A 55926-nucleotide genomic window follows, 5' to 3' on the forward strand; every position below is an offset into this window, starting at 1 on the left:
GCTGCTGCGCCGACGCCCCGTCACCGCCTGGCGGCAACTGCGTGCCCACCAGGCCCTGAACGACTGGCCGTTGCTGCCCAGCCTGGCCGGACTGCTGCGCGGGGGAGACCTCGCCGGCTGGTGGCGGCAGTGCGCCGACGACCTCGCCCGCAGCACACCGCCGCCCCGGACGCCCTCCCTCGGCTGGGGCGAACGGATTCCGGCCACGCCCTGGGCCACCGGCGACGCGGTGCGGACCACCCAGGCGCTCTTCCACGACGTGGCCGGGCAGGCCGCGCCCTTCGCACCGGACCGGGGGCAGCACGAGGCCCTCTCCGCCCTGCGCAGCGCCGGGCCGGTGCTCCGGCTCGTCTGCCGCGACTACGCCGCCGAGGGCCTGCCCCTCGAACTGCCCTATCTGGACGACCGGGTGATCGAGGCCGTGCTGGCCGTCGTTCCCCACGAGCGCTACAGCCCCTGGCGCTACAAACCGGCGCTGGCCGCGGCGATGTGGGGCCTCGTGCCCGACGTGATCCTCGACCGCACCACCAAGGGCGACTGCGAGGAGCCCGTCGACCGCTCCCTCCAGCAGCACGTGCCGGACCTGCTGGACCTGTTCGCGGACTCGGAGCTCGCGCGGCGCGGCCTGATCGACGTGCGTGGGCTGCGCACCACGCTGATCACCCCGCCGCGCAGCGGGGACGTCTGGTCCGCCCAGCTGGAGGCGACGATCGGCGCCGAACTGTGGCTGCGCGAGATCACTGCCCAGTCCGCCTCCCGCCTTTCCGCCGCCCGCGTTCCTGCCACCCACCTCGCCGCTCAGCCGGTCCTCACCGGCCCGGCGGACCGCGACCTGGCCGGTGACCTGGCCCGAGACCTCGAGGAGAGGCCATGACCAGTCCGCCCTGCGCGCTCCAGCCGCGCACCCGGCTGCCCCTGCACCGGCGCCTGCTCCCGCTGGCCGCCGTGGCGCTCGCCCGTCCGCTGGCCAGGCTCTCGCCCGGGCGCCTGCAGTCCGTCCTCGCGGCCCTGAGCACCGGTGCCCGGCCGGGCACCGCCGCGCAGGCGTCCGCCGCCCGTACGGCGGTGGTCGCGGTCAGCCTGCGCTGCGCCGTCCACAACTGCCTCCAGCGCTCGATCGCCACGGCCGTCCTGTGCCGGTTCAAGGGCGTCTGGCCCACCTGGCAGGCGGGTGTGCGGACGACGCCGTTCGGTGCCCACGCCTGGGTCGAGGCGGAGGGACGGGTCATCGACGAGCCGTACCCGGACGGCTACTTCCGGCCGATGGTCACCGTCCCGCCCAAGCGCCCCGCCCGACCTGCCTGATCAGCCTGACCTGCCTGACCCGCCCGTCCTGCCTCACCCCCCGCCCGGAGGACCGCATGACGCTCCGCCTGACCGCCCACACCGTGTCCACCGACACGGACGACGGCGCCGTGCTGCTGAGCCGGCGCACCGGCGCCTACTGGCAGCTCAACCGGACCGGCGCCTACGCCCTGCGGCGCCTCCTCGACGGCCACACCGTCGGCCAGGTCGCCGAGGAGTTCTCGGCCCACTTCGGCATCGCCGAGGCCGAGGCGCGGCAGGACCTCACGGCGATGGCCGACCGGCTCCGCTCCTCCGGCCTGGTGGAAGCCTGCTGAACCCGCCCTGGGAGCCGAGGACACGATGCTTCGCCAGCTGTGGACCCTGACCCGCGGGCAGCGCCGCGCCCTGGCCGCCGCCCTGCTCCTCACCCTGGCGGCCGCCGCCGTGGGCATCGCCCAGCCCCTGGCGGCCAAGGGGGTGGTGGACGCCGTCACCGCCCACCGGCCGCTCCTGCTCCCCGCCGGTCTCCTCGTCCTGCTGCTCCTGGTCCAGGCCCTCATCGGCGCCGGCGCCGTCTACCTGCTGGAGCGCACCGGCGAACGGTTCGTCCTGGCAACACGGACCAGGCTGATCGGGCACCTGCTACGGGTGCGCATACCCGCCTTCGACCGCTTGCGCGTAGGGGACCTGATGGCCCGCGCCTCGACGGACGTGGTCGTCCTGCGCGAGGCGCTGACGCACGTCTCCGTCCAGATCGCCACCAACCTGTGCGTCGCGCTCGGCAGCGTCGCCGCCATGTTCGTGCTGGACCCGGTCCTGATGCTGATCATCCTGGGTGTGCTCCTCACCTGCGGCCTCGTGATCAGCAGGCTCTCGGCGGCGATCGGCCGCTCCTCCTCCGACCTGCAGGCCGCCGTGGGCGCGGTGTCGGCCGGGCTGGAACGGGCCCTGTCGGCCCTGCGGACCGTACGGGCCAACCGCGCCGAACGGCGCGAGGCCGACCACCTCGGCACCCTCGCCCAGGACGCCTACGACGCCGCGATGCGCGGCGCCCGCCTCACGGCCCTGGTCGCCCCGACGGCCCAACTGGCCATCAACGCCGCCTTCGTGCTGGTCCTGCTGCTCGGCGCGGCCCGGGTCGACCAGGGTGCCCTCTCGCTCGGCGCCCTGGTGGCGATGCTGCTGTACGCCACCCAACTCGCGGGACCGGTCACCGAGTTGATGGAGGGCCTCGCCTCGGTGAACCGGGCCAAGGGCTCCGCCGACCGCATCCGGGAGGTGTACGCGCTCCCCGTCGAGGCCGACCCCTGCGCCCGGGAATCCCGCGAGCTTCGGGCGCCCCGGGAGTGGTCGACCGCTGCCCCCGCACTGGAGATCCGCGACCTCCACTTCGGCTACAGCCCCGACGCGCCGATCCTTCAGGGCCTCTCCCTCACCGTCCCCCGCCACGCCCTGGTGGCCCTGGTCGGCCCGTCCGGTGCCGGCAAGTCGACCACCTTCGCGCTGATCAACCGCTTCTACGAACCCTGGAGCGGCAGCATCCGCCTCGGCGGACACCCGGCCGAGGAGCTCGGCCTGGAGGAGTGGCGCTCCGGGATCGGCTGGGTCGAACAGGACTGCCCGATGCTGCACGGCACCCTGCGGGAGAACCTCTGCTACGCAGCCCCGGACGCCACCGACGACCGCCTCCGGGAGGTCCTCGACCTGGTCAACCTCACCGAGAAGGTGCACCGCCTGCCGGCCGGGCTCGACACCGAGGTCGGTGAGCGGGGCCTGCGCCTGTCCAGCGGCGAGCGCCAGCGCGTCGCCATCGCCCGCGCCGTCCTCGCCCGCCCCCGGCTGCTGCTCCTGGACGAGCCCACTGCGCACCTGGACCCGGCCAACGAGGCCGCACTGACCGTCAACCTGCACGACCTGCGGAAGGAGTGCGCCCTGCTGGTCATCGCCCACCGCATGTCCACCGTCGAGGCCGCGGACAGCGTGGTGATGCTCTCCGACGGTACGGCCTCCGCCACCGCCCCCTATGCGGACCTCCTGCGCGACCACGCCCCGTTCCAGCGCCTTTCCGGGCGCTGATCAGCGCTGAACGGGCCCTGATCGGATGCTGAGCGGGCCCTGATTCGGATGCTCACCGGATGCCGGCCGGGCGCAGGGCCCGCGAGCCTCAGGCGCCCTTGGCGTCCACGGCCAGGCCGCGGTCCTTCAACTGGGCCAGCGAGTCGACGTACTTGAGCATCAGGCGCGCGAACTCCAGGCGGTCGCGCTCGTCCCAGTCGGCGGTGATGTAGTCGAACGCGTCGCGCTGGTGGCGCCGGAACCGGGCCATGAGCTCGGTGCCCTCGGGGCTGAGCAGGAGCACGGTGCGGCGCCCGTCCTGCTGGGAGGCGGCGCGGATCAGGTAGCCGGCCTTGATGTTGTCGCTCACCATCCGGCTGGCGACCGAGGGGTCGACGCCGAGGAGTTCGGCGACCGCGCCGACGGTGATCTCCCTGTCGGAGCCCCGGGTGTGCTCCAGGATGATGTTCAGGACCAGGGTGCGGCTCAGGTCCTTGGCCGAGATGGGGTTCTCGACCTCCAGCAGCGAGGTGCGGCGCAACTTCGAGAACGCGGGGCCCACGGCGTTCAGCAGTTCCTCCGCCGTCTGCGGCGCGTTCCCGTTCGTCGTCATGGGTCCATCGTAGGGCCCATGAGCGGCGGCAGGCATGTGTTGACGTGAAATTACATGCATGCAAGCATGTATATGTCGAAGCGCACAGCTTCGGCCGTGCTGTGAAACCAGGGGGTCCCCTTTCCATGTCCATCCTCATCACCGGCGCCCGCGGCAAGGTCGGCCAGGCCGTCATCCACCGCCTCCACGCCGCCGGACGGCCCGTCCGCGCCGCCAGTGCCAAGCCCACCGACCTGACCGTCCCGGCCGGCGTGGAGGTCGCCGAAGTCGACCTCGGCCGGCCCGAGACCTTCCCGGCCGCGCTCGACGGTGTGCGCCAGGTCTTCCTCTACCCGGAGCCCTCGGGCATCGACGCCTTCGTCGCGGCGGCCAGGGCCGCCGGGGTCGAGCACGTCGTCCTGCTGTCCTCCGCCTCGGTCCTGGCCCCCGACGCCGAGACCGACCCGCTCGCCTCGCACAGCTTCCTCGTCGAGCGCGCCCTGGCCGCCTCCGGCCTGCCGCACACCTTCCTGCGGCCGGACGCCTTCGCCAGCAACGCCCTCGGCTGGTCCTACGGCATCAGCCAGGGCCTGCCGATCCAACTCGCCTACCCGGAGGCGCAGACCGCGCCCATCCACCCCGAGGACATCGCCGACGTCGCCGTGGAGGCGCTCACCGGCACGGCCCTGCGCGGACGCGCCCTCACCCTCACCGGCGGCCAGTCCCTCACCTTCCGCGAGCAGATCGCCGTCCTGGCCGAGGTCCTCGGCCGCGACCTGCGTGTCGAGACCGTCACCCGCGCCGAGGCGGAGCAGCAGATGAGCCGCTTCCTGCCCGCCGGCTTCGCGAGCTCCCTGCTCACTCTGTGGGCCGCCGCCACCGCCGGCCCGGCCCCCATCGCCGACACCACCCGCTCCCTGCTGGGCACGCCCGAGCGCACGTTCCACCAGTGGGCCGTCGAGAACGCCGCCGCGTTCACCGCGCGCTGAGCGGCGCCGAGACGCACCGATGGCACCGATAGGCACCGAGACGCACCGGGAAGCACTGAAGAGCACGGAAAGGCCGCCACCATGAAGCCCATCGGCTACTGGCTCAACCGCACCGACCAGGCCATCACCCACCACATGAACGGCGTCCTCGCCGAGTACGGCCTCACCCGCACCACCTGGCAGGTCCTCAACGTCCTCCGCGACACCCCCGAGGCCACCGACACCGCCGTTCTCGCCGCCCTCGCCCCCAATGCCGACCGCCCCACCCTGACCGCCGCCATCGACACCACCCTCACCCACGCCTGGACGACCCGCCCCACCCCCGGCCACCTCACCCTCACCCCGGCCGGCCGCGACCACCTCTCCACCGTCGCCACCCGGGTCGCCGCCTTCCGCGACCTCTCCCTGACCGGCATCACCCCCGAGGACTACCGCACCACCGTCACCGTCCTCGAGCGCATGACCCTCAACCTCGAAACGAACCAGGCACGGTCCTAGCCCTCCGGGCCTTCCACCTTCCGGGCGATCGCCTCGAGCGCGGCGAGGTCCTCGGGGGTGAGCCGGTCGACGAAGTGGCGGCGTACGGAGGCGACGTGGGCCGGGGCGGCGGCGGCGAGGGTGTCGAAGCCGTGGTCGGTGAGGACGAGGAGGCAGCCCCTGCCGTCGGTCGGGTCCGGCTCGCGGCGCAGGAGGCCGCGCTCCTCCATCCGGGTGGCGTGCCGGGAGAGGCGGCTGCGGGACCAGTCCATCTTGGCAGCCTGCTCGTGCAGGGAACTGGTGCGTCCGGGGCGTTCCGAGAGCGTGCTCAGGACCTCGTAGTCGGGTTCGGAGAGGCCGACCGCGCCCAGATCCCGCACCGTTCCGGCCTGGACGGCGGCCACCATGCGGCGGAAGGCCCGCCAGGCGCGCTCCTCGTCGGCGGTCAGCCAGGGGGTGGTCTCGTCCCCCGATGATTTCGTTGACATGGAACCAATCTACTCGCTAGCTTCGTTTCCATGTCAACGAAAAGCCTGCGCGTCCTCGTCCTCGTGTCCAGCAACCGCCCCGGCGCCCTCGGCCCGGCGGTGGGGGAGTGGCTGGTCGACGCGCTCGCGCCCCGCGCCGCGGAACTGGGCGTCGAGCTGGTGCCCCTCGCCCTCGGCGACCTCGGCCTGCCGTTCCTCGACGAGGAGGCGCACCCGTCGGCGGGCGCGTACCAGCACGAGCACACCCGGCGCTGGAGCGCGATCGCGGACGCCGCGGACGGCTTCATCGTGGTGACCCCGGAGTACAACCACGGCATGCCGGCGATGCTGAAGAACGCGCTCGACTACCTCTACCGGGAGTGGGCCTGGAAGCCGGTCGGCTTCGTCAGCTACGGCAACAGCTCGGCCGGCACCCGGGCCGTCCAGCACGCCAAGCAGATCGTGGCCACGCTGCGCATGGTCCCGCTCGGCGCCACCGTCGCGATACGCCTCGGCGACTCCGTGGAGGACGGCAGGGTCCGTCCCACCCCGGCCCTCGCCTCGGCGGCCCACGGAGTCCTCGACGAGCTGACCAGGGTGGCCCACGCCCTGCGCCCCCTGCGCGAGGCCGGGCGGCCGGGAGCGCTGCCCGGCCCGCCGACCGGCTCGTACGTCAGGCCCCTGACCCCCGACGACGCGCCCGAGGCCACCGTGCTGCAGCGGTGCTGCTGGGTGGACGAGGCCCTCGCCAACGACACCCTCGACGTCCCGGCCCTGCACGAGTCGCCGCAGCAGGTCCGCGACTGGCTCGCCACCTGGCACACCACGGGCCTTTGGCGCGACGGCCGCCTCCTCGGCATGGTCCGGGCCCGCCGCAGCGGCACCGACTGGCAGATCGGCCGCCTCTGCGTCGCCCCCGACCTCCGCGGCCAGGGCCTCGGCCGCTGGCTCCTCCGCACCGCCGAATCCGCCGCCGACCCGGCATGCTCCCGCGCCGTCCTCTTCACCGGCGCCCGCAGCACGGGCAACATCGCCCTCTACGAGAGCGAGGGCTACCGTCCCGCCCCCCAGGATGAGCCCGAGGGCACGGTCCGCCTCGCCAAGCCCCTGCGGCCCTGAGCCCGGCCTCCGTGACGGGCCGCCGGCGCCGGTTCCCCACCCCTCCCCGCCTCGGCAGCAGGGTCGCGTACTCGCGGACCGACGCGGCCGTACCGTCCTCGATCCGGGCGAAGACGAACACCTCGTCGAGCGAGCTGAAGGACCGCCGGTCTCGCCCTTCTCCCGCTCCTACCCCTGCTCCCTCTCGTGCTCCAGGAGTTCGACGATGATCTCGATGCCGAGCGCGTAGGCCGGGGTGCCCGAGGTGATGAGTGCGGTCTCGGCGACGCCGATGAGGTCGGCGATGCCGGCGCCCGCGTGGAGGGCTCCGCGGGCGTGGATGCGGGCCGGGTCCGTCCGGCCGAGGGACAGCAACTGGCCGAAGTGGACCAGCTGTTGTACGCGGCTGCCGAGCGGATTGTCGGCCAGCACGAGGTGGCGCAGGGCCGTGAACGCCTCCTCGGTGGGGAGCCGGCCGAAGTCCTGGGCGAGCCGCAGGCGGTCCTCCACCGCGGCGGGGACGGCGCCGAGCGTGGTGCGGTAGCGGTCGCGCAGCGCCTCGGAACGCTCGGCAAAGGTCTGGTCGGAGGTCCGGTCGGAGGCGGGGTCAGAGGCCCGGTCGGAGGCCGGGCCGGTCATGCCGACACCCGCGCGATCGAGGCGCGGACGGCCTCCAGGGCACCCTCGGGGAAGTCCACGGCCCCGCCGATCGCCGCGGCGGCGATCTCGGCCTCGGCACTCTCCTCGATCGCCACCACGAGGTGGGCGGCGGCGGCCGCGTCCGGGCCGAAGACCAGCAGGCCGTGGTTGGCGAGGAGGACCGAGGACGTCGTCGGGCGCCGGTCCAGGACGTCGGCGATGCCCCGGACCGACACGTCCGAACCACGCGGACCCCAGGGCACGACCGGCACCTCCTCGGGCTGGCCGAAGCGCAGCATCGGCTCGGTGCGGCACGGCAGCGGCCGGTGGGCCACCGCGAAGGCCGTCGCGGAGGGCGAGTGGGTGTGGATGATGGCGCCCACGTGCGGGCGGGCGCGGTAGACGACGCTGTGCATGGTGATGATCTCGGCGCTGACGGAGCGCAGTTCGCCCGCCAGGAGCTGCCCGTCGAGGCCGACGGTCGCCAGGTGGTGGGGCTCCAGGTCGCGGACGAAGCCGGGGGTCAGCAGGAAGCGGTCGGCGTCGAGCCTGACACTCAGGTTGGCGTGCCCGGAGTGCGACATCACCCCGGCCGTGAAGAGCTGTCGGCTGGCCTCGACGAGCTGGTGCGCGAGGCGCTCGGCCTCGGGTGCGTCTGCCATCTCTGATCTCCCAATTCTCCTTCGGCGGCCGCCGGTTCGCCGCCGCCGCTCATGTCGGCAACTCTGCGACTTGAACTAAGGTTCAAGTCAAGCGCCGACCCGGCGCGGGGAGAGCGAGACGAGGAGGGGCCGGGCATGCGTATGACGATCGGCCAGCTCGCCGAGATCACCGACGTACCCGCGTCGGCCATCCGGTTCTGGGAGCGCAACGGCCTGCTGCCCGCGCCCGAGCGCCAGAGCGGGCAGCGCCGCTACCCGCCGTCGGCCGCGGACCGGATCGTGCTGCTGCGCAAGTTCCAGCAGGCCGGGCTGAGCCTGGCCGAGGTCCGGGAGTTCCAGGAGGACCAGCCGCGGCGGCAGGCGATGATCCGCGCCAAGATCGCCGAGATCGAGCAGCGCATGGTGGACCTCGACCACGCCCACCAGTTGCTGACCCACGCCCTCCAGTGCGGCCGGACGGACATCGTCACCTGCCCGACCTTCCGGGAGCAGATCGCCTCCTGGAGCGAGTCCGGCTGACGGCGCGCGGTGTGCCCCGTGCCCCGTGCGGCGCGTCCGGGCGTGGTCCCGCCGGCCCCGCGAACGACGAAGGCCCGGACCGCTCCGAGGCGGTCCGGGCCTTCTGACGTCCCCTGCCCGGCGCCAAGGCCCAGGACGGCCGGCCCTTCGGGTGCTGAGCGGCGGGACGGCCGAGGTCAGGACGGGTCTTCGTAGGTGATGGCGTAGGGGGCTGCGATGCGGTTGAGTTCGCGGGGGTCGAGCCGGCCGGCGGTGCTGACGGACGTCCGGGCCTCGACGAAGTCTTCGACGAAGCACTCCCAGCCGCCCGGGGAGGAGACCTGGAGCACGCGCGGGGGCGGCGTGGAGCCGGGGGCCAAGGCGTGGGGGATGCCGTGAGGCAGGAGAACGAACTGGCCGGGGGAGAGGAGGTGCCTCTGGCCGGCGAACTCGACGGCGAGATCGCCGGTGAGGACGTAGACCGCCTCGTCGGCCAGGTGGTGGACATGGCGGGGGATCTGCTGAGCGACCGTCATCTCCAGCAGCGAGAGCCGGCCCCCGGTGTCGGTGCCCCGAACCTTGGCGGCGAAGGCCGGCGGCACCGGGATCCGTCCGGGCCGCACCTCGCCCCGGGCCAGGACGTGCACGGGGCGTCGGCCGTCGGCGTCGGCGTCGGGGTCGGCGTCGTGGACAGGGGCGGGGATCGAGAGGCGGAGGGCGCGCACCTGGCCCTCGGACTGGACATCGACGGTCCGGGCGGTGCCGCGCGGGAGGAAGACGCACATACCGGGGGTGAGGTGGTGGACGAGGTCCTCGGTCTCGACCTTCAGTTCGCCGTCGAGCAGGTAGAGAATCTCGTCGCCGGCCGGCTGATGGGGCGACAGCAGGGGGCCGAGGCCCCAGTGCTCGGTGAGACCGAAGCGGCCCTCGGTGTCGTCGACGCTCGCCTTGACGGCGGTGCCCGGGGGGAGCTGGGCGGTGGTGGGGCGCGACGTGCCGGCTGCGAGCAGGATGAAGCGGTCCACAACGGTATCCTTTCAAAGGAGGAATCAGATTCGGAATCCGATTCCGGTTTGAGGATACGCAGAGGAGCGTCCCAGATGTCAACGAGTGCGGGCCGAAAGCCGCGTACGGACGCCGAGCGCAACCGGGGCCGGGTGCTCCGATCGGCAGGTGAGCTGTTCGCCGCACACGGTGACGCGGTGCAGATGGCTGACATCGCGAAGGCGGCGGGTGTGGGCGTCGGAACGGTCTACCGGCACTTCCCGACCAGACAGGCGCTGGTCGCCGCGGTCGCCGAGGAGCGGTTCGCCGGGATCCTGCGCCACGCGCGCGAGGAGTGCCTGTCACTGCCCGACGGGCGGCAAGCGCTGGCAGGCTTCCTGAACGCGATCGGGCGGGCGCACGAGGAGGGGCGGGGGGTGTCCGGGGTCATCGAGGTGGCGTTCGGCAACACCGAACCGGGCGGGGAGGTGGGAGCCCAGTTGCTGGACGTCGGCGAGCAGTTGCTGGCGCGGGGCCGGGCCGACGGCACGGTACGCGAGGACGCCGGTGTCTCCGATCTCTACATGATCGCCGGCGCGGTGGCGGCGATCAGCCGTAACGCGGTGGGCGACTGGCGCCGCTTCATCGAACTCGCCCTGGACGGCCTGCGCCCGCAGCACTGACACCCGCGGACGTGGCGCCGACGCCGGCAGGGGATCCGGCCGGGGCCCTGGCAGGCAGGACCGTACTGCCACGAGAGCATCTGGACCCTGCCCCGGCCCAGCCTCGAAGGGGTGCCGATGGCAGTGCCCTTCTGCCTGGCCCTACCGACTGGCCCTACCTATCCATGACTGATTCCGGCGGAGCTCCGTCTACCTAGTGTGATCGCCAACGACGGATCTACGAGGGGGATTTGCACGATGACGAACACGCAGCGCAGGGTCCGGACCGCCTACCACCTGGACCGCCCCGAGGACGGCCTGGACGGACTGGTGGTCCGGGAGGAGGAGGTCCCGGAGCCCGGCCCGCACGAGGTGCTGGTCAGAGTGCGGGCCGCCTCGCTCAACCGGCGGGATCTGATGATCCTCGACGGGACCTATCCGGTTCCCGCCGCCCTGGGGGTCGTGCCGCTGAGCGACGGGGCCGGGGAGGTCGTAGCCGTTGGCGAGGGCGTGCGGCGGGCACAGGTCGGCGACCGGGTGGCAGTCACCTACTTCCGGCGCTGGATCGACGGGCCGATGACGCTCCCGCTGGTCGGCGAGCAGTACGGGGCCAGCCTGGGCGGGATGCTCACGGACTACCAGGTCGTCGACGAGGAGTCGGTGGTGCGGATCCCGGCGCACCTCTCCTTCGAGGAGGCCGCGACGCTCCCTTGCGCCGCGGTGCTGGCGTGGTCGGCGCTGACGACCGGGCCGCGGCCGATGGCCGCCGGCGACGACGTACTGGTGGTCGGCGCCGGCGCGGTGGCCCTGTTCGGGGTGCAGTTCGCCGCCGCCCTCGGCGGCAGGGTGATCGTCGTCGCCTCCGGCGAGGAGAAGGCCGAGCGGCTGCGGAAGCTCGGTGCGGCACACGTGATCGACCGGCAGCTGACGCCCGAGTGGCAGGGCACGGTCGGCGAGCTCACCGGCGGGCGCGGGGTCGCCCTGGTCCTGGAGGCGGTCGGCGCGCCCAGCATCGCGAAGTCGGTCCAGTCGGTCGGCTTCAACGGCCAGATCTCGGTGACCGGCGCCTTCCCCTCCGGCGGGGTGCTGATCGACCCGGACGTTCTCAACGGCCGCTTCTTCTCGCTGCAGCGACTGGCGGTCGGCAACCGCGCGGCCTTCGAGCAGATGAACGCGGCCCTGGCGGAGCACGGCATCCATCCCGTGATCGACCGGGTCTTCGCCTTCGACGAGGCGCTCACCGCCTACCGTTACCTGCGCGAGAGCGGCCCCTTCGGCAAGGTGGTGGTCACGGTCTCCTGAGCCCCGCCCGAGGCTCGGGGCCGCCCCAGGTCAAGGACGTCGCCGAGCGCGTGGTCGGGCTCATCCGGAAGGTGGCCAAGGGCGCGGTCGCCAGCGGCCCGGAGGTTCCTCACCTGCGGCGGAGCGGCTCGCCGGATGGACTCCGAACGGTGCTGGACGGGGGTGGACGCAACCAGAACTGCAGCCGAGGCGTGGCTGGGATCGCGTTGCAGCTGTCCCGGTCGGGTGTCGTTCGGAACGGTCAGTTGGCGATGCCCGGGACCACCAGGCCGGACTCGTACGCGATCACCACGGCATGGGTCCGGTTCTGCGCGCTGAGCTTGGTCAGCACGTTTCCGACGTGGGTCTTGACCGTCTCCAGGCTCACCGTGAGGGACTCCGCGATCTCCGGATTGGAGAGCCCGGTGGCCATCAAGCGCAGCACCTCCTCCTCCCGGCCGGTCAGGGCGGCCTGCGGCAGGGCCTCGGCGGAGCGCAGCGGGCGGGCGGCGACCATGCGGCCCAGCGCGGCCGGGAAGAGGACCGCTTCGCCCGCCGCCACCACCCGGACCGCCTCGGCGATCTGGCGGACCGGGAGGCGCTTGAGGACGAAGCCGCTGGCGCCCGCGCTGAGGGCAGCGGTGACGTAGCCGTCGTTCTCGAAGGTGGTGATCACCACGACCTTCGGCGGGTCGGCCGCTTCGGCCAGCAGTTGGCGGGTGGCCTCGATCCCGTTGCGACGCGGCATCCGGACGTCCATCAGGACCACGTCCGGCCGCAGGCTCTGTGCCCGTTCGACCGCCTCGACGCCGTCGGCGGCCTCGCCGACCACCGTGATCCCCGGCTGTGCGGCGAGCAGCGTGCGCAGGCCGCTGCGGGTCACCTCGTCGTCGTCCGCGATCAGGAGGGTGACGGCGGGGCTGGTGACGGCGGGGCCGGTGACGGCGGGGAGGGCCGTGCCTTCGCCCGCGTCGGATCCACTCACGCCGGGACCCGTACCGGCAGCCGGACGGCCAGCCGCCAGTGCTGCGTCCCGTCCGGCCCGGCCTGGAACTCACCGTGCAGCAGCCGGACGCGCTCGGCCAGTCCGGGCAGGCCGTGGCCGGAGGTCGGGAAGGCACCCGGGCCCGGGCCCGTCCGTGCCCCGATCCGGTTGACCACCGTGAGATCCAGTCCGTCCGGCGCGGCCGTCACCCGGACTTCGATCGGGCCGCCCGCCCCGTGGCGCAGCGCGTTCGTCAACCCCTCCTGGAGGATCCGGTACGCCGCTCGGGAGAGCGTCCCCTGCACCTGCGCCAGCTCGCCCGACAGGGTCGGTGCCACCACCGCCCCCGCGTGCCGCAGACGGTCCAGCAGCTCGGGGAGGTCGGCCAGGGTCCGGGTCGGCGCTGTTCCCGACTGTTCCTCGCGCAGCACCCCGAGCACGTAGTCCAGGTCCTCCAGCGCGGCCCGGGCCGACTCCTCGATGCTGCGCATGGCGGCCCGCGCCGCCGCCGGGTCGGCGGAGAGCACCTGGCCCGCCACCGCCGCCTGGATGGTGGCCGCCGTCAGCGTGTGCCCGATCGAGTCGTGCAACTCGTGCGCGATCCGGTTGCGTTCGGCCAGCAGCAGCTCCCGCTCGGCAGCCAGCGCGAGCCGCTCGGCCGCCGACGGGCCCAACAGCCGGGGTGCCGACCACCGCAGGGCCTTCGTCACCAGTACGCAGACGGCCACCGCCAGCAGGACGCACACGGCCGCCACCACCCAGCTCCACCCGCCCGACACCCGGACCGACGTGCCGAACAGACTCGCTCGCACCTCGCCGCCGAGCCAGTTCCCCGGCAGGGAGAGGCCCATGATGAACAGCACCCCGCTCGCCAGCGCCCCCGTCCACCCGACGGCCACGTGCAGCACCAGCCAGATCGGGGTCCGCCAGCGGTCGAGGCCGGGTGAACCAGAGGTCCGGCGACCGGCCACCGGATTCGGCAGCGGCACCCGCAGCAGTCGGCGGGCGGACACGACCAGCGCCCGCCGTACGGGGCGCGCCAGTCCGAGCACGCCGACCAGTACCGCCCAGACCAGCAGCACCAGGACGATCTGCACGCTCTCGGGAGCGGATCGCCACGACAGCGCCGGCAACAGGGCGAGAGGCAGCAGCGGAAGGCTCGCCAGCGCGCCGCAATAGGCGAACAGCACACCCGAATACGTGGAGCCGCGCAGCAGCGGCGGGATTCCCCTGATCATGGTCGCCAGTATCGCCGGGCAGCCCACCGGCAGCCTCCCCCGATCGAGGGAGCGATTTCTCCCGCCTTCCCGCGATGCGGTCAGAGGGCCCTGGAAATCAGGATCGTGCCGAGACCAAACGATTCCCCAGGAGTTGACTGATGCGTGCTCGGATCCGGCAGGGCCTTCGTTCCTCGACCCGGCAGCAGGGCGGCAGGCGGCGACGAGCCGTGTCGGCCGCCGCCGCGGTGGCCATCGGCGTCATGACGCTGGGCGCCCTCGCCCCGCCCGCCGCCTCCGCCTCCGCCTCCGCCTCTGCTGCTGCCACCGCCAGGCCGGACACCGTCCAGCGGAGCCTGAACGCGCTGGTGCGCGACGACGGGATGCCCGCCGCCCTGGCGAGCGTCCAGGACCGGAACGGCCGCACCCGGACCTACACCGCAGGAGTCGGCGACCTGGCCACCGGCTCGAAGGTGCCCAGGGACGGCCAGGTACGGATCGGCAGCAACACCAAGGCGTTCACGGCGGTCGTGGTCCTGCAACTGGTCGGCGAAGGGAGGATCGGCCTCTCCGCCACCGTCGACACCTACCTGCCCGGCCTCGTCCGCGGAGAGGGGATCGACGGGCGCCGCATCACCGTCCGCCAGCTCCTCCAGCACACCAGCGGACTCCCCGACTACGGCATCCACCTCGACGACGACGAGATCAGGAACCGGTACTTCGAGCCCCGCGAGCTGCTCGACATCGCCCTCCGTTACAAGGCCGACGCGGCTCCGGGCGCGAAGTGGGGGTACAGCAACACCAACTACGTCCTGGCCGGCCTGATCGTCCAGAAGGTCACCGGCCGCCCCCTCGCCGAGGAGATGGACCGGCGCATCATCAAGCGGATCGGGCTGAGCCACACCTACTTCCCGGCCCCCGGCGAGACGGCCGTCCGAGAGCCGCACCCCCAGGGTTACCACCGCAACCCGGCGAACGGACCGCTGCGCGACTTCACGGAGCTGGACCCCTCCGCAGGCTGGGCCGCAGGCCAGTTGATCTCCACCAACTCCGACCTCAACAGCTTCTTCACCGCGCTCCTCGCCGGACGCCTCCTCCCGGCGGCCCAACTCGCCGAGATGCGCACGACCGTCCCCGCCGGGACCTCAGGTCTCCGCTACGGGCTGGGGCTCACGAGCAGGCCGCTGTCCTGCGGCGGCGTCTACTGGGGCCACGGCGGCGACATCGCGGGGTACGAGACCCGGGGCGGTGTCACCGACGACGGCCGCGCCGCCAACGTCGCGGTCACCACCATCCCGACGGACGAGGCGGCCGCGCAGCGCGTGAAGGACGCCGTGGACAGGGCCCTGTGCGGCTGAGGCACGCCACCCCGCCCGGGCCCGGCTCGCCGGGTCCGGGCGACCCGAACGAAGATCCGGCAATTCCCGAGGAGTTGACTCATGCGTGGACAGGCACGGCAAGGGCTTCGGCGGCGACGGGCCCTGTCAGCCGCAGCCGCGCTGGCCATCGGCGTTATGACGCCGGGCGTCCTGGCGGTGCCTCAGGCATCCGCCGCCAGGCAGGATTCCGTCCAGCGGAGCCTGAACGCGCTGGTGCGCGACGGCGGGATGCCCGCCGCGCTGGCGAGCGTCCAGGACCGGAACGGCCGCACCCGGACCTACACCGCAGGAGTCGGCGACCTGGCCACCGGCGCACCGGTACCCGTCGACGGGCAGGTGCGGATCGGCAGCAACACCAAGACCTTCGTCGCGGTCGTCGTCCTCCAGCTCGTCGCGGAGCGGAGGGTGGACCTGGACGCCTCCGTCGACACCTACCTGCCCGGCCTCGTCCGCGGGGAGGGGATCGACGGGCGCCGCATCACCGTCCGCCAGCTCCTCCAGCAGACCAGCGGACTCCCCAACTACAGCGACTACCTCGGGGACGACGTCCGGTACTACGCCCCCCGCGAACTGCTCGCCACAGCCCTCCAGCACCCGGCCGACTTCACCCCCGGGACGAGCTGGAAGTACAGCAACACCAACTATGTGCTCGCCGGCCTGATCGTCCAGAAGGTCACCGGCCGCCCCCTGGCCGAGGAGATCGACCGGCGCGTCGTTCGACCCGCCGGGCTGCGCCACACCTACTTCCCCGCTCCCGGTGACGCGAGCATCCGGGAGCCCCACCCCCACGGCTACTACCGGGAATCGGCAGACGCGCCGCTGCGCGACATCACGGAGATCGACCCCTCCTGGGGCTGGGCGGCAGGCCAGCTGGTCTCCACCGGCTCCGACCTCAACCGCTTCTTCGGCGCACTCCTGGCCGGCCGCCTTCTGCCCTCGGCCCAACTCGCCCAGATGCGCTCCACCGTCCCCGCCGAAGCGACTTTCGGCCCCGGCGCCCGCTACGGACTCGGACTCGTCAGCCGGCCGCTGCCGTGCGGCGGCCTCTCCTGGGGCCACGGCGGAAGCTTCCCCGGGTACGAGACCCGGGGCGGCGCCACCGACGACGGCCGCGCCGCCGACATCGCGGTCACCGTGCAGCTCACCGACGAGGCGGGCCGGAGGAATCTCGAACGCGCCGTGGACACCGCCCTGTGCCGCTGAACCCCGCCGAGGGCGTTCCGTGAAGCAGAACGACCGATGGGCCCGACCGCAGTGCGGTCGGGCCCATCGTCTGCCCTGGCGGGCGGGTGCGGAGGATACGAGATTCGAACTCGTGAAGGGTTGCCCCCAACACGCTTTCCAATTCTCACGAACGGTGTCCGCCGGGGTTCGCACCCGCCCTGAACTGCGGCGGAGCGAACCGCTGGGTGGCGGCTGAACCCGTCTGGACCGGGGTGAACGAGACCGGAACCGAGACCGGCTGACCGACCGACCCTTCCCGCGGTCGTGGTGGTGTCAGGCGGACTTGGCGGTGGCGCGGACGCCGAAGTGGACGTAGCGGCTGCCGTCCGGGAGTGCGTAGAAGACGACCGGGATCCAGGCGTCCTTGGCGTTGCGGCGGCCGGCGAAGACGGTCTTGGCGGGGGTGTCGGAGACGGGGGTGAGGTGCCAGACGAGCGGGTCGAAGGTGCCGGCCAGGCCCCCGACCCCCTCGTAGCGCAGGTCCAGTACGCCTTCGCCGCCGTCGTCCCCGGTGCGGGGGGTGATGGTCATCAGGAAGCCCTCGCGCGGGTAGCGGCCGGCGAAGGGCTCCGGGTCGACGGTCAGGGGGTGCTCGGCGGGCCCGAACGTGGGCATGGTGACGCCGGCGAGTTCGGCGCTCAGCTCGCGGCAGAGGGCCTCGTGGACCTTGGGCGCGGCGCCTCCGCCGTTGGTGAGCAGGGCGATGGCGAGGCCCTTCTCCGGGATGGCGCGCAGGTAGGCGAGCTGGCCGAAGGTGCTGCCGTCGTGGCCGAAGCCGCGCACGCCGTCCCATTCGAACAGGCCCCAGCCGAGGCCCCAGTGGGCGCCGAGGAACCACTGGTCGGGCATCTCGACCTCGCGGGTCAGCATCGCCTCCACGGCGGCGGCGGAGAGCACCCGGGTGCCGTCCGGTGCCGTCCCGCCGTCGATGAACAGCCGGGCGAAGCGGACCACGTCGGCCGCGGTGGCGCTGATGCCGCCGTACGGTCCGGCGGAGCGGGGCAGCATGTTCCACAGCGGAGTGGGCGTCGGGTCCTCGCCGGGCTCGCCCATGTGCCCCATCGCGGCGCGGAAGCGCAGGACCTCCTCGGGCAGCGTCATGGTCTGCCGGAGTCCTGTCGGGTCGCAGAGCAGCTCCTTGAGCGCCTCGTCCCAGGTCCCGCCGGTGACCACCTCGACGATTCGGCCGAGGACGTTGTACGCGGTGCTGGAGTACGACATGGTGGCGCCAGGCGGGTTGGTGAGGCCGACGTCACGCGCGCCCTCGATGTAGCGGGCCAGGCAGTCGTCGCCGCGGCCCGTGTCGTTCACATAGTCACCCTCGATCCCGCTGGTGTGGTTGAGGAGCTGACGCGGCGTGATCGTGCGGGCGGCCTCGGCGTCGGCGAGGGCGAAGTCCGGCAGGACCGTCACGACCGGCTGGTCCAGGTCGAGCTTGCCGGCGTCGGCGAGGGCCAGGACGAGGGCGGCGGTGTAGCCCTTGCTGACCGAGCCGATCTGGAACACCGAGTCGGTGGTGGTCTCGACGCCGGTGCCGGTGTGCAGGACGCCACTGGCCAGTTCGTGGATCTCCCCGCCGGTGAGGACGGCCAGTACGGCGCCGGGGATGCGGTGGGTGGTGAGCAGGTCGTCGAGCCGGCGCTGCCAGTGCGCCGCGTCGAACGCCCCGGCGGCGGGGCCCCTGCCCAGTGCCCGGTCGACGGCCTGTGCAGCCTCCCGGTTGGTTCGGTCCACGAGCTTCACGACCTCGCGGTCGACGTTCTCCGAGAACTCCTTGTACATGTCCTTCGACACGGTTCCCTCCCCGGGGACAGGTGCGCGATGACGCTACCGCTTTTTCGAACATCGTTTGAAACGATCTCGGTGCGATCCTGGTTCCCGAAGGACATCCTCAGCGCCGCCGGGGTCCGCGTGACCGACCCCATGCTTCAGGAGGTCGCCGAGAAGATGCTGCCTACCAGCCGCCGGTGAGCCGCAGGGGGCGGGTGAAGGAGGCGTTGCCGACGTTGTCCCACTCGTCGAGATCGCCGGTGGTGTCGTTGCGGGCGATGAGGTCGGCGGCAGCGGTCCCGCGGAACTTGCCGGCGGTGGTCTGGGAGAACGGGGCCCAGCCGCTGGTGAGCAGGATCCGGCTGCCGAAGGTGCCGTCGCCGTTGCCGGGCCAGCGGTAGAGGTTGCCGGTGGCGTCGGCCGCGATCAGGTCGGCGCGGCCCGTGCCGGTGAGGTCGGCGGCGGTGGTCTGGGTGAAGTTCCAGCCGTCGGTGAGTTTGACGGGTGCGCTGAAGGTGCCGCCCGTGTTACCGGTCCAGCGGTAGAGGTTGCCGGCGGAGTCCTTGGCGACGAGGTCGGCTGTGCCGTCGCCGTTGAAGTCGGCGGCGGTGGTCTGGGTGAAGTTCCAGCCGCTGGTGAGCAGGACCCGGCTGCCGAAGGTGCCGTCGCCGTTGCCGGGCCAGCGGTAGAGGTTGCCGGTGGCGTCGTCGCGGGCGATGAGGTCGGTGTGACCGGTCCCCCGGAAGTCGCCGGCCGCCTGCTGTGAGAAGTTCAGGCTGACGGAGGGCGACTTCGGCGGGGCGGCGATGGTGTTCGCCAGGACTTGATTGCCGTTGTCGTTGAGGTGCAGCTGGTCGTCGCCTCGGTTGTAGTACCCGGCGAAGAGGTGGCCGGGTGCCAGCGGATCGCGGGTGGCCTGGTCGAAGTCGAGGTAGTGGTCGATGTCGGAGGTGGTCCGGATGTAGGCGTTGACGCACTGCCGGACGTTGTCCTTGGCCGCCGAGTACATGCTGTTGCCCTCGAAGGGCGGGATGGTGGCGACGCTGAAGCTGAGTCCCTTGGCGTGTGCCCGCGCGGACAGTTGCTGGATCCCGGCTTCCAGGGCGGCGTCCGTCGCGCCGTCGAGCGAGATGTCGTTGATGCCCTCGTAGAGGATCACGGAGCGGGCGTTGGGCTGGGCCAGCGCGTCGCGGTCGAACCGGGTGAGGGCGCTGGCCCCGTAGGCGGCCTTCTGACCGGTCACATCGGTGAGGAGACGGTTGCCCGAGAGGCCCTCGTTGACCACACCCATCGGGTTCGGCTGGGCCTGGAGGGCCCTGCCGTAGTCGTCGACCCAGCGGCGGTTGGTGTCGGCCGTGGTGTGGCCTTCGTCGGTCTGCGAGTCCCCGATGGCCACGACCGTTCCGCCGCTGCCGGCCGCCGTGACGTCGAGTCCGCTCAGGTAGGCCCAGTGGTAGTAGGCGGTGGTGAAGCCGGTGCTGCCGAGTCCGGCAGCGTGGTCGGCGCTGTCACCGGGGGCGCTGGTGTACGAGGTGGTGAGGGCGTCCGGGTGGTAGGGCGCGGAACTGACCGGATCGGGCAGGTAGATACTGACCAGGAGGTTCTCGTCGGCGGTGACCGGGAAGGCGGCCTGGTCGCTGTAGGCGTCACCACCAGCTGGGATGACGGTCTGTTGGCTGCCGCCGAAGGTCAGCGTGAGGGGTGTGGCCGCCGGGGTCGCGCCCGAGCCCTGGACGGCGATCGTCGCATGGCCGATGGTGACTGGAGCCGAGCTGAAGGTGTTCGCGAGGTGGATCCGGGCGCTGCTTCCGGCGATGCTGCTGTGTACGACCATCCGCAGGGTCTGCCGGCCTGACACGCCGGACTGCGCGGCTGGTCCGGCGGTGCTCAGGGCGGTGCCCCAGCTGCCCGTCCATGGCGAAGTCGCCGGGCTGGGGCGGACGGTGGCCGCTAGGGGGGTCGGGAAGGCCGCGCAGCCGGTGGAGTCGGCGACCGCCGGGGCAGCGGCCGCGAACGGGGCCGTGACGAGCCCGCAGCACAGGGCCATGGCCAGTGCTGCTGCTCGACCTCCCGCAGTGCGCGGACGTTCCTGCGTGGCTCTGCTGTTGGGTTTCACTGGCATGGCTCCTTCGGGCTGGTCCTGGTGCGGGCTCTGTCGCCGGGTGTTCGGGTTCGGTTTGCGCCGCGCCTGCCGGCCGGCCGGTGGTGAGGGCGCCGGCCGGCCGGTGGTGAGGGCGGCTACCAGCCGGTGGTGAGGGCGACGGGGCCGGCGAAGTGGCCGGTGCCGTTGCCGGCCCAGCGGTAGAGGGTGCCGGTGGTGTCGTCGCGGGCGACGAGGTCGGCGTGGCCGCTGCCGGTGAAGTCACCCGCGGCGGTCTGGCTGTAGTTCCAGCCGCCGGTGAGCTTGACGGGTGCGCTGAAGGCGCCGCCGGCGTTGCCGGTCCAGAGGTAGAGGTTGCCGGAGGAGTCCCGGGCGACGAGGTCGGCTGTGCCGTCGCCGTTGAAGTCGGCGGCAGAGGTTGCCGGAGGAGTCGCCGGCGACCAGGTCGGCCTTGCCGTCGCCGTTGAAGTCGGCGGCGGCGGTCTGGGTGAACTTCCAACCGCTGGTGAGCTGCTTCTTGCTGCTGAAGCCCGCGCCCTTGTTGCCCGTCCAGACGAAGAGGTCGCCGGCGGAGTCCTTGGCGAACAGGTCGGAGACCTTGTCGCCGTTGTAGTCCCCGCCCGTCGTCGACGAGTAGTTCAGCGTCACCGACGGGAACGGGCTCTGCGTGTCCGTACCGAGGCCGTTCACGGCTCCGCACTTCGGCCATGCGCTGGGGCCCTGTACGGCCAGGACCTTCTCGGCGATCGTGATCTGCTGGTTCTCGGTGGCCTGGTGGGGGTAGGCGGCGTACTGCTGGCCCCCGTAGGCGTTCCAGGTGTCGAGGTCGAACTGCAGGCCGCCGTAGTAGCCGTTGCCGGTGTTGATGCTCCAGTCACCGCTGCTCTCGCACTGGGCGACCTTCTCCCAGGTGCTGACGGAGGCGGCGGAGGCGCTTCCGGCGCCGGCCACCGAGGCGACCAGGGCGGCGCAGGCGGCGGTCAGGGCCAGGACGTGACGGTTCTTGCGGTTGGTGCGGCGCATGGGACTTCCGATCGTGGTCAGGGTGTGTGAGGGGAGTGGGGCAGCCGGTGTCCCGCGCGGGGCGTCAGCGCGGGACACCGGGGGCTAGCGGCGGAGCAGGTGCTACCAGCCGGTGGTGACCTGGACCTTGGGCGCGAAGCCGCCGCTGCCGTTGCCGGCCCAGCGGTACAGCGTGCCGGTGGCGTCGTCGCGGGCGATCAGGTCGGCGTGGCCGCTGCCGGTGAAGTCACCCGCGGTGGTCTGGGTGAAGTCCCAGCCGCTGGTCAGCAGCTTCTTGGTGCTGAAGGCGCCGCCGGCGTTGCCGGTCCAGAGGTAGAGGTTGCCGGAGGAGTCCCGGGCGACGAGGTCGGCTGTGCCGTCGCCGTTGAAGTCGGCGGCACTCCAGCCGCTGGTCAGCAGCTTCTTGGTGCTGAAGGCGCCGCCGGCGTTGCCGGTCCAGAGGTAGAGGTTGCCGCTGGTGTCGCCGGCGACCAGGTCGGCCTTGCCGTCGCCGTTGAAGTCGGCGGTGGCGGTCTGGGTGAAGTTCCAGCCGCTGGTGAGCTGCTTCTTGCTGCTGAAGCCCGCGCCCTTGTTACCCGTCCAGACGGACAGGTTGCCGGCGGAGTCCTTGGCGAACAGGTCGGAGACCTTGTCGCCGTTGTAGTCCCCGGCGATCGTCTGCGAGTAGTTCAGGGTGACCGAGGGCTTCACGACCGGGCTGATGTACCCGCTGATGGTCTGGTTCCAGGGCGCGGCGCCCACCGCGTAGTCGGTGGTGCTCTCCTGCTGCACGATGCCCTGGCTGTAGCCGCTCGAGTGGCCCTCGTTGCCGCCGACCACGGTGATGGAGCCGCCACCGACCGCGGTGACCAGCGCCACGTGGTCGGCGTAGTCGCTGGAGGCGTCGTAGTTGTAGACGACGGCGTCACCCACCTGAGGGGTGCTGTGCAGGGTGCCGTAGGTCTTGCCGTAGTCGTAGACGCTGGCCGCGGTGTTGTCGATCGCGGAGAGGTGGGCGACGTCGTACTGGGACCACGCCCAGCCGACGAAGTCCGCGCACCAGGCGTGGGACTGGCCGCCGGAGCCGTCGCAACTGGTGCTCTGGCTGTTCAGTCCGGACGAGTAACCGCCGTGGGCACAGGGGCCGTTGCCGACCTCGGCGGTCGCGGTGGCGGCGATCGAGGACGTCGTGCTCGCGTGGGCCGGGGCGACCATCAGACCGCTCACCGCGGTGGCGGCGACGACCGCGGCGAGACCGGTCTGCTTGAGGCGGCGCATGGTCATGCTCATGACATAAATCCTTTGATGAGGTATGGCGCGGCGGAGGCCGCGCCAGGGCGCGGGAAGTCCGTGGGGAGAGGGCTCCGGAGAGCCCTGAGGGAGGAGGGAGCCTTACCGCCCGAGCAGCGGTGTGACGTACCGGGAGAAGACCTGTGCCCTCGCGGCGGAGCCGAGCAGCTCGCACGCGTGTGCTGCCGCCTGACTCCGGCTGCCGGCCCGGAGAAAGAGGACGAGGTCGATCCCGTGCGGCCCGGCACGGGCGCGGACGTGTTCCAGGCCGTGGCGCGACTCGGCGTGCGCCCACAGGGCATCGTGCACGGTGTGCGCGTCGGCTCCCTCGGAGCCCGTGCTCCCCACCTGGTGCAGGGTCAGGTGAACGACGTGCACGGCCGGTCAGTCCCAACCGATGCTGTTGGCCTGCGAGGCGGCGCCGAGGGGCGAGCCGGCCGGGGCGACGTCCCAACCGATGCTGTCGGCCTGCGAGGCGGCGCCGAGGGGCGAGCCGGCCGGGGTGACGTCCCAGCCGATGGAGCTCGCCGTGACGCTCGTCGCCGTTGTCTGCGCACCGGCCGCAGCCGTCAGCACGGTCGGTGCGGCGCCGAGGAACAGCGCGGTCGCGACGGCGGAGACCTTGAGCAGGCGGGCGGCGTTGGACATGGCGGTACCCCTGTCGGTGAAGTGTGCGGGGAGGCGAGATGCCTCGGAGTGAACCCGGCGAGCGGGCTTCGTTCTCGCCGCTGTTCCGGTGATCAATATCTTGCTGCCGGGAGGGGCCCAGTGGAATGGGTTCGGCCTGGCGCCAAGGAGCCAATGGGCCCGGCACCTTGGTGCCTCCGGCGGCCGGAGTCCGCGCCCGGGCCGGACCCGGTTGCCACTGCTGCGCCTTGCTGGAAAGATCGTTCGCGAAGCTGGGGAACGATCCTTCAGTGGCAAGCGGGGGCGCTTTCATGCTGGAAATGCTGGGGTTGGACCGGGTCGTCGAGGCCGTCTACCGGGAGATGCTCCGCGACCCCGACGCCGGAGTCACGGAGCTGTGCGCGCAGCTGACCCTGCCGGAGAGCACGGTGCGCGAGGCGCTCGACGAACTCGCCGATCTCACGATCGCGCGCGAGTCCCTCTTCCACCCGACCGGGCTGCGCGTGGTCGAGCCCCCGGTCGCACTGGAACTGATGCTCCTTCGACAGGAGGAGGAACTCGCCCGTCGTCAGCACGAACTGGCGTCGCAGAAGACGGCGATGGCCCGCGCGGTGGCCGACTGCGCCAAACTGCGACCGGAAGCCGCCGCCGTCCGCGGCTCGGAGCGACTGGTGGGGGTGGAGGCGATCCAGGCGAAGCTGAGGGTCTTGGCCAAGGAGCTGCAGGGCGAATGCCTGGCAGTGATGCCCGGAGGTGGCCGGTCCCAGGAAAGCCTCGACGCGTCCAGGCCGCTCGACGCGGAGGCGCTCGGGCGCGGTGTCACCCTGCTGACGCTCTATCAGGACAGCGTGCGCAACGACCCGGCCACCCTCGCGTATGCGCAGTGGATGACGGATGCCGGCGGACAGGTGCGGACCGCCCCGGTCCTGCCGCCTCGAATCCTGGTGTTCGACCGAAAGGTCGCCGTCCTGCCGATCGACCCCACGGACACCCGTCGCGGTGCACTCTGCACGCGCGAGCAGGGGATCGTGGCCGCGCTGCTCGCGCTGTTCCAACAGGCATGGGACACCGCCGTCCCGCTCGGGGCGGACCGTCAGCGCGAGGCGGACACCGGACTTAATCCCACCGAGAAGGAGCTGCTGAAGCTCCTCGCGACCGGCCTGACCGACGAGGCCGCCGGAAAGCGTCTGGGTGTCTCCTTGCGAACCGTCCGCCGCCAGATGGCTGCCCTCATGGAGCGCCTGGACGCCACCAGCCGGTTCGAGGCGGGCCTCAAGGCGGCCCAGCGCGGCTGGCTCTGAGCCCGACCGGGGGCTTCCCCGGGGAGCGCTCGGTGTTCCCGCTGAACAACACCGTGGTGTTCGGACGCCGTCGGCGGGGTCCGAACCAACCGGAGAAGGATCGATCGCAACCACGGAACGACGAAGGGTCCGGACCGCTGAGCGGTCCGGACCCTTCGTCTGCCCTGGCGGGCGGGTGCGGAGGATACGAGATTCGAACTCGTGAGGGGTTGCCCCCAACACGCTTTCCAATTCTCCCGAACGCCGTCCGCCGGGGTTCAAACCCGTCCTGACCTGCAGCGGAGAGAATCGCTGGGCGGCGGCTGAACCCGGCTGGACGGGGGTGAATGAGACCAAAACTGAGACCAGGCGACCGGCTGGGGCAGCCCATAGCGGCCGAGGGGCCTACTTCGGAAAGTCGCCCGCGAGCCACCCATCCACCACTGAGAGTGCAAGGGCCTCCTGGAGCCAGGGGGTCGTCTTGATGATCTTGGTGAGGAGCTCGCGCGCCTGGTCGGGCGGGAGTAGCTCCGAGAGCACATGGCTGCCGTCGCCGAGCTGGCTTCCGCTCGCGCAGTCGATGTAGATGTCGACGAGACCTCGCTTGGTCGGCGCCACCCCGATGAACGCAGTGCCGCTCGCCAGCGACTCGCCGACCTTGATCAAGTTCTGTTGAGGGCCGGACGTGGAGGTGCGGGCCGATCGCGTGCTGGCGGTTGGCAGCGGTCCTCCCCAAGCGCGCTCGGTGAGTTCACCCCACACTCCGGCGGCGACGGTGCGGGGATCTACGCCTTCGGATGGGGCGCAGTCCTTGTACACGCCATCGGGGTGCTCTGAGCGGTCATGCTCCTTGATCCAGAAGACACGACGAGCGAACCGAAAAGGCGCTTCGCCTGCAGGCGCGTCCGGTTTGAGCACCGAGTACCCCACCCGCCGGCCATGCCCGTTCCAACGGACAGGGCCGCGACGGGTGCTGGCTGCGACCTCCAGGTATTCACGCACGTAGTCGAGGTTGCCGATGCTCTCGGTCCAGACGATGCCGTCCTCGTGACGGATGAGATCTGGGTCCCTGTTCATGCATTCTCCTCCCGAGTGGACCGTGGCAGAGCCTGCCCTCAGCCTGCGGGTGTGAACCGTCCGGACTGCCTGTCTCGTTGCCAAGTCGACTGTGCTCGGAACGGGTTCGGCGAGAGAGCCAACGAGGCAGGGCCAGGCGACTCTTGGCCACGCGCTCATGCCCGCTGTCAGTGCGGTCAGCTAGCGTCCGCTGTATGCCGAAGAAGCGGAAGAAGAAGCCGCCATCGCGTGCTCGGCGGACAGGCACGGTTCCCCCACGCGAGCAGCGGCCCTCGACGATCACGCTCGGGGGCCCGCGAGTGCCCTCACGCGGCTGGGGCTTCCAAGCGCTGATCGACGCCGCACTGGAAGCCGGTCAGCCGCTTCTGAAGTTCACGGCGCAAGCTCCCGACGGATATTCGTCTGATTTCCGTCCGCAGGTCGATTCTCCCCGTGCGCCGCTCCAAGCAGGGTGGTACTTGCGATCTGACCTGGCAGTTCCGATCTACATCTGGGTGTTCTCTGAGAGTCAACTAGCCGACGATGAGGGAGGTTTGGATCTGCGCCGCAGGGGATTTGCTTTTTGCGTGGCGCACTCGGTGTGTACACATGGCAGGGCGGACACCGAGTACGCGAGCGCGGAAGTCATGGAGACTTGGACTCCCATTGTGGCGCCGGATCCGAGCATCGTGGACGCAAACCGTTACGGAGGTTGCGCGCCCAGTTATAGCACGCCCCCGGTAAAGCAGCTGCCTCCAGGAGGGCCTCGCAAGGTTGGCGTACTTGACGTGGACTATGCGCGGGTAACGGGTCAGCGACTTCCTGAACGCTGGGATATTGACGTCGTGGGACTTCTGGTGGTCGAGCGACAGGAAGCCGCTGACATGCCCGGGCGTGAGATCTGGCGACAAGTGGCGTTTCACACGTTTCGGGATCGGAATTTGTCAGGTCTCAATGCTGCGGCCGATGAAGTAGACCTGATCATCGGGCATAACCTCTTCGACGGAGACTATCGATGCCTGCGGACCTATGCCGACCGGGTGGACGTGGGACGGCTGGTTGCGAAGACAGTTGACACGCTGTATGCCGCTAGGCAGGTGGTGACCGGCGGACTTCCCCGCGCCGCCAATCTTGGGCTCACCGACTTGGCGCATGCCCAGGGGTTGCGCGACCGGGCAAAGAAGGAGTCCCGAACAGAGGCGCATCGCGGAATCAAGACGTTCTACGACGCGGAAGAAGACTGGTTTTTCCAGCCCGTTTCTGATGACTGTGAACTGATGCTGGAGCTATGGCTTGAGCTAATCACCAGCCGGCGTCTTCGCCGTGCTCGGAAGTCGCGCGAATCGGTCGAATACGTGCTTGGTGAGGAGGGTCTGCGGCTGCTGCTGGAGCCGCAGCTCACGCCGGCTGCCTTCACGAATCTGCTGACGACGAGAGGAACGGTCTACAGGCTGGATGGAATGGCCCGCAATGAGAGCGTCGCCCGTATTCACCGGGAGATCGAGCAGCAGAGGGCCGAAGGTGCTGCAGTCAATCGCCATCCAGTAGCTGCGCATCGGCAACGCTGTATGGCGCCGGGAGACCTGAGGGAAAGGGAGTGTGATCAACTGATCCCGGCCACAGGGGCGTATTGCCGGGACCATCGGGCCAAGCGGCGTTGTCGAGGGAACCCGGCTCTGGATGACAAGTGCGTGACTGTCGTTCGCGGTGACCTTGCGCATTGCGACTGGCATCGCAGGACGGCACTTTATGTCCTGCCAGGGCAGCGGATTGTCAGCGATTTCAGTCTCGCCCTCCCGCTTCCCGGATGGGACAAGGGCAGTGATTGGGGATATGACACAGGTACTCGTTCATTCTTCGCTCGGCTTTACCGCAACGGAGACAATATCTCGGACTCGCCGAACGTATGGCTAGTGGGCGTTGATCCTGATCTGACGGATGTGGTTGCGCTGACCGATGCTGTCCAAGCAGCAACTGGACAATCCCGACATGACGTCGTGGCGTCCCTAACAGTCTTGACAGCAGATCAGGAGATGCTTCGAGAGCGCGCGATGGCTACCCAGGATTGGGAGCCGGCGGAATGCGAAGGCCCCTGTCCGTGTGGCACCTCAGATTGCGGCCACGGCGAGCCTTGTCCGAATGATGAGTGCAGCGGTCACGATATCCACGTGATGCGAAACCCCCGCACCGACGTAGATGTGACAGCCTGGCAGGACACCTTTGACTGCTGTGAGGGCTGCGGTGCGAGCGCTTTCGACATCGCGCTACCAAACCGCCCATGGGGCGAAGTGCGCGACGACGGCGTGGTAACCGTCTATGCCGGGGTGGAGCACTACGAGTTCGGCGCCTGTTGTTGGTAGGCACCCACACATCGCCTTGGCGGGCGGTGCACCGGCGCGGGCTTTGGTGCACCGGTGTTGACGATGCGCCTCAACGAGTGGCACCTGGGGCGCGGCTGACGGCGGTGAGATCGGCGCTGGCCTCGATGTCATTGAAGTGCTCACTACGGGCGTTGCCAAGGACGACGCTCGATCGATCGATGAGCTTGCCTCACGGCCAGGTGGGTGGTCACTGCGGGACGCCCTGTCTTGCGGTTGCACTGCCCTCTTGGAACTTGGTGGCGGGGAGATCCAGAGGCGGCGGTTGGGGGAGGGCTTCCAGAGTCGCCGGCCGTAGACGGTCCCCCTGGCCGAACCAGTACCCGATGATCGTGCCAGCGATCCCGGTAACCGGAACCATGTACATGCTGAAGTTGTTAGCGGGGACGTTGGCAATCATGGCCACCCACGGGGAGACCACGATGGCCACGACCACCGCCACGAGTGCCCATCCGCGAATGCCTTCGGCGCGGCGTGTTACTGAGACGTGTTGGTGTACGAGGTCTGCGCGGTGTTTGCGGTCTTCGAGCTCGACCTCCCACCGGCGCTCCGTCTCACGCGACTGGAGGTCTGCGCGGTGTTTGCGGTCTTCGAGCTCGACCTCCCACCGGCGCTCCGTCTCACGCGACTCGAGGTCTGCGCGGTGCTTTCGGTCCTCGCGTTCGACCTCCCACCGGCGCTCCGTCTCACGCAGCTTGGTCTCGGCGGCGACCTCTTCCTGAGTCTCCGGAATTCGACCGAGCAGGAACTGAGCTGCGCGATCTTTGATTTGCACACGCTCGGTATACGCAACCGTGAGGAGCTCCTCAAGGTGCGTGTACTCAGTCATCCAGTCATCTGCGGTCTGCGGCTTGCGACCGATCCGCCATCGCTTTCCCGCCATGGCCTCGGCGGTCGTACCGGGCGTTGGACCCGCAGGTAGGCCGCCGAGCTCTGGTTCACTCATTGAGACTCCTCAGCTTTGGCAGGCAACGGCCAGTGCCTCGATGGGCGTACGTCGGGGGGAACTGGGGTCAGGTGGATGCTCAGCGTTGCCGCCGGATCTTGACCCGGTATTCGTCTACTGCTCGTAGGCCCATGCCCGCCCGGTTTGCCGGTACTGCTCGACCGGGATGGGCTCGACGCCGGCAGCCATGCGTGCGGTGTAGAGCAGGCCATCGAGGTGGTCGATCTCGTGGTGGATCAGGCGGGCGAGTCCGCGTTCGTAGGTGGTGGTGGTCACCTGGCCGTCCAGGGTGGTGGTCTCCACGGTGATCTGCAGCGGCCGGGGGACCAAGCCGCGAACGTCGAAGAACGACAGGCAGCCCTCGAACTGCTCGTCCGCCTCGTCGGAGCGATTGGTGATCCGCGGGTTCAGCAGGACGATCGCCGGAGCGCCCGGGGAAGCGGGCTGGACGATGGCGGCGGCCCGGCCGATCCCGATCTGCGGTGCCGCGATGCCCATGCCCTTGGCGAAGGGGTGGACCTGGCCGATGCGCTCCATCGCGGTGAACAGCTTCTCGACGACCTGCTCGGCGGCCTCGCGCTCGGTGGGCAGGTCGAACGGTCGGGCGGGCTCGGCGAGGACGGGCGCGCCCTCCTGGACGACGCCGAGGTCACGCATCTGCTCGCTGGGCCGCACCTGGATCACCTGAACTCCCCTTGGGTTGTGTCGCGTTCGGGTCGGGCCCGGAAACGCCATTCCAGACGGTACCGGGCATGGAGGGCGGGCGTGGACGTGCTCCAGGAGAAGACCCGCAGACCGCCCTCCTCACGCCGGATCGGGGCGGTCCGCAGCGGCACCGCCTCAGCGGTCATCGATGTCTCGGTACCCCACACCGCTGGGTCGAGGTCGACTGGGAAGGCGAGTTCGACTTCCAGGTGCTCGGTGGGGAGGCGGACCGCGCGCTGGAACCAGCGGCCCCACTTCTCCTCGCCGACCGAGTAGGCGTACTCGATCCATACCGACTCGCCTGGGTACAGCGGGAAGCGGCCCTGCTCGTTCTCGAAGAGCAGCCAGACCTCCTTGAACGCGTCGCGGTCGTGCTTGGCCTGCCAGCGCATCGCCTCCCCGCGGCAGGTCGCGGTCAGCGCGAGTTCGTCCCAGGTCAGCGGGTGCTCGCGGTAGTGCGCGTTGGAGCGCTCCGGCTCGCCGGGGTAGCGGTCCACGCTGATGCGGATCAGGTAGCGGGTGATCGGCTCGCTGCCGGTGTTCCGCAGCAGCCGGCGCATCGTCAGCCGGTAGCTGGAGCCGTCGAAGTCCAGGCGGGCGGCGTCGTGCTCGACGATGATCGCCGAGCCGGACGCGTACGGCTGCTCTGCTCGGCGGGGCGGCGGCAGGGCGGCGCCCGGTGCCGTCCGGTTCCTGGCCGCCTCGTAGTCCAGCCAGCGCTTCCACAGGGCCTTGCCCGCGTTCAGGGTCTCCTCGGCCCGGCGGGCGAAGTCCTCGGTGGGCTTGTGCCGGCCGGACTCCACATGGCTCACGTACGACGGGTCGAAGCCCATCTTGATGGCCAACTTCCGCTTGGACAGGCCCCGCACCTCACGCCAGTGGGCGACCTCCGCCGCGAACGCCTCGGCGGCCTGCTCAACCGTCAAGACCTCGTCCCGCGCGTCCATCAAAGCCCCCGCCCTGGCTGCCGGATGAGATGAATGAACCGTGAGTGATCCCGATTCATCATTCTGTCACGGCCCTGATCGCCAGTTTCCTTCTTTTACCGACCCGGGTCGAACCCCGGGCTCCGAGAAGGAGGGTCACACGCGATGCGCCTGCTCTACCTGCTCAACGTCTCCAACTCCAGCCGACTGACTGCCGACTCCGGCTTCACCTTCGCCGACCTACTCGCCCCGGCCCTGACGGATGCCGGGGTGGAGGTGACCATGGCCTCCCCCGTCCCGGCCGGCGACGAGCGCGTGCACTTCACCCGGACCGCCTCCCCGGCCACCAAGTACCGGGCCCGGTTCGATCCGGGCATGGGCGCGATGGTGCGGCTGTTCCGCCGCCACCGGCCCGAGGTGGTCGTCGCCAACCAGATCGAGGCCGCCCCGGCGATCCGGGCCGCACTGCTGGAAGCCGGGGTGGACGCGCGGATCGCCGGCTACTGCCACTACCTGCCGTTCTCCTTCACCGACACCGGCAAGCTGGAGCTGGACCCGGCGATGGACGACGGCGGTTTGGGCCGCAGCGTGCTGCTGGCCTTCGCCGCTGGCCTCGCGGCCTGCGATCGCATCCTGGTCCACTCCTCCACCGCCGCCTCCTGGACCAGCGCGGCCGCCGCCCGCACCAGCGTGGAGCTCGGCGAGAAACTGCACGTGGTCCCCGCCCCCAGGGACGTGCGCCTGGTGCGCGACCCGGCCGACGTCACCCCGCCGGAAGGGAGCGCCACCGGTATCTACAACCACCGCCTGTACGCCCACTACGGCACCGCCCGCTTCACCCAGCTCGCCCGCCACCTCGTCGCCGAGGCCCCGGTTCGGCTCACCGTGATGGACCTGTTCGGCACCCGCAGTCCCGAGCGGATCCGCCTGGACCCCAGCCCCGAGCGGCACCTGGAAGAGCTGGCCGCTGTCGATGGCGTCACCGTCGCCTCCGACCGCGGCGACCGCATCCGCTACCGCAACCTGCTGGCCGACGCCCACTTCGGCATCGCGCCGTTTCGGCCCGGCTGCCCCTGGTCCATGTCGGTGATCGACTGCCAGGCGATGGGCCTGCCCGTGATCGGCCCGCGCACCGGTTGGCTGGCCGAGCACATCGACCCCGAGCTGCTGTTCGACACCGACGATCAGGCCGCCCAGATCGCCGGACGGCTGGCCACGGACCCGGAGTTCTATCTGCTGCACGCCAAGCGTGCGTACGCCTCCACCGCCGACCTCGCGCCCGCCGCGGTGGCTGCCCGCTACCTGGAGGCGATCAAGTGAGCGGCTTCGACACGGTCCAGCTCTCCTACGACGAGCCGCTGGCCGACTCCCTGCACACCCGCCTCGCCCGGGTGCTGGGCGGCAACGTCAAGCGCCTGCACGGAGTCCGCGGGATGCGCCGCGCCTACCGGCTGACCGCCGAACTGGTCGACACCGACCAGTTCTTCCTCGCCGACGGAGACTTCGCCATCGACCCCGCCTTCCCCGCGGCCACGGTGCAGCCGCTGGCCGAGGGGGTGTCCATGCGGGTCTGGCGGGCCGTCAACCCGGTCAACGGCCTCACCTACGGCTACGGCGGCCTCAAGCTGATCCGCACCAGCGCGCTACGGGAGATGGGCCAGGCCGTCGACGTGCTGGCCGCGCTGCCCGGACGCGTCGAGTTCAGCGAACACAGCGCCGGCACCACGTTGTTCAACCAGACCCCGTTCCATGCCTGGAAGGCGGGCTTCCGCGAGTGCGCGATGCTCGCGCGCGGCAGCGAGTACGGCATGACCGACACCTCCGCCCAGGAACGCATCCTGGCCTGGACAGCCAGCCAGGATGGCGACTTCGCCCACTACGCGGCTGCCGGTGCCCGCGACGGGTGCGACTTCGCCCACCTGGCGGCCCGCGACCCCAAGCGGTTCGAGGCGCTCAACGACCCAACCTGGCTGCACCGGCACTTCACCGCGCTGCACGGCGAGCAGGTGATCGCCGGATGAGCGCCAGGACCGGGCCGCTCGTCCTGATCGAGCCGTACGCCCACCTCGGTGGCGGGCACCACCAGCGCACCCTGACCGCGCTCGCTGCCGCCCGCCCGGGTGCCGTAGTCATCACCCCGCAGGGGATCGCCGACGGCCCCGGCCCACTACTGCGGTCCGGCGCCTGCATTGCCGCCGGACCGGTGGGCCCGGCGGCGAAGGCCCTGCTGGTCGCAGCACGCGCGGCGGAAGGCGTCTCGACCGCCGGCCGGCGGGCCTTCCGCTCACGGCGCTGGCCGCTGCCGCTCCGCCGACTGCCGCACCAGGCCACCCTCATCGCCCGCTGCCTGACCGAAGCCGCCTGCCTTCGCACCGCCCGCCGCCTCGCCGCGCAGCCTGGGGCGGTGCTGATCCTCAGCGCGAGCGAGGCCCTGCACGGCGTGGCCGCCCTGCTCGGCGGCGGCCGACACCTGCGGTTCATCCACGAGCTCGTCACCACCGAGGACCGGCCGCTCCGCTGGCTGGGCCGACTCGCCGTGCGGGGCGAGAAGCGCGTGGTCGCGCTCTACCCGACCACCGCCGTCCGCGACCAGCTCCAGCGGCGCTTCCCCCACCTGCCCGCCCGGGTGCGGGCGTTCGCGGTCGACGACGGTCGGCGCCTGACTGAGGCCGAACGCGACGTCGCCCGCTCTGCCTTCACCATTCCCACTGGTGCGACGGCCGTGTGCCTGGTCGGCGGCTGGTGGCCGTACAAGGACCTCGCCACCGTCGACGCCGCCCTGGCCCGCATCACCGAGCCGCTGCACGTTCTGGTCTGCGGCACCCCGCTGGACGACGCGGTACTCGAACGCTGGCACCGCCTGCCCCTCGTCCGAGTCCACACCGTGCCCGGCCCGGTCGGCGAAGACGTCCTTCGGCTCGTCTACGCCGCCGCCGATGCAGCCCTGGTGGCACGGCGTCCCGGGACCGGCAAGGAGTCGGGACTGGTCATGGACGCCGCCCGGCTCGGGGTGCCGCTGATCATCTCCGGGCACGACCCGGACCTGACCGAGCAGCTGGCCGGACAGCCCTGGGCCCAGCTCTTCTCGGCCGGCGACCCGGACGCCCTCGCCAAGACCCTGGACCAGCTGGCGGACGGGCCGCCCGCCCGGCCGGGGATGCGGGCCCCGGCGGTGCTGGACATGCTCCCGGCCTCCGAGCAGGCCGCCTACCTCACCGACATCTACACCGACCTGGTCAAGGAGTACCGATGACGCCCGCCTCCCCCGCCCTGGTCGCCGTGATCGGCCCGGTCGAACCGGCCCTGCTGGCCGCGTGGACCGCCCACTACCGCGTGCTCGGCGTCGAGCGCTTCCACCTCGCCTTTCATTTTTCCGGTAACGTCCACGACGCCTGGCGCCGCCAACTGCTCGACACGGCCCAGAACCTCGGCCTCCCCACAGGCCAGGTCAGCACCGGTCCGTGGCACGAGCACACCAACACCGAACTGCGCGACCAGCTACGCGAGCAGGCCGGCCCCGGTTGGCACCTGCTCGCCGACTCCGACGAGTTCCACACCTACCCGGCCCCGCTCGCCGAGGTCACCGAGGTAGCCGAAGAGAACGGCCGGGCGGTGGTGGGCGGCTTGATGCTCGACCGCGTAACCGCTGACGGCCGACTCGCTCTCTGGCGCCCCGAGACCGGACTCGACCGCGCCTTCCCGCTCGGCGGCCACCTCACCCACCGCCTCCTCCAGGGTGACCCCCGCAAGATCGTCCTCGCGCTCTCGGACGTCACGGTCGCCTCCGGCAACCACCGCGCCCCCGGCCGTAAGCCCGACCCTCACACTCTCGCGTGCGTCCACCACTTCAAGTGGCGCTCCGGCGTCCTGGACGACCTGCGCCGCCGGGTCGACCACTTCGCCTCCGGTACCTGGACCGAGCACACCCCGGCCGTCCGGACCGAGGCCACCCGCCTGCTGCAGCACATCGACCGCCACCACGGCCGCATCGACGTCTCCGACCACCGCCTGGCCTTCCGCCACGTCACCCTCGACCGCCTGCCCGACGACTGGGCCGCCGAAGCCGCCCAGATTCACGCCGCCTGGCGCCCGCCTCGTCAGAGCCAGCCCGGCTCCACGATCTCCTCGCCCTCGTCCTGAGGCGCCTCGAAGCGGGCGAAGAAGTCGTCCAGAGCCTCAGGGGTCACGATCAGTGCGTTCGCGTCCCCGCGCTGGTTGCGCTCGGCCAGCCTGCGCAGCAGCTCGTTCCGCTCGACGGGGAAGTACAGCAGCCGCCACCGACCGCCGGCGGCCTCCACCAGCTCCTTCATGTCGTCGCGGTCCTTGCGCGGCCACAGCCCGTGGTCCCACACCACGTCCCGGCCCTCGGCGACCAGCTCGACCAGCCGGGAGTGCAGCTCGTCGACGACCGGCGCCTCCTTCTCGAAGTAGGCGTTCTCCGGATAGTCCACGCCGTACCGGCCGTGCCGCTCGTGGACGACCTCGTCCACCGACAGCCGCACCGCACCCCGAGGCTCCAGCTCCCGCTGGGCATAGGTCGTCTTCCCCGAACCGGTGAGGCCCACCAGCAGGAACACCACCGGACTGCTCTCGCCCACTGCCAACTCTCCTCACCACCAACAGCGTTCACCGGCAAGTCTGCCACCACGCCGGCTCCGGGAACTGCGTTCCGCACCCTCCGCCACCCGAAGGAGTACACGCGTGCCCGCCTCCGCCCTCGCCCGCCTGCTGCGGGCCTACGTCCGCCACGCGCCCGGAACAGTCGGCAAGGCCCAGCTCATCGACCGTTTCCTCGACGATCATCTGCGAACCCGTCCCCTCCACACCACGGCCCGGCTGCTCTCAGGTGACCTGGTCACCGTCACCACCAGCGACGTCATCCAGAGGTACCAGTACCTCTTCGGCGAGTGGGAGCCGAACCTAAGCACCTTCCTGCGCGACCGCCTGCGGCCCGGGGACACCTTCATCGACGTCGGAGCCCACCGCGGCGCGTTCAGCCTCCTGGCCTCCCACGCTGTCGGCCCGCACGGCCGAGTCGTAGCCATCGAGCCCACCCCACAGTTCCACGACGACCTCACCACCGCGGCCACCACCAACCACCGAGCCAACATCCGCACCGTCCGCTCGGCCGCCTCCGACACCACCGGCACGCTGGTCCTCTACCTGGAGGACCCGGCCAACCTCGGCCACACCACCGCCGTCCGGCCCCGCCACGTCCACATGACCTTCCACGTGCCGACCGCGCCGCTCGCCGAACTGCTCAGTCAGGCTGAACTCTCCACCGCCCGGGTCATCAAGATCGACGTCGAGGGCGCCGAGGCGGCGGCGGTCAGGGGACTGCTGCCCGCGCTCCCGCACCTGCGCGAGGACATCGAGCTGGTCGTGGAAGTCACCCCCAGGCTCCTGGCCAAGCAGGGCGAGAGCGCCGCCGGCATCATCGACACCCTGCGCGAGCACGGCTTCCACGCCTACACCCTCACCAACGACTACGACCCGGCCACCTACCCCCGGACCATGCGCCGCCCACAGCCGCCCGTCCGGTGCACCGAGACCCCGGAGCAGATGACCGACCTGGTCTTCTCCCGCACCGACGCCGACCGCCTCACGCTCAGGCGCTGAGCACCCACGCCGTCCGGGCCGCGGAACCAGCCCGGCTACCCGCCTGGACCACCGACATCCTCCGGCACTTCAACAAGGAGTGGGCACCGTGACCACCAGCGTGATGAACAGCCGCAACGCGGTCTGCGTGATCGTCCACGACAAGGTCACCGACACGATCCCCGCCGTGCTCTACGCCGCCCGCAACTGGTCCCCGCAGCCGGCCTGGACCGTCCCAGGCGGCAAGGCCGAGCCCGGCGAAGCCCTCGACGAGGCCGCCGCCCGCGAACTCAAGGAGGAGACCGGCCTGCTCGTCGACCCCGCAGACCTCCTTCTCGTCCACGTCATTCACGTCGAACAGGGCTGGGACCTGGCCGGACCGTTCGTCCTCTTCGTCTTCGCCACCGATACCTGTACCGGCGAGCTGACCAACACCGAGCCGGACAAGCACCTGGCCGCCCAGTGGGTCAGCGCGGACCGGCTCCCCGAGCCGGCGTTCCCGACCTCCGCGCAGGCCCTGGCCGCGTACCGGAGGGGAGGTCCCTCCTTCTCCCGCTACGGATGGTCGACCACCACGGCGTGATAGGCGGGCGGGGCGCAAGGGCGGTTGCCAGTACCGGAACCTCTGCCTGACCGACGCTCTACGGGCGGCCACCCAGCGGGTAGCCGCCCGTAGAGCTGTTGGTCTAGTCCCAGGTGGTGCCGGCGAGCAGGCCGTCGAAGGCGAGTGCCCGCATGGCGCTTGTTGTAGTCGTCCCACTCGTCCCACTCGTGTTCCGGGGCGGTGAAGTGCAGGTCGAAGTAGGCGCGGGTGAGGTCGGGCTCGTGCCATTCGGCCGCGCAGCGGCAGCGGACGAAGACCTGGTGGCGGACGTTGAGGAGGAGCCAGTCCCGGCGGGCACAGCAGTTCAGGCAGGTGATGGGGATGCCACGGGCGTCGAGTTCGTCGGCGTGGGGGACGGCACGGATGACGGCTCTGTGGTGGCCGTCGTGGTCGGTGCTGGGGTTGGTCAAGTGGTGCCCTTCGATGGCGGGTGACGGTTGGCAAGCACACAAGACGCACGGCGGCCGGGATGGTTCCCGGCCGCCGAAGAAGACATCGAAGCGACATCTGTGCGCACGGGCGTTCCTGTGGCTGGGTGGGCGGGGCTCGAGGCATCGGGTGTTTCCGGTCGGGTCAGCGTCGGCGGGTGGGGTCGTTGGCGGCCCTGGTGCCGGTCGGCACAGCGGGTGTTGTGGGTGTGGGCGTCGGGGTGGTGCGGCTGCCGGTGCGGGCGCGTGCGGCCTGGGTGCGCTGATCGATGCGGTCGCTGGTGGCGTTGCGCAGGCGCCAGAGGAGGACTTCGGCGGGTCGGTCGGCGGTGGTGAGCTCCCGTTGTTGGGCGGCCTCGGTGAGGGCTCGGCGGGGTGGTTGGCCTGAGGATTCCGCCTGGGCGAGCGCGGTGGCCAGGGCAGGCCAGGACGGGTCGGCGAGGATGCGCTGGGCGTGGTCGGGGACGGCGGCGTGGACCTGGGCGGCGAGGCGGTCGGTGGTCTTGGGGGTGGGGGTGCGGCGGGTGAGGTCGGCGATGACCGGCTCGGCCGTCTGCCGGTAGGCGGTTCGCAGGTGGACGAGGGACTGCTGGGCGGCGTGGGCTTGCTGCTGGTGGCCTCGGGTCTGGTGCCAGCGGGCAATGGCGATCACGACGAAGACGGCGGTGGACAGCAGGGCGGCGGCGGTGGCGCCGTCCTCGCCGGAGCCGGCGGTGTGCAGGAGTTGCTTGGCGGCGGTGCGGAGGGCTGCGGCCTGCTGGTGTTCGGCACGGACCTTGGATCGGGTGGCGCGGTTGAACGCGGTGGCGGCGGCTCGCAGTTCGGCGCGGGTGTGGGCGGGTGCGGTGAGGGCGGCGGTGTGGAGGAGTTCGCCGAAAGCGGCGGCCTGGGCCTGGACGACGGTGTCGAACGCGTCGATGTCGGGCACGTCGGGGTGGTGTTGGTCCTGGTAGGCGAAGCGGGCGGTCTCCCGCAGGGTGGTCTCGGCCTGTCGCCAGCGGTCCGGTTCGGCCATGCCCCGTGCGGGCGTGGTGGGCTGCTGGGCGGCGAGGCGTTCGCGCAGGCGGTTGATGGACAGGTCGGGGGAGAGCTTGGAGCCGCCGAAGTAGACGGGTTCGCCTTGGGCGTTGACGTCGCCAGGGCGGGCGAGGCTGTAGCCGATGACGTCGCCGCTCTCGGGTCCGATGCGGTAGCGGACCTCGATGCCGAGGGCGGTGAGGGTGGAGAAGTACTCCTGCTCGTCGCGGACGGCGGCGGCGACGGCTTGGGCCTGTTCCTGCAGCCATTCCTTGGCGGTCTGCTGGTGACCGGTGCGCTGGGCCTTGGCCTGCTCGGCGCTGGTGGGCATCGGGGCGGCGGTGTGGTCGCCGGAGTTGAGCTGGCGCAGGCCGAGTTCCTTCTCGATCCTGCGGCACTCGGCTTGGGCGCGTTGGCCGTCGCGCTTGTTGCGGGGCCGGCGGCCGTCCTCGCGGACGGTGGTGGCCATGATGTGGATGTGGTCGTCGGCGTGACGTACGGCGATCCACCGGCAGCCCTTGTCGTCGCCATCGGGCGCGATGCCAGTGGCGTGGACGATGCGGCGGGCGACCTCGGCCCACTCGGCGTCGGTGAGGTACCGGTCGCCGGGCGCGGTGCGGACGGGGCAGTGCCACACCTGCTGCGGCGCCTTCGTGCCGACGCGCCTCTCGCGTGCGCGCACGGGTTGGTCGAGGTAGTCGGCGAGCTCGTCGAGGAGGGCGTGGTGCTGGTCGAGGGGTGCTCGGCCGGGGTCGGGCAGGCCGGGCATGGCGAACGCGGCGACGATGTGCGGGTCGGTGTGCTCGTCGCGCCGGCCGGGGCCGAAGAGGTAGGAGAGCAGGCCGCGGGTGCGCGAGCCGGTGGAGACGTCAGGCACCACGGCGGCCTCCCGGAAGGACGCGCTGGTAGGCGTGACGGGCCTCGATCGCGCAGGCGTGAAGGGCGTCCAGGGTCTTCATGGCGCGCTCCGGGATCTCGCCCCGGTAGATCTCGACCATGAGCTGGTTGAGGTTGTTGCCGGCCCGGTCGATCGCCCGCTGGTGGGTACCGACCGCTTCGGTGAGGAGGGTGACGGCCTCGTAGTCGGGCATGGGGACGAAGGCGTCGCGGCGGCCGGTCCTCAGGTACGCCAGGGCCACGCTCATGGCGGAATCCGCCAGGAAGGAGGAGCGCGAGCGCTTGAGCTTCTTGGCGACGAAGTCGAGCAGCTCCTTCTCGGCCGGTTCCACCGAGCAGGTCACCTGGTCATCGCGCTTGGTTCCGGAACGCGGCCGGTACATCCGCACCGCCAGCGGAAGCGAAGTGTCGTCCACCGGAAGTACGAAGCGGTCGAGAACCGGAACGCGCTCATGGATGAACTCGGCGGCGGTGACGGTCGGCGCTTCACGCACGACGCGGTCGGCGGCGTCGGCACGCTCGGCGTCGATGTCGCTGCGCGGCTCGGCATCGTGCTCGGGAAGCTGGTCCTGGTCGTGGCCGCCCTCGGTCGCGACCTCCTGGTCCGGCGCGCCCTCGCGCCGGTCCTGCCCCGCCACCCCTGGGGCGGGGTCAAGCGCAAAGTCCGCGGCGCCAACGGCGTTGTGGACTTTGCCCCAGCTTGCTCCGTCGTTGTCGTGACCGTGGCTGGTCCAGGGCAGGGCCTGCTTGACGCGGGCGAGTATGCCGCCACGGCCGGGCTTGCCGCTACCGGCTCCGCGTTGCTGGGCGTCCTGCTCGGGCGAGGCGAATGCAGGGTCGAGGTGGTGCTGCTGGTCGGGCACGGGGATCTTCCGGTTCTTCTGTCGGGGCAGGTGGTTGTCGGTTGGTGGGGTGTTCGCCGGATGCGGGGTGATGGTCCGGTGGAAGAGGGGTTTGGCGGTGCCGGAGTTCCGGTGTAGACGTCGCCGGTTCAGGACTTCCGGGGTCTCCGGATGGGCGCTGGGGGAGTTCCGGTGAGCGTCGGTCAGCGTCGGTGAGGGGCCGCTCGCCCGGTCCGGAAGCGGGCCGGTGCTCGGGCGAGCGGCGGGGGCGTCAGGCCGCCGAGGCGCTGGCTTGCGCGTCGGCCTGCTGGCTGGCCTGTTCGTCCTTGAAGCGCTGGGTCAGCTTGCCGAGGCGGTCGCTGGCGATGGGTATGTCGGCTTCGCGCAGGACTGTCCTGATCACGGACTGGGTGGGGCCATGCTCCTGGACGGCGGGCCGGACGATCTCGGCCAGCTCGTCCATCGAGGCGGCGGGCTTGCGGCCGGTGCGCTTGGTGCCCACCTCCGGTTCCCGGCTGTCGGGCTGGACGTCGTCGTCGGGCTCGAGCACCGGTTCGTCGGTGGGTAGGTCGTACTGGTCCGCGTCCGTCAGTGGTGCGGACTCGGCTGCCGGTTCAGGTTCGGGGTTTTCACGGAGCGGGAGTTCGCCCTCGGCGCGCTTCAGGTCGATGGCGGTCGCGGTCGCGGTGGTGTTGTGGGCGAGGAGGGTGCCGCCGAAGAAGGCGAGGGCGGGCCATCCGGCGACGAGGATCCGCAGCCAGGCGGGGACGTGGTCGAGGTTGAGGAGGCCGGCGGTGGCGACGTTCGCGCCGAGGGAGGCGGTAAGGGCGATGGCGAACCAGGTCCAGGCGGTGCCGGCGGGACGTCCGGTGGTGCGCAGGGTCCGCATGCGCTGCCAGGCGGCGACGAGCAGCAGGTCGACCGAGACGGGGTAGGCCCAGGCTTTCCAGCCGTGTTGTCCGGCGGCTTCGGCGATGTCGTGGAGGTGGGCGAAGGACAGGGCGCCTGCGATGGCGGCCTGTATGAGGACGGCGTCCGGGCGGGGCAGACGCCGCGTTGGGGTGGTGGCGGTCATGCGGAAGGTGGTCCTCGCGGGTCGGGCGATGGTGGTTTGTGGGATTGCCGTCTTTGCCGTCTTGGGGCTGTGGGACGGTCTGTGGGCTGGGGCGGGTTCGGCTGCCCGGGTGGTGCCGTAGACGCGGCGGTATCGGGGTCTGGGACGGTGCGTTATCCGTCTTTGGGCTCGTATCCGTCCCGGCGTCATGGGATGTGACCTGCGGTTTTACGGCAGGGACGGCTGGGACGGCACAAGACGGATGTGTTTCCCGTCCCGGCCAGGGCCCGCCGCTCGCGCCCCGGACGGGGGCGGCGGCGGGCCGCTGGTGGGAGTAGACGCTGCCGTCTTGGCGTAGGCCTGATCCGTCTTGGTGCGGATGGCGTTGCCGTCTTGGGGTGCCGTTCCGTCTTGGTGGCAGGTGTGGTGACCTGCGGTGTTACGGCTGGGACGGCAGGGACGGCATTTGAGGGTGGTCAGCCTCTGCTGCCCGCTGCGGTGGCGTTCACGGGGTGGACTGCGGGGCAGTAGCGCCGCCAGGCGTCGAGGAACTTGTTGCGCAGGTAGCCCTTGCGCTGGGTTCCATCGGGCATGCGGACGTTGCCAGAGGAGATGCCGAACTCGCGGAGCATCGCGCCGAGGCCGCGCGGGGTCAGCCCGCCTCGGCTGGTCTCGGCCCAGGGGGCCTCGGGGTCGCCGTTGAGGGTGAACAGCAGTTGGTCGGTGGCGATGCTGTCCGGCTCACCAGCGGTGTGGAAGATCCGCCGGATGTCCGCGAGGATCCGCGCGCCGCCGGGATTGTCCTCCTCGGTCTGGACCTCGGCGTCGACCATCCGCTTGCACGCCTGCCGGGCCAGGCGAGGCCAGGGTCCTCCGGCGAGGTCGGCGATGATCACCAGGGGTTCCCAGGTGTCGGCGGCGCGGTCCTCGACCGGCATGGCGGGCTCCAGGCGCAGGGCCCGGTCAGCGAGCGGTGCCGCCCAGCGGGCGATCTTGTCCCGGATCGCGTGCAGGGCGGGCCGGTCCCGCTGGGTGCGGTACGGGGCGACGCGCTCGCCCTCGGCTCGGCGGCGCATGCGGATCACGATCGAGCGGTCCATGATCGTGTCGGGGAGGTCGCCGATGCCGGCGATTGCCGCCATGGCGAAGGTGGGGAACTTGCGCGGGGTGTGGTCGTTGCCGACGACCCGCAACACGTAGCGGTCGCGCTGGTGCCCGGCGTTGAGCAGGCCGCGCATCTCCTCGTTCTTCTCCGCCGCCTTCGGACTGCCGAAGATCGTGTCCGCCTCGTCCACCAGCAGGGTGGGCGGCTCCTCGCTGATCGTGCGGAAGATGGCGGCCGGAGAAGAGTTCACCGTCAGCATCGGCTGATGGACCGTCTCGGCGAGCACGTCGAGCAGGCGGGACTTGCCGCAGCGTTTGGCCGGGCCGACCACGGCCAGGCGCGGGGCGTGCTGCCACGAGCACTGCAGATGGGTCGCCGCGACCCACAACGTGGTGGCGTCCAGGGCCTGGCCGGAGGGAAGGATCACGAACTTCGCGATCTGGGCCCTCAGCTGCGCGAGCAGGTCGGCGCCCTCGGTCGCCTCGGTGTCGGGCATCAGGTCGGTCCCGTCCGGGACGGTGGGCTCGGCAGGCGCCGCCTCGGCGTCGCGTCCACAGGCTGTGGACGCGAGGGCCTGCTGGGCGGGCAGGTAGGTGCCGGGCTCGCCGGCCTTGGCCACGGGCGGCCATGCGACAGCGGGCTTGTCCGCTGCGAGGGGTGTGGCGTGGGGCTGGGAGGCAGTAACCTCGGTCATGGAGATCCTCACTCGGCGGCTCCGGGGGGCAACCCGGTCCGCCGTAGGTCGACTGTCCTGGGATGGGCGGTGGCGAGGTTTTCGATCAGCCCCCGGTGTTCGTAGCGCCGGGGGCTTCGCGTTTTCCTGGGGGCATTCGGGCTGGCGCCCGGCCCGGCTCAACCTCCTCTCGGTTGGTAATTTCATGCTGTCATGATCGAACGTAGCGGGACGTCGGGCCACTGTCAAGCGATTCGCGCATGACTACCTCAACCTCTCTCGGCATTTGTGCTGGCCGGACTGATTCGTGGAGGTGTTGTGAAGGTCCGCTCAACCGCTTGGCGGTTGGGAATTCCATGCTGCTACAGTCGCTCCTGTCGTTGCGTCGCGCCTGCTCGCAATCGGAAGGAGGTTGGTATGGTCAACCCCATGGTGCATCGGTACAAGGCCCTGGAGGGCGAGGCCCTCGTGGCCCACAACCTGAAGGTCTTGCGCAAGGCCGCCCGCCTCTCCCAGGAGGATGTGGCCGAACGCATGACCCGGCTCGGCTTCAAGTTCCACCAGACCCAGGTCGCCAAGATCGAGAACGGAACCCGCCCGGTCCGCTTCGACGAGGTGATCGGCCTGGCCAAGGCACTCAGTGTCCCGCCATCGAACTTCATGACCGAAGCCGTGGCTGGCCCGGACGAACCGGACTACGAGCTGCAGGAAGCAGGCTTCGCCGTCGAGAAGGCCGAGCAGGAGTGGAGAACCGCCCACGACCTCGAACAGGCCGCCAAGGCCCGGTACGACGAGGCCTTGCGCACTTACGAGGAGATCGCCGAACGGCTCGAAGCCCAAGGCATCGACCTCGGGCCCTCCGGTGCCGAGCCCACGTGGTACCCGGCCCCCAACTCCCAGTGGGACCCGCTCCGCAAGGATCCCTCGGCTGACCGGTAAGCGAGCCCGCTCGGCTCGCCGCCTGGGCATCATTGCCGCGATCCGGCCGGAAACCTAAAAAGGTCGGACTGGCGCACGCGCCCAAGATCTTTTTTCGTTTCCGGCCGGGGCCGCCGTAGTGTGCCCGTCCCGCCCACCATCCCGCTGCCCGACCCCCGGCGCTACGAACGCTGAGGGCCGCGCCAGCTCGGGGATCGACGGCCTCGCGGAGCATCATCGCCGCGACCCGGCTCGCGACCTAAAACGCTCGACCCGGCCCATGCGACCGAGATCGTTTTAGGTTCCGAGCCGAGACCGCCGTAGCGTGCCCGCCCTGCCCACCACCTATCCGCTGCCCGACCCCCGGCGCTACGAACGTCGAGGGCCGCCCGGCAACCCGCCAATCCACCGCCCATCCCAACAGTCGCCACGGCGGCGCGTTGCCCCGCGCCGCTGGGAGGAACACCTATGCCTGAAACGCCTCTGTCTCTCGCGCGCCTTGCCGGCGCAATCGGCCTCACGGAGCACCAGCTCCTTGCCCTCGTCGCCAGCTGCGGCACGGAGGTGCCGGACCCGACGCTCGTCGCCCTCACTGTGGAGGAAGCCGCCCGTCGTCTCGGCGTCGGCCGGACGACCATGTACGCCTTGGTCGCCTCCGGCGAAGTCCCGTCCGTGACGATCGGCCGTCTCCGCCGAGTGCCCGCCGAGGCGCTCAAGGAGTACGTGGCCGCCCGTGCGCAGGCCACCCCTTCGACCGTCGCGCTCGCGGCCTGAGCGGGGGAAACCGAATGGCGAACACCCGCAAGCCCAACGGCGACTCCTCGATCTACCAGGGCAGTGACGGCCGCTGGCACGGCCGCGTCACGGTCGGCGTCAAGGACGACGGCACCCCCGACCGCCGTCACGTCAGCGCCAAGACCCGCCCCGAGGTCACGACCAAGGTCCGCAAGCTGGAGAAGCTGCGCGACAACGGCACCGTGCCCAAGGCCGGCCAGAAGTGGACGGTCGGCAAGTGGCTGACCCACTGGATCAAGGAGATCGTGCCGGGCACCGTCAGCGAGAACACATACGCCGGATACGAGGTCGCCGTCCGAGTGCACCTCGTCCCCGGCCTCGGCGCGCACCGCCTGGAGAAGCTGGAACCCGAGCACCTGGAGCGCTTCTACAAGAAGATGCGGGCCGCCGGCAGTGCCGCCGGTACCGCCCACCAGGCCCACCGCACCATCCGTGTCGCCCTCGGCGAGGCCCTGCGGCGCGACCACCTCACCCGCAACGTGGCCACGATCGCCAAGGCCCCGAAGCTCGAAGAGGAGGAAGTCGAGCCGTTCGAGATCGAGGAGGTCCAGGCGCTCATGGACACGGCGCGCAAGCGCCGCAACTCCGCCCGCTGGATCTTCGCGCTTGCCCTCGGCCTCCGTCAGGGCGAGGTGCTCGGGCTCCAGTGGAAGGACGTCGACTTCGCCCGAGGCGTCGCCTGGGTCAAGCGCGGCCGACTGCGGCCCAAGTACCGGCACGGCTGCGGCGACCGCTGCGGGCGCAAGCCCGGCTTCTGCCCGAAGAAGGAGCCGATCCGGCGCGAGACCAAGGACACCAAGTCCCGAGCCGGGCGACGCGCGGTGCCGCTGCCCGAGCAGCTCGTTGCGATCCTCCGGCTGCACAAGGAGGAGCAGGACCGCGAGCGGGCCCTCGCGCGCGACCTCTGGACGGACAAGGGCTACGTCTTCACCTCGGAGACCGGCGAGCCGCTCAACCCCAGCACCGACTACCACCACTGGAAGCGACTCCTGCGCGAGGCCGGCATCCGTGACGGCCGCCTCCACGACGCCCGCCACACCGCCTCGACCGTCCTCCTCCTGCTCGGCGTGCCGGAGCGGATCGTGATGGCGATCATGGGCTGGTCCTCGACCTCGATGGCCCAGCGCTACCAGCACGTCACCGAGCCGATGCTGAACGACGTCGGCAAGAAGATCGGCGCGGCTCTGTGGGGTGACGTCGGATCTGGCCCGGAGGAGCCTGACGAAGACGCGGCCTGAGCGAGCGTCGGCTCAGATCATCTGACCTGATGCCCGAGGGCCCGACTGCGATGCGGTCGGGCCCTCGGCGCGAGTGAACGGCGGCGTCCTGGTCAGGCGAGAGCGTCAGGCATGGCCCTCCTGCCCGGCACCGGCGACAAGACCTGCGGCATCTTCCTCACTTACCAGGGCAAGGCATTTCTGCAGTCCAACGACACCGAACCAGGCCCTCGTCGTCACCATCGAATTCCTCGACCTCGTCACACGCATCGGCGCCGAATGCTGCGTCACCCAAGTCCGCGAACTCGCTCCCGCCTTCAGGCCCTACCAACGGGTCGGAGGCGTTCCCGAACTGCTGGAACGCCTCCGAGTGGCCTAACCATTGGAACTCGATCGTGCTGCCGCTCAGAGCGGCGTGCTTCCCCGCCGTCCGAGCCCGAGCTGCCCGCTCGATGTGCACCAGCGGCAGTTCTGACCCTGACGAGGATTCTGAAGATCGCGCTGGCGCGTTCGAGGTCGGTGGATGACCGAGGCGTGGTCACCCTCCTCGTCGTGGAGGCCGACCACCGAGAGTACGAAGTGGTTGACCGCCTCCGCGGCCGCGAGCGTGTTCAGGGTGATCACGCTCGGTGCGGGGACCCCGGGAATGTACTGCGCTGCCTCGCGTTCCTCGGCGGGGTGCATGTCGATGGCCAAGCGGGTCGGATCGATGAGCCGGTTGCACCACAGGCATCCCGAGCCGGGCAGCACGAGGCGAGTGGCGGTGTGGATCTGTCCCACCTCCCCCTGAGGGGTCAGCGGAACCTTGACTCCGACCTGGGTGGCCGGGACGAGGTACTGCTGAACGGCGGCGTTCACCCAATGGCGGGCAGCGTCACCGTCGGCGGCCAGGAAGATCCAGTCACAGCGAACGAGCTCCTCGAGCGACTCCGGACGCTCCACACGCTGGGCGATCTCGGTCAGGTGGACGTCCGGGTTGGCGCGCCGGGCGTTGCGCGCGGCGAGCTCGGTCTTGAGCCGCCCGATGTCCCCGAGCTCAGAAGCCACGAGCCGGGGAAGGTTCGTCTTCTCAACGGCCTCGTCGTCGATCAGTACGAGCTCACCCACGCCCAGCCGGGCGAGTTCCTCGACGAGGATGCTGCCGACACCGCCGAGTCCCACGACGGCGACGCGCAACCGACGAAGCGTCTCCTGGCCCAGGTCGCCGAGGAGGCGTGCCTGGCGGTCGTGCAGGGAGTCCGGGCACCCTTCCGCGGCCGGCTGGGAGCGCAGCCGCAGCAGGTTCCCGGTCGGGACGATCGTCTCTGCTAGCTCTTCCCGGCGGCCGTCGGGCAGCCAGAGATCTCCGGCTGCGGCATGGTCGGTGAGTACGAGCGCTCCGACCACCTGGCCGCTGATCTGGCCGAGGCTTGGGTAGCCGCGCTCGTGGCTGGCCAGGTCGATCTCGGAGAAGCCCACGTGGTCGAGTCCGAGGTGGGCGTGAACAGCGATGTATGCCAGTCCCTCGTCCCGGGCCCTGATCACCGCGTCGCGGACGAAGGTCGGAGCGAGAGCCCGGTGGCCGAACTCGCCGGGGACATAGTCCGTTCCCTCGTCGGCGAGGATCAGCTCGCGGGCGAGTAGCCGGGGTCCGCGCGGTCCGTCGGCGAGGCCGGCGAGAAGGACAGCGCCGCGGGCGGCGGACCCCAGAACGTGATCAGACAGACGATCCCAGATCTTGGGCGGGATGGTGAGGCTCCAGCCCATGGCGGGCGGGTTCACTGGTCGGCGAGCCACTTGCGAATCCTCTCGGCCTTGAGTGCGGCGCTGTCGATGTTCGGGTCGCGGCGGTTCGAGCGCCTGGAGATCTGCAGGGCCGTCCTGTCCTGCCACGTGACCGACTGGATGGCCTGCCCGTGGGCTCCGCCATCTGTTCGAGCGAGCGGGCCGACGTAGTGCGGGTAGACATCGGCGTCCGGGTACGCCGCGCTGATCTGGAAGCCAAGCCAGGTAGTCGACGGCACGTAGGCCGCTCCGATCTCGACCTGCTCCACGATGACGTAGACCCCGCCGGAGCCGTCCGGGACCACCTCGACCGGATGACCGGCGAAGTGGGCTCGGACGGCTTCGACGGCTTCGGCGATTGCCGGAGTCGGGGAGGTCACGAGTTGTCGTCCGGCGGTACGGCGAGGAACTCCTGGTGGGTGTGGACGCGGATCGGCTCCTCGTCGTCCACGACCTCGTACCGGCCATGGATGCGCTTGACCGAGAGCTGGAAGCCCACGTCGATCGGCAGGCCCTGCGAGATCGCGGCCTGCTTGATCTCCAGGCCGGTCACCTCGCGGTCCGGCAGCGTTACGTCCTGGTTGTTGACCTTCACGGTGACGCTGACGTGCTGGTGGGGGGCCGTCTTGGTGGTCGTGTCGATGGGGGTTTCCATCGGGCACCTCTTTCCGATCTTGATGGTGTCGTTCCTGGGACTGCTCGGGCACCCGGCATGGATGCGTCGAGATGCAGTCACTGTTTGAGATGTCGAACATCTCTTGAGGATCAAGGTAAGCCGTGGTGTTCGAGATGTCAAACACTGGTAGAAAGGAGGTAGGGAACGGAGACCGAGGAGGAGGGCGATGGCCCGGACGAAGGTGAACGTGGCCGCCCTCTACGCGGCGCTGGACGCCGCAAGGGCGTCGAGGGACCTCTCGTGGAGGCAGCTGGCTGTCCAGGTGGGTGTCAGCCCGTCGACCATGACGCGGTTGGCCAATGGCAACCGTCCGGACGTGGACGCGTTTGCCGCGCTGGTGAGCTGGCTCGGCGAGCCGGCCGAGAGCTTCATGGTGGACGAGGGCGTCCGACTGGGTGAAGTCCCCGAAGAACCTGAGCTTCTCGTGCAGCTTGCCCCGCTACTGCGAGCTCGCTCCGACTTGGGCGAGGCAGATGTGAAGCACTTGGAAGAGCTGATCGGTGCGGCCGTGCGTCGGTTTGCCGCCGACCGAGAGTCCGGTTCGAGGTGAGGCGTGGGGCAGCGATGGACGAAGAAAGCGCTGGAAGACCTGGCTCTGGAAGAGCGGGCCCGCATCCAGGTCGGGCTTCATCAGCCCATCGATCTTGCTCGCCTTGCGGATGAGTACGGCATTCCGGTCTACCCGCTGAGCGAGCTCGGCGACTCGGGCTGCCCGGCGGAGACTCTGGAGTACTTTGCCAGCGAGCGTGCGGGCACCTGGTCTGCGGCTCTGGTTCCGGTAGGTACAGCGCGCTTCATCGTAGAGAACAGCTCGCACAATCCGCAGCGTCGCCGGTCGAACGTCGCGCACGAGATGGCACACCTTCTGCTGGAGCACGAGTTCAGCAGCGTCGTGTTCACTGACGGGGGGTGCCGGAGCCTGGACCCGATCGTGAAGACGCAGGAGGCGCAGGCCCTCGCGCTGTCGGGCGAACTTCTGGTTCCTATGAAGGCTGCCATCGAGGTGGCCTTCAGGGACTGGACCGACGAGCAGGTGGCGACGCGGTTCGATGTGAGCATCGAGTTCGCGCGTATGCGCATGAACGCGTCCGGTGCGCGGACGATCGTGTCGCGTGCCCGGGCCAAGCAACGCCGCTCCGGAGTGGGGTAGCAGGCGGCGGCCCGGCCGCGGGGGTCCAAAAATCGGAACTGAGACCAAAACTGAGACCAGGGCACGAAGAAGGCCCCGACCGGGAACCCGGTCGGGGCCTTCAACTGCCTTGCTAGGCAAAGGCGGAGGATACGAGATTCGAACTCGTGAGGGGTTGCCCCCAACACGCTTTCCAAGCGTGCGCCCTAGGCCACTAGGCGAATCCTCCGTGGGAGAGCTTAGTACATGTTTCGGGGTGCTCGCGACCACCTATCCCGCAGGCGGGAGGGGTGGGGTGGCCTGTGGATCGTCGGGGTGGGAATCCGGTAGTGTGGGGGGCAGCCCCTCGTGTGGCGCTATCTCTTTGAACCCCCCCAGGGCCGGAAGGCAGCAAGGGTAGGAGAGCTCTGGCGGGTGCACGGGGGGTCTTCGCGTTCTCGGGGGAGGGCGGGAGGGCGCCGCGTTTGTCGGTCCGTCCCGATATCGTCGGGGGTGTGTCCCTAGCCCTGTACCGCCGCTATCGCCCCGAGACCTTCGCGGAGGTCATCGGGCAGGAGCACGTGACCGCTCCGCTCCAGCAGGCCCTGCGCAACAACAGGGTCAACCACGCGTACCTGTTCAGCGGGCCGCGCGGGTGTGGGAAGACGACGAGTGCGCGCATCCTCGCCCGTTGCCTGAACTGTGAGCAGGGGCCGACGCCGACGCCCTGCGGGGAGTGCCAGTCCTGTCGGGACCTGGCGACCGGGGGGCCCGGGTCGATCGACGTGATCGAGATCGACGCCGCCTCGCACGGTGGTGTGGACGACGCGCGTGAGCTGCGGGAGCGGGCGTTCTTCGCGCCGGTGCACAGCAGGTACAAGATCTTCATCCTGGACGAGGCGCACATGGTGACCTCGGCCGGGTTCAACGCGCTGCTCAAGGTGGTGGAGGAGCCGCCGGAGCACCTCAAGTTCATCTTCGCGACCACCGAGCCGGAGAAGGTGATCGGGACGATCCGGTCCCGGACGCACCACTATCCGTTCCGGCTGGTCCCGCCCGGCACGCTGCGCGACTACCTGGCGGACGTCTGCGGGCGCGAGGGCATCGAGGTCGAGGACCCGGTGTTCCCGCTGGTGGTGCGGGCGGGCGCGGGTTCGGTGCGTGACTCGATGTCGGTCATGGATCAGCTGCTGGCCGGGGCGGCCGAGGGCGGCGTGACGTACCAGATGGCGACGTCGCTGCTGGGGTACACGGACTCGGCGCTGCTGGACGAGGTGGTGGACGCGTTCGCCGCGCAGGACGGGGCGACGGTGTTCCAGGTCATCGACCGGGTGGTCGAGGGCGGGCACGATCCGCGGCGCTTCGTGACGGACCTGCTGGAGCGGCTGCGCGACCTGGTGATCCTCGCCACCGTGCCGGAGGCGGGGGAGAAGGGGCTGATCGACGCCCCGGCGGACCGGATCGCGGTGATGCAGGCCCAGGCGGACGGGTTCGGTGCGGCCGAGCTGAGCCGGGCCGCGGACATTGTCAACACCGGGCTGACGGAGATGCGCGGCAACGCGGCGCCGCGGCTGCAGCTGGAGCTGATCTGCGCCCGGGTGATGCTGCCGGGTGCGTACAGCGACGAGCTGTCGCTGCAGGCGCGGCTGGACAAGTTGGAGCGACGGGCGGCAGCGGGTGGCGTCATGCCCGCGGCCGTGCCGATGGCGGCGCCGCCGGTTCCCATGGCCGTTCCCGCGGCCGTTCCCCCGGCCGGTCCCGTGGCGGAGGCGCCTGCCCCCGCGTCTGCCCCCGCACCTGCCCCCGCACCTGCCCCCGTGCCCGCGCCTGCCCCGGCGCCTGCCCCCGCGCCGCAGCCGGCGGCTCCTGCCGGTCCTGCGCCGGGCGCCTGGCCGATCCCGCGCAGCTTCCCGTCCGGAGGGGGTGCCCCCGCCGCGCCCCCCGCGCCGCAGGCGCAGCCGCAACCGCAGGCGCCCGCGCCGGCGCCCGTAGCGCCCACCCCGGCACCGGCCCCCGCACCGGCGCCCGCCCCCGGCGCCCAGCCCTCCCCGGCCGCGCAGCAGGGCGCCGCACAGGTGCGCCAGCTGTGGCCGCAGATCCTGGAGGCGGTGAAGAACCGCCGCCGTTTCACCTGGATCCTGCTGAGCCAGAACGGCCAGGTGGCCGGCTTCGACGGCAGCGTGCTCCAGGTGTCGTTCATCAACGCCGGCGCCCGCGACAGCTTCGTGAGCAGCAGCAGTGACGACGTGCTGCGCCAGGCGTTGTCCGACGCCCTGGGCGTGGACTGGCGCATCGAGTGCATCGTCGACCCGTCCGGTGGTGGCGGTGGCGGTACTGGTGGCGCCGGCGGTCCCGGCCCCGGTGGGGGCGCAGGAGGCGGTGGGGGCTGGGGTGCCCCGGCCCGTCCGGCCGCTGCCGCCGCCGCGCCGGTGCAGGCCCCGCCGCCGGTGGCCGTGCCGCAGCCGCAGGTCCAGCCCCAGACGCCCGTGCGGTCTCCGGCGCCGCCGCAGGCCGTCCAGGCGCCGCCCGTGCAGGCCGCGCCGGTCGTCCCGGCCAGGCCCGCGCAGGCTCCGCCCCAGCCGCCCGCCCCGGTGGTGGCGCCGGAGGACGACATCCCGGAGGAGGACGATCCGGATCTCGTCGAGGAGGCGTTCTCCGGTCAGGAGCTGATCATCCGCGAGCTGGGTGCCACGGTGCTGGAGGAGATCCACCACCGCGGCAACTGATCGGCACGTAGGCTCGTCGGTGACGACGAAGGCTTCGTACGACCGAGAACGACAGCCAGACGACAGCAAGGAGAGAGCCGTGTTCCCCGGTGGCGGCCAGCCCAACATGCAGCAGCTGCTCAAGCAGGCGCAGAAGATGCAGCAGGACCTCGCCCAGGCGCAGCAGGAGCTGGCCGAGGCGAGGGTGACCGGTACGGCGGGCGGTGGCCTGGTGGAGGCGACGGTGACCGGTTCGGGCGTGCTGGTGGCGCTGACCATCGCCCCGGCCGCGGCCGACCCGGAGGACACCGAGACCCTGGCCGACCTGGTCCTGGCGGCCGTGCAGAACGCCACCCAGGAGGCGCAGAAGATGCAGGCCGAGCGCATGGGCCCGCTCACCCAGGGCCTGGGCGGCGGCGGCATCCCCGGCCTGCCGTTCTAGCTCGGGCAGCTTCGCGTGCCCGTCCGGTGGCTGCGTGCAGTGGTTCAGGACGCAACTATGTGATTTATGTGGGAGTCGGGCGTCGGGCGGTGTGTCCGGCGCCCGATTCGTTGGATGATGGCACCGGACACCATCGACCATCAGCACGACCGGCTGCCAGAGCCCACCAGAGAGACCGCCAGAGCGACCACCAGAGGGAAGGCGCGACGTTGTACGAGGGCGTGGTTCAGGACCTGATCGACGAACTGGGCAGGCTGCCCGGCGTCGGGCCCAAGAGCGCCCAGCGGATCGCCTTCCACATCCTGCAGGCCGATCCCACCGACGTGCGCCGTCTCGCGCACGCGCTGCTGGAGGTCAAGGACAAGGTCCGCTTCTGCGCGGTCTGCGGCAACGTCGCGGAGGCCGAGCGGTGCCGGGTCTGCCTGGACCCGCGGCGCGACCTCGCGGTGATCTGCGTGGTCGAGGAGCCCAAGGACGTCGTCGCCATCGAGCGCACCCGTGAGTTCCGCGGCCGCTACCACGTGCTGGGCGGCGCGATCAGCCCCATCGAGGGCGTCGGCCCGGACGACCTGCGCATCCGCGAGCTGCTCGCGCGCCTCGCGGACGGCACGGTCACCGAGCTGATCCTGGCCACCGACCCCAACCTGGAGGGGGAGGCGACCGCCACCTACCTGGCCCGGCTCTGCAAGCCGATGGGCCTGAAGGTGACCCGCCTGGCGAGCGGTCTGCCCGTCGGCGGGGATCTGGAGTACGCGGACGAGGTCACCCTCGGCCGCGCCTTCGAAGGGAGACGACTGCTCGATGTCTGACCGGACGACCAACCAGCAGCCCACGGGCTCCGAGGCCCACACCCACGCGAACGGCTCGGAGCCGGACGACTTCGCCGTGCAGATCGCCGACTCGGTGGAGAGCTTCGTGCTCGCCGTCACCGAGGTCGCCAAGGGCGACGAGCCGGGCAGCGCGGTCTCGCTGCTGCTCCTGGAGGTCTCGCAGCTGCTGCTGGCCGGCGGCCGGCTGGGCGCCATCGAGGACGTCGTCCCGGAGGACCGCTTCGAGCCCGACACCGGGCCGGAGCCGGACGGCGAGCAGCTGCGCGAGCGCCTCGCCGTGCTGCTGGCGCCGATCGACGTCTACCACGAGGTCTTCGACCCGTACGGTCCGCCGGAGAAGCCGAACGCCTTCCGGATCTCGGACGACCTGGCGGGGGTGGTCGGCGAGCTGCAGCACGGTCTGACGCACTACCGCGAGGGCCGGGTCAGCGAGGCGCTGTGGTGGTGGCAGTTCTCGTACCTGTCGAACTGGGGCACGACCTGTACGGCGGTGCTGCGGGCGCTGCAGTCGCTGATCGCGCACGTCCGGCTGGACAGTCCGATCGGCGCGGCGGCGGACGGCGCGGACACGGACGACGACGGGCTCACCGACGAGCAGCTGGAGCAGCAGGCGGGCGACCTGATGGCGGCGGAGCTCGGCCTCGGGCGCTGAGGGAACCGAGGGCGTCGGGCGGCCTCAGGTGGTCTCGGGCGCTGAGAGCGCCTCGGGCACCGAGAACGTCGGACGAACCGAAAATGTGATGCACGCCGCAGCGGGGCGGCCGGAAAAGAAATCCGGCCGCCCCGCCGCGCATCCCCCCGACGATTCTTCGGGCGGGCGCCCGATGTCCCGCAGACCTGCCGGTGCAGCCTCCGCACCCCCGCTCACGTGCTGAAACGAGCGTCTCATCATATGGAAGACCCCGGTTCGGGCGTACCCGCTCGCTAGACTGGCGCGGACCGCACACCCCCCTCCACCTGGGGGGAACGGGGGCCGACGCCCCCGGAAAACGACACTAGTCGAGGAGCGCACGTGGGCCTTGTCGTGCAGAAGTACGGCGGCTCATCCGTTGCGGATGCCGAGGGCATCAAGCGCGTGGCCCGTCGAATCGTTGACGCCAAGAAGGCCGGCCATGAGGTCGTCGTCGTGGTGTCCGCGATGGGCGACACGACGGACGAGCTCATCGAACTCGCGGAGCAGGTGTCACCTCTCCCTGCCGGCCGTGAGTTCGACATGCTGCTGACCGCTGGAGAGCGCATCTCCATGGCGCTGCTGGCCATGGCGATCAAATCCCTGGGCCACGAGGCGCAGTCCTTCACGGGCAGCCAGGCCGGTGTCATCACGGACTCCGTCCACAACAAGGCGCGCATCATCGACGTGACGCCCGGTCGCATCCGTACCGCGCTCGACGAGGGCAACATCGCGATCGTGGCGGGCTTCCAGGGGGTGTCGCAGAGCAGCAAGGACATCACCACGCTGGGCCGCGGCGGCTCCGACACCACCGCCGTCGCCCTCGCGGCCGCGCTCAATGCCGAGGTCTGCGAGATCTACACCGACGTGGACGGCGTCTTCACCGCCGACCCGCGCGTGGTGAAGAAGGCGCGGAAGATCGACTGGATCGCCTACGAGGACATGCTCGAGCTGGCATCCTCGGGGTCGAAGGTGCTGCTCGACCGGTGCGTCGAGTACGCCCGTCGCTACAACATCCCGATTCACGTACGCTCGTCCTTCTCGGGTCTCCCCGGGACGATCGTCAGCAACGACAACCCGAACAAGCCCGAAGGGGGCGAGATGGAGCAGGCCATCATCTCCGGAGTCGCCCACGACACCTCCGAGGCCAAGGTCACCGTCGTCGGCGTGCCCGACAAGCCCGGCGAGGCGGCGAGCATCTTCCGCGCCATCGCCGACGCCGAGGTGAACATCGACATGGTGGTGCAGAACGTCTCCGCCGCGTCGACCGGCCTGACCGACATCTCCTTCACCCTGCCGAAGACCGAGGGCCAGAAGGCCATCGACGCGCTCGGCCGGGTCAAGGACGGCATCGGCTACGAGTCGCTGCGCTACGACGACGCGATCGGCAAGATCTCGCTGGTCGGCGCGGGCATGCGCTCCAACCCGGGTGTCACGGCTGCCTTCTTCGAGGCGCTGTCCGCCGCGGGCGTCAACATCGAGCTGATCTCCACCTCGGAGATCCGCATCTCGGTCGTCACCCGCGCCGAGGACGTGCCGGAGGCCGTCCGCGCCGTGCACAGCGCCTTCGGCCTGGACAGCGAGAGCGACGAGGCTGTTGTCTACGGCGGCACCGGACGGTGACGCCCCGCCGGCCGAGCCGGGGCCCCGGGCGGTGACCGGGCGCCCCCACCTCGCCGTCGTCGGCGCCACCGGCGCGGTCGGCGAGGTGCTGCTCGGCCTGCTCGCGCTCCGGCGGGACGTCTGGGGCGAGATCCGGCCCGTCGCCTCTGCGCGTTCGGCCGGCCGTACGGTCGCGGTGCGCGGGGAGGGCGTCGAGGTCCTTCCGCTCACGGAGGAGGCGCTCGCCGGGATCGACGTGGCCGTGTTCGCCGTCCCCGCCGTGGTCGCCGCCCAGTGGGCGCCGATCGCGGCGGCCAAGGGCATCGTGGTGGTCGACGGCTCGGCCGCGTTCCGGGCCGACGAGGACGTCCCGCTGGTCGTCCCCGAGGTCAACGCCGCGGCGC

General features: G+C 70.9%; 57 protein-coding genes, 1 tRNA gene, 1 other RNA gene and 1 pseudogene (2 of these 60 running past the window's edge). 32 read left to right on the plus strand and 28 right to left on the minus strand.

Features of this window, described 5'->3' with window-relative positions; all coding sequences use genetic code 11:
• The 4 genes in view from IH61_RS0108755 to IH61_RS0108770 are tightly spaced (at most 56 nt apart) and all read left to right on the plus strand, a layout consistent with a single transcriptional unit that may run on beyond the window.
• Positions 1-874, plus strand: the end of a protein-coding gene (locus IH61_RS0108755) for an asparagine synthase-related protein (protein WP_063763164.1). Its footprint begins 1064 nt before the window's first position; the window shows 874 of its 1938 coding nt (coding positions 1065-1938); its start codon lies off the left edge, out of view; the stop codon is at positions 872-874.
• Positions 871-1305, plus strand: coding sequence for a lasso peptide biosynthesis B2 protein (locus tag IH61_RS0108760; RefSeq protein ID WP_031067470.1), 435 nt, complete (start codon positions 871-873; stop codon positions 1303-1305). The genes IH61_RS0108755 and IH61_RS0108760 overlap by 4 nt, the downstream gene beginning before the upstream one ends.
• 56 nt (positions 1306-1361) lie before the next feature.
• On the plus strand, positions 1362-1622 hold the full coding sequence (locus IH61_RS0108765; RefSeq protein WP_031067472.1) for a lasso peptide biosynthesis PqqD family chaperone: 261 nt from the start codon (positions 1362-1364) through the stop codon (positions 1620-1622).
• 25 nt (positions 1623-1647) lie between these two features.
• On the plus strand, positions 1648-3363 hold the full coding sequence (locus tag IH61_RS0108770) for an ABC transporter ATP-binding protein (RefSeq protein WP_051836602.1): 1716 nt from the start codon (positions 1648-1650) through the stop codon (positions 3361-3363).
• An 88-nt stretch (positions 3364-3451) separates the two neighbouring features.
• Here IH61_RS0108770 and IH61_RS0108775 read toward each other — a convergent pair whose 3' ends face one another.
• The gene (locus IH61_RS0108775) at positions 3452-3955 is read right to left on the minus strand and encodes a MarR family winged helix-turn-helix transcriptional regulator (protein WP_031067476.1); all 504 of its coding nucleotides are present in this window, start codon (positions 3953-3955) and stop codon (positions 3452-3454) included.
• A 125-nt stretch (positions 3956-4080) separates the two neighbouring features.
• Between IH61_RS0108775 and IH61_RS0108780 the strand changes: the two genes are divergently transcribed.
• Positions 4081-4923: an NAD(P)H-binding protein gene (locus IH61_RS0108780; protein WP_031067477.1), complete on the plus strand. Its 843-nt coding sequence runs from the start codon at positions 4081-4083 to the stop codon at positions 4921-4923.
• 81 nt (positions 4924-5004) lie between these two features.
• Positions 5005-5421, plus strand: a complete 417-nt coding sequence (locus IH61_RS0108785) for a MarR family winged helix-turn-helix transcriptional regulator (RefSeq protein ID WP_031067479.1) — start codon at positions 5005-5007, stop codon at positions 5419-5421.
• Here the strand turns inward: IH61_RS0108785 and IH61_RS0108790 are convergent.
• Positions 5418-5888, minus strand: coding sequence for a MarR family winged helix-turn-helix transcriptional regulator (locus IH61_RS0108790; RefSeq protein WP_031067481.1), 471 nt, complete (start codon positions 5886-5888; stop codon positions 5418-5420). The two genes, IH61_RS0108785 and IH61_RS0108790, sit on opposite strands and share 4 nt — an antisense overlap.
• Before the next feature lie 30 nt (positions 5889-5918).
• Between IH61_RS0108790 and IH61_RS0108795 the strand changes: the two genes are divergently transcribed.
• Positions 5919-6986 (plus strand): GNAT family N-acetyltransferase, encoded by a 1068-nt coding sequence (locus tag IH61_RS0108795; protein ID WP_037971987.1) that lies wholly within the window; start codon positions 5919-5921, stop codon positions 6984-6986.
• 168 nt (positions 6987-7154) lie between these two features.
• Here the strand turns inward: IH61_RS0108795 and IH61_RS0108800 are convergent, their stop codons facing one another.
• Both IH61_RS0108800 and IH61_RS0108805 read right to left on the minus strand, forming a co-directional pair.
• Positions 7155-7604, minus strand: a complete 450-nt coding sequence (locus IH61_RS0108800; RefSeq protein WP_107057082.1) for a carboxymuconolactone decarboxylase family protein — start codon at positions 7602-7604, stop codon at positions 7155-7157.
• On the minus strand, positions 7601-8266 hold the full coding sequence (locus tag IH61_RS0108805) for a class II aldolase/adducin family protein (protein WP_031067487.1): 666 nt from the start codon (positions 8264-8266) through the stop codon (positions 7601-7603). Before IH61_RS0108805 ends, IH61_RS0108800 begins: the two co-directional genes overlap by 4 nt.
• A gap of 135 nt (positions 8267-8401) precedes the next feature.
• Here IH61_RS0108805 and IH61_RS0108810 point away from each other — a divergent pair, with 135 nt between their 5' ends.
• Positions 8402-8785, plus strand: a complete 384-nt coding sequence (locus IH61_RS0108810; protein ID WP_031067488.1) for a MerR family transcriptional regulator — start codon at positions 8402-8404, stop codon at positions 8783-8785.
• 176 nt (positions 8786-8961) lie between these two features.
• Here the strand turns inward: IH61_RS0108810 and IH61_RS0108815 are convergent, their stop codons facing one another.
• Positions 8962-9789, minus strand: a complete 828-nt coding sequence (locus tag IH61_RS0108815; RefSeq protein ID WP_107057083.1) for a cupin domain-containing protein — start codon at positions 9787-9789, stop codon at positions 8962-8964.
• Between the two features lie 75 nt (positions 9790-9864).
• Between IH61_RS0108815 and IH61_RS0108825 the strand changes: the two genes are divergently transcribed.
• Together IH61_RS0108825 and IH61_RS0108830 are read left to right on the plus strand one after the other, a co-directional pair.
• A complete protein-coding gene (locus IH61_RS0108825; RefSeq protein WP_031067490.1) occupies positions 9865-10431 on the plus strand; it encodes a TetR/AcrR family transcriptional regulator in 567 nt (188 codons plus the stop codon).
• 237 nt (positions 10432-10668) lie between these two features.
• On the plus strand, positions 10669-11712 hold the full coding sequence (locus IH61_RS0108830) for a zinc-dependent alcohol dehydrogenase family protein (protein WP_031067492.1): 1044 nt from the start codon (positions 10669-10671) through the stop codon (positions 11710-11712).
• 241 nt (positions 11713-11953) lie between these two features.
• Here the strand turns inward: IH61_RS0108830 and IH61_RS0108835 are convergent, their stop codons facing one another.
• Positions 11954-12676, minus strand: coding sequence for a response regulator transcription factor (locus tag IH61_RS0108835; RefSeq protein WP_037971990.1), 723 nt, complete (start codon positions 12674-12676; stop codon positions 11954-11956).
• Positions 12673-13914: a sensor histidine kinase gene (locus IH61_RS0108840; protein ID WP_031067496.1), complete on the minus strand. Its 1242-nt coding sequence runs from the start codon at positions 13912-13914 to the stop codon at positions 12673-12675. Before IH61_RS0108840 ends, IH61_RS0108835 begins: the two co-directional genes overlap by 4 nt.
• Positions 13915-14054: 140 nt before the next feature.
• On the opposite strand from IH61_RS0108840, the gene IH61_RS0108845 reads away from it, so the two are divergent.
• The gene (locus tag IH61_RS0108845) at positions 14055-15251 is read left to right on the plus strand and encodes a serine hydrolase domain-containing protein (protein WP_031067498.1); all 1197 of its coding nucleotides are present in this window, start codon (positions 14055-14057) and stop codon (positions 15249-15251) included.
• Between the two features lie 81 nt (positions 15252-15332).
• A complete protein-coding gene (locus tag IH61_RS0108850) occupies positions 15333-16475 on the plus strand; it encodes a serine hydrolase domain-containing protein (protein ID WP_031067500.1) in 1143 nt (380 codons plus the stop codon).
• A 294-nt stretch (positions 16476-16769) separates the two neighbouring features.
• Here the strand turns inward: IH61_RS0108850 and IH61_RS0108855 are convergent, their stop codons facing one another.
• The 7 genes and pseudogenes from IH61_RS0108855 to IH61_RS0108885 all read right to left on the minus strand — a co-directional run bounded on the left by IH61_RS0108855 (position 16770) and on the right by IH61_RS0108885 (position 23307).
• Positions 16770-18290, minus strand: a complete 1521-nt coding sequence (locus IH61_RS0108855; RefSeq protein WP_234327085.1) for a serine hydrolase domain-containing protein — start codon at positions 18288-18290, stop codon at positions 16770-16772.
• Positions 18291-18450: 160 nt separating this feature from the next.
• The gene (locus tag IH61_RS42720; RefSeq protein ID WP_078910944.1) at positions 18451-20388 is read right to left on the minus strand and encodes an FG-GAP-like repeat-containing protein; all 1938 of its coding nucleotides are present in this window, start codon (positions 20386-20388) and stop codon (positions 18451-18453) included.
• A gap of 116 nt (positions 20389-20504) precedes the next feature.
• Positions 20505-20726: pseudogene (locus tag IH61_RS50205) on the minus strand (FG-GAP repeat domain-containing protein); the annotation flags it as partial.
• A complete protein-coding gene (locus IH61_RS49910) occupies positions 20629-21390 on the minus strand; it encodes a transglycosylase family protein (RefSeq protein WP_051836606.1) in 762 nt (253 codons plus the stop codon). The pseudogene IH61_RS50205 and the gene IH61_RS49910, both read right to left, overlap by 98 nt.
• Before the next feature lie 102 nt (positions 21391-21492).
• Positions 21493-22659: an FG-GAP-like repeat-containing protein gene (locus IH61_RS40600; protein ID WP_051836611.1), complete on the minus strand. Its 1167-nt coding sequence runs from the start codon at positions 22657-22659 to the stop codon at positions 21493-21495.
• 102 nt (positions 22660-22761) lie between these two features.
• Entirely contained in the window at positions 22762-23037 is a 276-nt protein-coding gene (locus IH61_RS40605) for a hypothetical protein (RefSeq protein WP_037971993.1), read from the minus strand.
• Positions 23038-23043: 6 nt separating this feature from the next.
• Entirely contained in the window at positions 23044-23307 is a 264-nt protein-coding gene (locus tag IH61_RS0108885; protein ID WP_031067507.1) for a hypothetical protein, read from the minus strand.
• A gap of 290 nt (positions 23308-23597) precedes the next feature.
• Here IH61_RS0108885 and IH61_RS0108890 point away from each other — a divergent pair, with 290 nt between their 5' ends.
• Entirely contained in the window at positions 23598-24587 is a 990-nt protein-coding gene (locus IH61_RS0108890) for a helix-turn-helix transcriptional regulator (protein ID WP_031067509.1), read from the plus strand.
• 384 nt (positions 24588-24971) lie between these two features.
• Here the strand turns inward: IH61_RS0108890 and IH61_RS47680 are convergent, their stop codons facing one another.
• On the minus strand, positions 24972-25643 hold the full coding sequence (locus IH61_RS47680; RefSeq protein WP_063763165.1) for a DUF6009 family protein: 672 nt from the start codon (positions 25641-25643) through the stop codon (positions 24972-24974).
• Positions 25644-25837: 194 nt separating this feature from the next.
• Here IH61_RS47680 and IH61_RS46845 point away from each other — a divergent pair, with 194 nt between their 5' ends.
• Complete coding sequence (locus IH61_RS46845) at positions 25838-27982, plus strand: hypothetical protein (protein ID WP_158844815.1); 2145 nt, start codon at positions 25838-25840, stop codon at positions 27980-27982.
• 208 nt (positions 27983-28190) lie between these two features.
• Here IH61_RS46845 and IH61_RS0108900 read toward each other — a convergent pair whose 3' ends face one another.
• From IH61_RS0108900 to IH61_RS47690, 3 genes are all read right to left on the minus strand, one after another.
• On the minus strand, positions 28191-28829 hold the full coding sequence (locus IH61_RS0108900) for a hypothetical protein (RefSeq protein ID WP_031067514.1): 639 nt from the start codon (positions 28827-28829) through the stop codon (positions 28191-28193).
• A gap of 231 nt (positions 28830-29060) precedes the next feature.
• Positions 29061-29630 carry a peptide deformylase gene (locus tag IH61_RS47685; RefSeq protein ID WP_199823287.1) on the minus strand — a complete coding sequence of 190 codons (570 nt, stop codon included), beginning with the start codon at positions 29628-29630 and terminating at the stop codon, positions 29061-29063.
• Positions 29627-30577, minus strand: a complete 951-nt coding sequence (locus IH61_RS47690) for a helix-turn-helix domain-containing protein (RefSeq protein WP_234327086.1) — start codon at positions 30575-30577, stop codon at positions 29627-29629. Before IH61_RS47690 ends, IH61_RS47685 begins: the two co-directional genes overlap by 4 nt.
• Positions 30578-30742: 165 nt before the next feature.
• On the opposite strand from IH61_RS47690, the gene IH61_RS0108915 reads away from it, so the two are divergent.
• The 4 genes from IH61_RS0108915 to IH61_RS0108930 are packed head-to-tail and all read left to right on the plus strand — an operon-like array spanning position 30743 to position 34717.
• Entirely contained in the window at positions 30743-31897 is a 1155-nt protein-coding gene (locus IH61_RS0108915; protein ID WP_031067523.1) for a vegetative cell wall protein, read from the plus strand.
• The gene (locus IH61_RS0108920) at positions 31894-32598 is read left to right on the plus strand and encodes a hypothetical protein (protein ID WP_031067526.1); all 705 of its coding nucleotides are present in this window, start codon (positions 31894-31896) and stop codon (positions 32596-32598) included. The genes IH61_RS0108915 and IH61_RS0108920 overlap by 4 nt, the downstream gene beginning before the upstream one ends.
• The gene (locus IH61_RS0108925) at positions 32595-33830 is read left to right on the plus strand and encodes a glycosyltransferase (RefSeq protein ID WP_037971996.1); all 1236 of its coding nucleotides are present in this window, start codon (positions 32595-32597) and stop codon (positions 33828-33830) included. The genes IH61_RS0108920 and IH61_RS0108925 overlap by 4 nt, the downstream gene beginning before the upstream one ends.
• Positions 33827-34717 carry a glycosyltransferase family 2 protein gene (locus IH61_RS0108930; RefSeq protein WP_037971999.1) on the plus strand — a complete coding sequence of 297 codons (891 nt, stop codon included), beginning with the start codon at positions 33827-33829 and terminating at the stop codon, positions 34715-34717. The genes IH61_RS0108925 and IH61_RS0108930 overlap by 4 nt, the downstream gene beginning before the upstream one ends.
• Here the strand turns inward: IH61_RS0108930 and IH61_RS0108935 are convergent.
• Positions 34675-35175, minus strand: a complete 501-nt coding sequence (locus IH61_RS0108935; RefSeq protein WP_031067534.1) for an AAA family ATPase — start codon at positions 35173-35175, stop codon at positions 34675-34677. The two genes, IH61_RS0108930 and IH61_RS0108935, sit on opposite strands and share 43 nt — an antisense overlap.
• A 103-nt stretch (positions 35176-35278) precedes the next feature.
• Between IH61_RS0108935 and IH61_RS0108940 the strand changes: the two genes are divergently transcribed.
• Complete coding sequence (locus tag IH61_RS0108940) at positions 35279-36196, plus strand: FkbM family methyltransferase (RefSeq protein ID WP_031067536.1); 918 nt, start codon at positions 35279-35281, stop codon at positions 36194-36196.
• Positions 36197-36284: 88 nt separating this feature from the next.
• Positions 36285-36758, plus strand: a complete 474-nt coding sequence (locus tag IH61_RS0108945; protein WP_234327087.1) for an NUDIX domain-containing protein — start codon at positions 36285-36287, stop codon at positions 36756-36758.
• Here IH61_RS0108945 and IH61_RS44330 read toward each other — a convergent pair.
• The 5 genes from IH61_RS44330 to IH61_RS0108975 form a co-directional block, all read right to left on the minus strand.
• On the minus strand, positions 36731-37189 hold the full coding sequence (locus tag IH61_RS44330) for a hypothetical protein (RefSeq protein ID WP_234327088.1): 459 nt from the start codon (positions 37187-37189) through the stop codon (positions 36731-36733). The two genes, IH61_RS0108945 and IH61_RS44330, sit on opposite strands and share 28 nt — an antisense overlap.
• A 163-nt stretch (positions 37190-37352) precedes the next feature.
• On the minus strand, positions 37353-39104 hold the full coding sequence (locus tag IH61_RS0108955; RefSeq protein ID WP_031067545.1) for a relaxase/mobilization nuclease domain-containing protein: 1752 nt from the start codon (positions 39102-39104) through the stop codon (positions 37353-37355).
• Positions 39094-39984: a hypothetical protein gene (locus tag IH61_RS0108960; protein ID WP_158844818.1), complete on the minus strand. Its 891-nt coding sequence runs from the start codon at positions 39982-39984 to the stop codon at positions 39094-39096. Before IH61_RS0108960 ends, IH61_RS0108955 begins: the two co-directional genes overlap by 11 nt.
• A 250-nt stretch (positions 39985-40234) precedes the next feature.
• A complete protein-coding gene (locus IH61_RS48350; protein WP_234327089.1) occupies positions 40235-41038 on the minus strand; it encodes a DUF2637 domain-containing protein in 804 nt (267 codons plus the stop codon).
• A 455-nt stretch (positions 41039-41493) separates the two neighbouring features.
• Complete coding sequence (locus tag IH61_RS0108975; RefSeq protein WP_420713869.1) at positions 41494-42618, minus strand: DUF3631 domain-containing protein; 1125 nt, start codon at positions 42616-42618, stop codon at positions 41494-41496.
• 594 nt (positions 42619-43212) lie between these two features.
• On the opposite strand from IH61_RS0108975, the gene IH61_RS0108980 reads away from it, so the two are divergent.
• From IH61_RS0108980 to IH61_RS0108990, 3 genes are all read left to right on the plus strand, one after another.
• Entirely contained in the window at positions 43213-43734 is a 522-nt protein-coding gene (locus IH61_RS0108980; protein ID WP_031067551.1) for a helix-turn-helix domain-containing protein, read from the plus strand.
• Positions 43735-44277: 543 nt separating this feature from the next.
• A complete protein-coding gene (locus IH61_RS0108985) occupies positions 44278-44487 on the plus strand; it encodes a helix-turn-helix domain-containing protein (protein ID WP_234327090.1) in 210 nt (69 codons plus the stop codon).
• Between the two features lie 14 nt (positions 44488-44501).
• Positions 44502-45746: a tyrosine-type recombinase/integrase gene (locus IH61_RS0108990; RefSeq protein ID WP_051836615.1), complete on the plus strand. Its 1245-nt coding sequence runs from the start codon at positions 44502-44504 to the stop codon at positions 45744-45746.
• A gap of 384 nt (positions 45747-46130) precedes the next feature.
• Here IH61_RS0108990 and IH61_RS0108995 read toward each other — a convergent pair whose 3' ends face one another.
• From IH61_RS0108995 to IH61_RS0109005, 3 genes are read right to left on the minus strand one after another with little or no spacing between them, the layout of a single operon-like run.
• Positions 46131-47471: a ThiF family adenylyltransferase gene (locus tag IH61_RS0108995; RefSeq protein ID WP_031067560.1), complete on the minus strand. Its 1341-nt coding sequence runs from the start codon at positions 47469-47471 to the stop codon at positions 46131-46133.
• Positions 47472-47482: 11 nt separating this feature from the next.
• Entirely contained in the window at positions 47483-47869 is a 387-nt protein-coding gene (locus tag IH61_RS0109000) for a hypothetical protein (RefSeq protein WP_031067563.1), read from the minus strand.
• Entirely contained in the window at positions 47866-48144 is a 279-nt protein-coding gene (locus tag IH61_RS0109005) for a multiubiquitin domain-containing protein (protein ID WP_051836617.1), read from the minus strand. The genes IH61_RS0109000 and IH61_RS0109005 overlap by 4 nt, the downstream gene beginning before the upstream one ends.
• Positions 48145-48331: 187 nt before the next feature.
• On the opposite strand from IH61_RS0109005, the gene IH61_RS0109010 reads away from it, so the two are divergent.
• Both IH61_RS0109010 and IH61_RS0109015 read left to right on the plus strand, forming a co-directional pair.
• Positions 48332-48715, plus strand: coding sequence for a helix-turn-helix domain-containing protein (locus IH61_RS0109010; protein ID WP_031067568.1), 384 nt, complete (start codon positions 48332-48334; stop codon positions 48713-48715).
• A gap of 3 nt (positions 48716-48718) precedes the next feature.
• A complete protein-coding gene (locus IH61_RS0109015; RefSeq protein ID WP_031067572.1) occupies positions 48719-49315 on the plus strand; it encodes an ImmA/IrrE family metallo-endopeptidase in 597 nt (198 codons plus the stop codon).
• 123 nt (positions 49316-49438) lie between these two features.
• Here the strand turns inward: IH61_RS0109015 and IH61_RS0109020 are convergent.
• Positions 49439-49523: transfer RNA gene (locus IH61_RS0109020), tRNA-Ser, on the minus strand.
• A gap of 108 nt (positions 49524-49631) precedes the next feature.
• Between IH61_RS0109020 and ffs the strand changes: the two genes are divergently transcribed.
• The 7 genes from ffs to IH61_RS0109050 all read left to right on the plus strand — a co-directional run.
• Positions 49632-49728: signal recognition particle sRNA small type (gene ffs / locus IH61_RS43910), an RNA gene on the plus strand.
• A 60-nt stretch (positions 49729-49788) separates the two neighbouring features.
• Positions 49789-51999 (plus strand): DNA polymerase III subunit gamma and tau, encoded by a 2211-nt coding sequence (locus tag IH61_RS0109025; protein ID WP_037972002.1) that lies wholly within the window; start codon positions 49789-49791, stop codon positions 51997-51999.
• A 79-nt stretch (positions 52000-52078) separates the two neighbouring features.
• Positions 52079-52420, plus strand: a complete 342-nt coding sequence (locus IH61_RS0109030) for a YbaB/EbfC family nucleoid-associated protein (protein ID WP_031067576.1) — start codon at positions 52079-52081, stop codon at positions 52418-52420.
• Between the two features lie 209 nt (positions 52421-52629).
• Positions 52630-53229: a recombination mediator RecR gene (recR, locus tag IH61_RS0109035; RefSeq protein ID WP_031067578.1), complete on the plus strand. Its 600-nt coding sequence runs from the start codon at positions 52630-52632 to the stop codon at positions 53227-53229.
• A complete protein-coding gene (locus IH61_RS0109040) occupies positions 53222-53902 on the plus strand; it encodes a DUF5063 domain-containing protein (protein ID WP_031067580.1) in 681 nt (226 codons plus the stop codon). The genes recR and IH61_RS0109040 overlap by 8 nt, the downstream gene beginning before the upstream one ends.
• Before the next feature lie 360 nt (positions 53903-54262).
• Positions 54263-55543, plus strand: coding sequence for an aspartate kinase (locus IH61_RS0109045; protein ID WP_031067581.1), 1281 nt, complete (start codon positions 54263-54265; stop codon positions 55541-55543).
• A 31-nt stretch (positions 55544-55574) separates the two neighbouring features.
• Positions 55575-55926, plus strand: the 5' end (the start) of a protein-coding gene (locus tag IH61_RS0109050) for an aspartate-semialdehyde dehydrogenase (RefSeq protein WP_031067583.1). Its footprint extends 716 nt past the window's final position; 352 of the gene's 1068 nt are visible here — the first part of the coding sequence; it begins with the start codon at positions 55575-55577; the stop codon falls past the right edge of the window.

Origin of the sequence: Streptomyces sp. NRRL WC-3742, assembly GCF_000720635.1 — a bacterium.
Taxonomy (GTDB): Bacteria; Actinomycetota; Actinomycetes; order Streptomycetales; family Streptomycetaceae; genus Kitasatospora.

Coding starts and splice junctions, on each gene's coding strand:
- IH61_RS47680 (WP_063763165.1), bottom strand. CDS start 25,643: ATGAACAGGGACCCAGATCTCATCCGTCACGAGGACGGCATCGTCTGG.
- IH61_RS0108760 (WP_031067470.1), top strand. CDS start 871: ATGACCAGTCCGCCCTGCGCGCTCCAGCCGCGCACCCGGCTGCCCCTG.
- IH61_RS0108900 (WP_031067514.1), bottom strand. CDS start 28,829: ATGACTGAGTACACGCACCTTGAGGAGCTCCTCACGGTTGCGTATACC.
- IH61_RS0108850 (WP_031067500.1), top strand. CDS start 15,333: ATGCGTGGACAGGCACGGCAAGGGCTTCGGCGGCGACGGGCCCTGTCA.
- IH61_RS0108980 (WP_031067551.1), top strand. CDS start 43,213: ATGGTCAACCCCATGGTGCATCGGTACAAGGCCCTGGAGGGCGAGGCC.
- IH61_RS0108825 (WP_031067490.1), top strand. CDS start 9,865: ATGTCAACGAGTGCGGGCCGAAAGCCGCGTACGGACGCCGAGCGCAAC.
- IH61_RS0108890 (WP_031067509.1), top strand. CDS start 23,598: ATGCTGGAAATGCTGGGGTTGGACCGGGTCGTCGAGGCCGTCTACCGG.
- IH61_RS0108800 (WP_107057082.1), bottom strand. CDS start 7,604: ATGACCGGCCCGGCCTCCGACCGGGCCTCTGACCCCGCCTCCGACCGG.
- IH61_RS49910 (WP_051836606.1), bottom strand. CDS start 21,390: ATGCGCCGCACCAACCGCAAGAACCGTCACGTCCTGGCCCTGACCGCC.
- IH61_RS0108775 (WP_031067476.1), bottom strand. CDS start 3,955: ATGACGACGAACGGGAACGCGCCGCAGACGGCGGAGGAACTGCTGAAC.
- IH61_RS0108925 (WP_037971996.1), top strand. CDS start 32,595: ATGAGCGCCAGGACCGGGCCGCTCGTCCTGATCGAGCCGTACGCCCAC.
- IH61_RS0108845 (WP_031067498.1), top strand. CDS start 14,055: ATGCGTGCTCGGATCCGGCAGGGCCTTCGTTCCTCGACCCGGCAGCAG.
- IH61_RS0109005 (WP_051836617.1), bottom strand. CDS start 48,144: ATGGAAACCCCCATCGACACGACCACCAAGACGGCCCCCCACCAGCAC.
- IH61_RS0108830 (WP_031067492.1), top strand. CDS start 10,669: ATGACGAACACGCAGCGCAGGGTCCGGACCGCCTACCACCTGGACCGC.
- IH61_RS0108915 (WP_031067523.1), top strand. CDS start 30,743: ATGCGCCTGCTCTACCTGCTCAACGTCTCCAACTCCAGCCGACTGACT.
- IH61_RS0108995 (WP_031067560.1), bottom strand. CDS start 47,471: ATGGGCTGGAGCCTCACCATCCCGCCCAAGATCTGGGATCGTCTGTCT.
- IH61_RS0109040 (WP_031067580.1), top strand. CDS start 53,222: ATGTCTGACCGGACGACCAACCAGCAGCCCACGGGCTCCGAGGCCCAC.
- IH61_RS0109010 (WP_031067568.1), top strand. CDS start 48,332: ATGGCCCGGACGAAGGTGAACGTGGCCGCCCTCTACGCGGCGCTGGAC.
- IH61_RS0108785 (WP_031067479.1), top strand. CDS start 5,005: ATGAAGCCCATCGGCTACTGGCTCAACCGCACCGACCAGGCCATCACC.
- IH61_RS0108990 (WP_051836615.1), top strand. CDS start 44,502: ATGGCGAACACCCGCAAGCCCAACGGCGACTCCTCGATCTACCAGGGC.
- IH61_RS0108840 (WP_031067496.1), bottom strand. CDS start 13,914: ATGATCAGGGGAATCCCGCCGCTGCTGCGCGGCTCCACGTATTCGGGT.
- IH61_RS0108795 (WP_037971987.1), top strand. CDS start 5,919: ATGTCAACGAAAAGCCTGCGCGTCCTCGTCCTCGTGTCCAGCAACCGC.
- IH61_RS40600 (WP_051836611.1), bottom strand. CDS start 22,659: ATGAGCATGACCATGCGCCGCCTCAAGCAGACCGGTCTCGCCGCGGTC.
- IH61_RS0108765 (WP_031067472.1), top strand. CDS start 1,362: ATGACGCTCCGCCTGACCGCCCACACCGTGTCCACCGACACGGACGAC.
- IH61_RS0108930 (WP_037971999.1), top strand. CDS start 33,827: ATGACGCCCGCCTCCCCCGCCCTGGTCGCCGTGATCGGCCCGGTCGAA.
- IH61_RS0108770 (WP_051836602.1), top strand. CDS start 1,648: ATGCTTCGCCAGCTGTGGACCCTGACCCGCGGGCAGCGCCGCGCCCTG.
- IH61_RS0108805 (WP_031067487.1), bottom strand. CDS start 8,266: ATGGCAGACGCACCCGAGGCCGAGCGCCTCGCGCACCAGCTCGTCGAG.
- IH61_RS42720 (WP_078910944.1), bottom strand. CDS start 20,388: ATGCCAGTGAAACCCAACAGCAGAGCCACGCAGGAACGTCCGCGCACT.
- IH61_RS48350 (WP_234327089.1), bottom strand. CDS start 41,038: ATGACCGCCACCACCCCAACGCGGCGTCTGCCCCGCCCGGACGCCGTC.
- IH61_RS46845 (WP_158844815.1), top strand. CDS start 25,838: ATGCCGAAGAAGCGGAAGAAGAAGCCGCCATCGCGTGCTCGGCGGACA.
- IH61_RS0108780 (WP_031067477.1), top strand. CDS start 4,081: ATGTCCATCCTCATCACCGGCGCCCGCGGCAAGGTCGGCCAGGCCGTC.
- IH61_RS0108810 (WP_031067488.1), top strand. CDS start 8,402: ATGCGTATGACGATCGGCCAGCTCGCCGAGATCACCGACGTACCCGCG.
- IH61_RS0108975 (WP_420713869.1), bottom strand. CDS start 42,618: ATGCCCGACACCGAGGCGACCGAGGGCGCCGACCTGCTCGCGCAGCTG.
- IH61_RS0108885 (WP_031067507.1), bottom strand. CDS start 23,307: ATGTCCAACGCCGCCCGCCTGCTCAAGGTCTCCGCCGTCGCGACCGCG.
- IH61_RS0108790 (WP_031067481.1), bottom strand. CDS start 5,888: ATGTCAACGAAATCATCGGGGGACGAGACCACCCCCTGGCTGACCGCC.